At 53.0% G+C, this 57,671-nt stretch carries 46 protein-coding genes (1 of these 46 running past the window's edge); 21 read left to right on the forward strand and 25 right to left on the reverse strand.

Features of this window, described 5'->3' with window-relative positions; all coding sequences use genetic code 11:
* Positions 1–183: 183 nt before the first annotated feature.
* Positions 184–1,434 carry an N-acetylmuramoyl-L-alanine amidase AmiC gene (gene amiC, locus J8X26_RS07320; protein ID WP_152325441.1) on the reverse strand — a complete coding sequence of 417 codons (1,251 nt, stop codon included), beginning with the start codon at positions 1,432–1,434 and terminating at the stop codon, positions 184–186.
* 228 nt (positions 1,435–1,662) lie between these two features.
* Between amiC and argA the strand changes: the two genes are divergently transcribed.
* Positions 1,663–2,988, forward strand: coding sequence for an amino-acid N-acetyltransferase (argA, locus tag J8X26_RS07325; protein WP_152325440.1), 1,326 nt, complete (start codon positions 1,663–1,665; stop codon positions 2,986–2,988).
* A 75-nt stretch (positions 2,989–3,063) separates the two neighbouring features.
* Here argA and ptrA read toward each other — a convergent pair whose 3' ends face one another.
* From ptrA to rppH, 9 genes are all read right to left on the reverse strand, one after another.
* A complete protein-coding gene (ptrA, locus tag J8X26_RS07330; RefSeq protein WP_208950552.1) occupies positions 3,064–5,949 on the reverse strand; it encodes a pitrilysin in 2,886 nt (961 codons plus the stop codon).
* A 312-nt stretch (positions 5,950–6,261) separates the two neighbouring features.
* Positions 6,262–6,609, reverse strand: coding sequence for a prepilin-type N-terminal cleavage/methylation domain-containing protein (locus tag J8X26_RS07335; protein WP_165061752.1), 348 nt, complete (start codon positions 6,607–6,609; stop codon positions 6,262–6,264).
* Positions 6,602–7,090, reverse strand: coding sequence for a YgdB family protein (locus tag J8X26_RS07340; RefSeq protein WP_307803391.1), 489 nt, complete (start codon positions 7,088–7,090; stop codon positions 6,602–6,604). Before J8X26_RS07340 ends, J8X26_RS07335 begins: the two co-directional genes overlap by 8 nt.
* Positions 7,087–7,674 carry a prepilin peptidase-dependent protein gene (locus tag J8X26_RS07345; protein ID WP_152325437.1) on the reverse strand — a complete coding sequence of 196 codons (588 nt, stop codon included), beginning with the start codon at positions 7,672–7,674 and terminating at the stop codon, positions 7,087–7,089. Before J8X26_RS07345 ends, J8X26_RS07340 begins: the two co-directional genes overlap by 4 nt.
* Entirely contained in the window at positions 7,665–8,159 is a 495-nt protein-coding gene (locus tag J8X26_RS07350) for a prepilin peptidase-dependent protein (protein ID WP_280118825.1), read from the reverse strand. The genes J8X26_RS07345 and J8X26_RS07350 overlap by 10 nt, the downstream gene beginning before the upstream one ends.
* A gap of 249 nt (positions 8,160–8,408) precedes the next feature.
* A complete protein-coding gene (thyA, locus tag J8X26_RS07355) occupies positions 8,409–9,203 on the reverse strand; it encodes a thymidylate synthase (RefSeq protein ID WP_208950553.1) in 795 nt (264 codons plus the stop codon).
* A gap of 6 nt (positions 9,204–9,209) precedes the next feature.
* Positions 9,210–10,079 (reverse strand): prolipoprotein diacylglyceryl transferase, encoded by an 870-nt coding sequence (gene lgt / locus J8X26_RS07360; protein ID WP_152325434.1) that lies wholly within the window; start codon positions 10,077–10,079, stop codon positions 9,210–9,212.
* Between the two features lie 182 nt (positions 10,080–10,261).
* Positions 10,262–12,508, reverse strand: coding sequence for a phosphoenolpyruvate--protein phosphotransferase (gene ptsP / locus J8X26_RS07365; protein WP_152325433.1), 2,247 nt, complete (start codon positions 12,506–12,508; stop codon positions 10,262–10,264).
* An 11-nt stretch (positions 12,509–12,519) separates the two neighbouring features.
* Complete coding sequence (gene rppH, locus J8X26_RS07370) at positions 12,520–13,047, reverse strand: RNA pyrophosphohydrolase (protein ID WP_101079247.1); 528 nt, start codon at positions 13,045–13,047, stop codon at positions 12,520–12,522.
* Between the two features lie 694 nt (positions 13,048–13,741).
* Here rppH and mutH point away from each other — a divergent pair.
* From mutH to J8X26_RS07385, 3 genes are all read left to right on the forward strand, one after another.
* Positions 13,742–14,428: a DNA mismatch repair endonuclease MutH gene (gene mutH, locus J8X26_RS07375; protein WP_152325432.1), complete on the forward strand. Its 687-nt coding sequence runs from the start codon at positions 13,742–13,744 to the stop codon at positions 14,426–14,428.
* A gap of 127 nt (positions 14,429–14,555) precedes the next feature.
* The gene (locus J8X26_RS07380; RefSeq protein ID WP_165061797.1) at positions 14,556–14,774 is read left to right on the forward strand and encodes a YgdI/YgdR family lipoprotein; all 219 of its coding nucleotides are present in this window, start codon (positions 14,556–14,558) and stop codon (positions 14,772–14,774) included.
* A gap of 170 nt (positions 14,775–14,944) precedes the next feature.
* Positions 14,945–15,985 (forward strand): NADP(H)-dependent aldo-keto reductase, encoded by a 1,041-nt coding sequence (locus J8X26_RS07385; RefSeq protein ID WP_152325431.1) that lies wholly within the window; start codon positions 14,945–14,947, stop codon positions 15,983–15,985.
* Positions 15,986–16,061: 76 nt separating this feature from the next.
* Here J8X26_RS07385 and lplT read toward each other — a convergent pair whose 3' ends face one another.
* From lplT to J8X26_RS07400, 3 genes are all read right to left on the reverse strand, one after another.
* Complete coding sequence (gene lplT / locus J8X26_RS07390) at positions 16,062–17,270, reverse strand: lysophospholipid transporter LplT (RefSeq protein ID WP_152325430.1); 1,209 nt, start codon at positions 17,268–17,270, stop codon at positions 16,062–16,064.
* A complete protein-coding gene (gene aas / locus J8X26_RS07395; protein WP_208950554.1) occupies positions 17,267–19,432 on the reverse strand; it encodes a bifunctional acyl-ACP--phospholipid O-acyltransferase/long-chain-fatty-acid--ACP ligase in 2,166 nt (721 codons plus the stop codon). Before aas ends, lplT begins: the two co-directional genes overlap by 4 nt.
* 322 nt (positions 19,433–19,754) lie before the next feature.
* A complete protein-coding gene (locus J8X26_RS07400) occupies positions 19,755–22,025 on the reverse strand; it encodes a molybdopterin guanine dinucleotide-containing S/N-oxide reductase (protein ID WP_208950555.1) in 2,271 nt (756 codons plus the stop codon).
* A 250-nt stretch (positions 22,026–22,275) separates the two neighbouring features.
* On the opposite strand from J8X26_RS07400, the gene galR reads away from it, so the two are divergent.
* Positions 22,276–23,280: an HTH-type transcriptional regulator GalR gene (galR, locus tag J8X26_RS07405; protein WP_152325427.1), complete on the forward strand. Its 1,005-nt coding sequence runs from the start codon at positions 22,276–22,278 to the stop codon at positions 23,278–23,280.
* Here galR and J8X26_RS07410 read toward each other — a convergent pair.
* The 5 genes from J8X26_RS07410 to J8X26_RS07430 form a co-directional block, all read right to left on the reverse strand.
* Positions 23,277–23,726 carry a GNAT family N-acetyltransferase gene (locus tag J8X26_RS07410; RefSeq protein WP_208950556.1) on the reverse strand — a complete coding sequence of 150 codons (450 nt, stop codon included), beginning with the start codon at positions 23,724–23,726 and terminating at the stop codon, positions 23,277–23,279. The two genes, galR and J8X26_RS07410, sit on opposite strands and share 4 nt — an antisense overlap.
* A gap of 2 nt (positions 23,727–23,728) precedes the next feature.
* Entirely contained in the window at positions 23,729–24,502 is a 774-nt protein-coding gene (locus J8X26_RS07415; protein WP_152325445.1) for an FCD domain-containing protein, read from the reverse strand.
* A gap of 69 nt (positions 24,503–24,571) precedes the next feature.
* Positions 24,572–24,889 carry a PTS sugar transporter subunit IIB gene (locus tag J8X26_RS07420; RefSeq protein WP_101079257.1) on the reverse strand — a complete coding sequence of 106 codons (318 nt, stop codon included), beginning with the start codon at positions 24,887–24,889 and terminating at the stop codon, positions 24,572–24,574.
* 14 nt (positions 24,890–24,903) lie between these two features.
* Positions 24,904–26,340 (reverse strand): glycoside hydrolase family 1 protein, encoded by a 1,437-nt coding sequence (locus J8X26_RS07425; protein ID WP_165061735.1) that lies wholly within the window; start codon positions 26,338–26,340, stop codon positions 24,904–24,906.
* Positions 26,341–26,362: 22 nt separating this feature from the next.
* Positions 26,363–27,706, reverse strand: coding sequence for a PTS sugar transporter subunit IIC (locus J8X26_RS07430; protein ID WP_208950557.1), 1,344 nt, complete (start codon positions 27,704–27,706; stop codon positions 26,363–26,365).
* Positions 27,707–27,984: 278 nt separating this feature from the next.
* On the opposite strand from J8X26_RS07430, the gene J8X26_RS07435 reads away from it, so the two are divergent.
* A complete protein-coding gene (locus tag J8X26_RS07435) occupies positions 27,985–28,305 on the forward strand; it encodes a PTS lactose/cellobiose transporter subunit IIA (RefSeq protein WP_152325444.1) in 321 nt (106 codons plus the stop codon).
* Positions 28,306–28,385: 80 nt separating this feature from the next.
* On the opposite strand, the gene lysA is transcribed toward J8X26_RS07435, so the two are convergent.
* Entirely contained in the window at positions 28,386–29,645 is a 1,260-nt protein-coding gene (lysA, locus tag J8X26_RS07440; protein WP_208950558.1) for a diaminopimelate decarboxylase, read from the reverse strand.
* 135 nt (positions 29,646–29,780) lie between these two features.
* On the opposite strand from lysA, the gene J8X26_RS07445 reads away from it, so the two are divergent.
* From J8X26_RS07445 to J8X26_RS07465, 5 genes are all read left to right on the forward strand, one after another.
* Positions 29,781–30,710, forward strand: a complete 930-nt coding sequence (locus tag J8X26_RS07445; RefSeq protein WP_208950559.1) for a LysR family transcriptional regulator — start codon at positions 29,781–29,783, stop codon at positions 30,708–30,710.
* Between the two features lie 67 nt (positions 30,711–30,777).
* Positions 30,778–31,632 carry a ChaN family lipoprotein gene (locus J8X26_RS07450; protein WP_208950560.1) on the forward strand — a complete coding sequence of 285 codons (855 nt, stop codon included), beginning with the start codon at positions 30,778–30,780 and terminating at the stop codon, positions 31,630–31,632.
* Between the two features lie 128 nt (positions 31,633–31,760).
* Entirely contained in the window at positions 31,761–32,591 is an 831-nt protein-coding gene (locus tag J8X26_RS07455; RefSeq protein ID WP_208950561.1) for an energy transducer TonB, read from the forward strand.
* Positions 32,592–32,664: 73 nt separating this feature from the next.
* Positions 32,665–34,791: a S9 family peptidase gene (locus tag J8X26_RS07460; protein WP_208950562.1), complete on the forward strand. Its 2,127-nt coding sequence runs from the start codon at positions 32,665–32,667 to the stop codon at positions 34,789–34,791.
* Positions 34,792–34,848: 57 nt separating this feature from the next.
* Complete coding sequence (locus tag J8X26_RS07465) at positions 34,849–37,116, forward strand: TonB-dependent receptor domain-containing protein (RefSeq protein ID WP_208950563.1); 2,268 nt, start codon at positions 34,849–34,851, stop codon at positions 37,114–37,116.
* A gap of 78 nt (positions 37,117–37,194) precedes the next feature.
* Here the strand turns inward: J8X26_RS07465 and J8X26_RS07470 are convergent, their stop codons facing one another.
* Complete coding sequence (locus tag J8X26_RS07470; RefSeq protein WP_208950564.1) at positions 37,195–38,358, reverse strand: MFS transporter; 1,164 nt, start codon at positions 38,356–38,358, stop codon at positions 37,195–37,197.
* A gap of 217 nt (positions 38,359–38,575) precedes the next feature.
* Positions 38,576–39,493: a LysR family transcriptional regulator gene (locus tag J8X26_RS07475; protein ID WP_208950565.1), complete on the reverse strand. Its 918-nt coding sequence runs from the start codon at positions 39,491–39,493 to the stop codon at positions 38,576–38,578.
* 116 nt (positions 39,494–39,609) lie between these two features.
* Between J8X26_RS07475 and J8X26_RS07480 the strand changes: the two genes are divergently transcribed.
* Complete coding sequence (locus J8X26_RS07480) at positions 39,610–40,485, forward strand: MBL fold metallo-hydrolase (protein ID WP_193333120.1); 876 nt, start codon at positions 39,610–39,612, stop codon at positions 40,483–40,485.
* 289 nt (positions 40,486–40,774) lie between these two features.
* A complete protein-coding gene (locus J8X26_RS07485; RefSeq protein ID WP_208950566.1) occupies positions 40,775–41,098 on the forward strand; it encodes a DUF805 domain-containing protein in 324 nt (107 codons plus the stop codon).
* A 57-nt stretch (positions 41,099–41,155) separates the two neighbouring features.
* Here J8X26_RS07485 and J8X26_RS07490 read toward each other — a convergent pair whose 3' ends face one another.
* Positions 41,156–41,872: a tetratricopeptide repeat protein gene (locus tag J8X26_RS07490; protein ID WP_152325415.1), complete on the reverse strand. Its 717-nt coding sequence runs from the start codon at positions 41,870–41,872 to the stop codon at positions 41,156–41,158.
* A gap of 129 nt (positions 41,873–42,001) precedes the next feature.
* Between J8X26_RS07490 and J8X26_RS07495 the strand changes: the two genes are divergently transcribed.
* Together J8X26_RS07495 and J8X26_RS07500 are read left to right on the forward strand one after the other, a co-directional pair.
* On the forward strand, positions 42,002–43,756 hold the full coding sequence (locus J8X26_RS07495) for an ABC transporter ATP-binding protein/permease (RefSeq protein WP_152325414.1): 1,755 nt from the start codon (positions 42,002–42,004) through the stop codon (positions 43,754–43,756).
* A gap of 182 nt (positions 43,757–43,938) precedes the next feature.
* The gene (locus J8X26_RS07500) at positions 43,939–44,679 is read left to right on the forward strand and encodes a GntR family transcriptional regulator (protein WP_208950567.1); all 741 of its coding nucleotides are present in this window, start codon (positions 43,939–43,941) and stop codon (positions 44,677–44,679) included.
* 6 nt (positions 44,680–44,685) lie between these two features.
* Here J8X26_RS07500 and J8X26_RS07505 read toward each other — a convergent pair whose 3' ends face one another.
* Positions 44,686–46,287 (reverse strand): PTS transporter subunit EIIC, encoded by a 1,602-nt coding sequence (locus J8X26_RS07505; RefSeq protein ID WP_165061711.1) that lies wholly within the window; start codon positions 46,285–46,287, stop codon positions 44,686–44,688.
* A 580-nt stretch (positions 46,288–46,867) separates the two neighbouring features.
* Between J8X26_RS07505 and J8X26_RS07510 the strand changes: the two genes are divergently transcribed.
* The 3 genes from J8X26_RS07510 (at position 46,868) to J8X26_RS07520 (ending at position 48,627) form a co-directional block, all read left to right on the forward strand.
* Positions 46,868–47,164, forward strand: coding sequence for a phage holin family protein (locus J8X26_RS07510; protein ID WP_165061708.1), 297 nt, complete (start codon positions 46,868–46,870; stop codon positions 47,162–47,164).
* A 1-nt stretch (position 47,165) separates the two neighbouring features.
* Positions 47,166–47,552 (forward strand): M15 family metallopeptidase, encoded by a 387-nt coding sequence (locus J8X26_RS07515; protein WP_152325410.1) that lies wholly within the window; start codon positions 47,166–47,168, stop codon positions 47,550–47,552.
* Positions 47,553–47,742: 190 nt separating this feature from the next.
* A complete protein-coding gene (locus tag J8X26_RS07520; protein ID WP_152325409.1) occupies positions 47,743–48,627 on the forward strand; it encodes a PIG-L family deacetylase in 885 nt (294 codons plus the stop codon).
* A 66-nt stretch (positions 48,628–48,693) separates the two neighbouring features.
* On the opposite strand, the gene malI is transcribed toward J8X26_RS07520, so the two are convergent.
* Positions 48,694–49,710: a Mal regulon transcriptional regulator MalI gene (gene malI / locus J8X26_RS07525; protein WP_208950568.1), complete on the reverse strand. Its 1,017-nt coding sequence runs from the start codon at positions 49,708–49,710 to the stop codon at positions 48,694–48,696.
* 173 nt (positions 49,711–49,883) lie between these two features.
* Positions 49,884–51,386: a PTS transporter subunit EIIC gene (locus tag J8X26_RS07530; protein ID WP_208950569.1), complete on the reverse strand. Its 1,503-nt coding sequence runs from the start codon at positions 51,384–51,386 to the stop codon at positions 49,884–49,886.
* Between the two features lie 654 nt (positions 51,387–52,040).
* On the opposite strand from J8X26_RS07530, the gene J8X26_RS07535 reads away from it, so the two are divergent.
* The 3 genes in view from J8X26_RS07535 to J8X26_RS07545 are tightly spaced (at most 9 nt apart) and all read left to right on the forward strand, a layout consistent with a single transcriptional unit that may run on beyond the window.
* Complete coding sequence (locus J8X26_RS07535; protein ID WP_208950570.1) at positions 52,041–53,174, forward strand: efflux RND transporter periplasmic adaptor subunit; 1,134 nt, start codon at positions 52,041–52,043, stop codon at positions 53,172–53,174.
* 9 nt (positions 53,175–53,183) lie between these two features.
* Positions 53,184–56,333, forward strand: coding sequence for an efflux RND transporter permease subunit (locus J8X26_RS07540; protein WP_208950571.1), 3,150 nt, complete (start codon positions 53,184–53,186; stop codon positions 56,331–56,333).
* On the forward strand, positions 56,326–57,671 hold the 5' portion of the coding sequence (locus tag J8X26_RS07545; protein ID WP_208950572.1) for an efflux transporter outer membrane subunit. It continues 58 nt past the right edge of the window; 1,346 of the gene's 1,404 nt are visible here — the first part of the coding sequence; the start codon lies at positions 56,326–56,328; its stop codon lies beyond the right edge, outside the window. The genes J8X26_RS07540 and J8X26_RS07545 overlap by 8 nt, the downstream gene beginning before the upstream one ends.

The raw sequence follows: 57,671 nt of genomic DNA on the forward strand, positions 1-57,671 counted from the left end.
GTGGAGCAGCCTGGTAGCTCGTCGGGCTCATAACCCGAAGGTCGTCGGTTCAAATCCGGCCCCCGCAACCAACTACTTAAACAATGAATTGCATTAAACAACCAGCACCTTAAGGGGTGTTTTTTTGTATCCAAATTTCGGGTACAGCCCGGAACGGCTTCATATTTTCCACCATTCCCCTGCTTATTTCGCCCTTGCCGCCCCGCCTTCTGAAAACCAAACCTTAATTCCTGCCATAATCGATTCCGCGACCTGCTGCTGAAAATGGGCAGTCCTCAATTTTTTCTCTTCGTTGATATTACTGATGAAAGCCGTCTCCACCAGAATGGACGGAATGTCCGGCGCTTTCAGCACGGCAAAACCGGCCTGATCGACTTTGTTTTTGTGCAGATGATTAATCTTCCCCATGCGCGTCAGCACTTCTTTGCCAAATTTTAGGCTGTCGCCGATGGTTGCCGTCTGAACTAGATCGAACATCGTATGATCCAGATAACGATCGCCGCTTTTGCTGACGCCGCCAATCAGGTCAGATTCATTCTGGGTTTGCGCCAGAAAACGTGCAGCAGAACTGGTGGCGCCTTTGGTCGATAAGGCAAAAACGGACGAGCCTTTTGCAGCGCGGTTTGTAAACGCATCGGCATGAATAGAAATAAACAGGTCTGCCCGCAATTTTCGCGCTTTCGCCACCCTGACCTTCAGCGGAATAAAGACATCTTCATTGCGGGTCATATGCGCTTTCATATTAGGTTCACGCGTAATCAGTTTTTGCAGACGGCGCGCGATTTGCAAAACCACATCCTTTTCACGCGTTTTGTATTTACCAATCGCACCCGGATCTTCACCACCGTGCCCCGGATCCAGCATAATGACCAGCGGCCTGCTTCGGCCGGCCTGACCGTCTTTGGCCGTTTCAGGCGGCAGCGTTCTCGCCACATCGCCGCGATTGTAATCTTCCAGTAATGCCAGCAGCGGATCATCTTCCGCACTCACGGCACCGTCTTCCGGATACAAATCGACGACCAGACGGTTGTGGAATTCGGCGACCGGCCTGAGAGTAAACACATGAGGATTGATGGCCCGCTTGAGTTCAAGCACCATGCGCACCGTTTTGGTATCAAACTGCCCCACCCGCGCCTGGCGGATATAAGGGTCACTTTGCTGGACTTTTTCTCCCAGCCCTTTCAGAACGCTGTTGAGGTGAACACCTTCAATATCGACGACCACACGCGGCGGGTCGCTCAGCAGAAATTGCTTATATTTTAGTGGCGTACTGGATTCGAGCGTAATACGGGTGTACGTGGAAGAAGGCCAGATGCGTACTGCAATAACCTGTGAGCTGGCAGCGAACCCCACTTTGCTCACACTCAGCATCCAGGAAGCCGCTACAGTTTGAAGAAGTCGTCGTCGTCCGGGATTGTGGTTATCGTCAGTCATGCAGTCTCAAAAGTATCTAAAAGTAAGAAATTGCTGATTAAAAACTCAGTTTATGGATTCTAACGAATCGTATCCTGCATGTCATTCCTAAACATTTATTCGATTAATCAATTTGTTGTAGGTTTGTAATGGGTGTTAAAACAAAAACAACGATTTCTTACTTGCCACACGCCGACAAAAGAATAAAAATACAAAAATTACGAATAAAAATTCATACGAGGTTTTGCCGTGAAGGAACGTAGTACAGAACTGGTTCAGGGATTTCGCCACACAGTTCCCTATATTAATGCGCACCGTGGCAAAACGTTCGTGGTCATGCTCGGTGGGGAAGCCATAGAACATGAGAATTTTAGCAATATTGTCAATGATATCGGGCTGTTACACAGTTTAGGCATTCGTCTGGTGGTGGTTTATGGTGCACGCCCGCAGATTGATGAGAACCTTTCTGAGCACAATTACGAGCCGATTTATCACAAAAACATCCGCGTGACCGACGCCCGGGCCCTCGAACTGGTGAAGCAGGCAGCGGGTTTGTTGCAGCTTGATATCACCGCGCGGCTTTCCATGAGTCTGAATAATACGCCACTGCAGGGCGCGCATATTAACGTGGTCAGCGGGAACTTTATCATTGCTCAGCCGCTGGGCGTCGATGACGGTATCGATTACTGCCACAGTGGCCGTATCCGCCGTATTGATGAAGAAGCGATTCATCGCCAGCTCGACAGTAACGCTATTGTGCTGCTCGGCCCGGTAGCAGTTTCCGTCACGGGCGAAAGCTTCAATCTGACGTCAGAAGAAGTCGCGACACAGCTGGCAATCAAACTGAAAGCCGAGAAAATGATCGGCTTCTGTTCTTCTCAGGGCGTCATCAACGATGAAGGGAATATTATCTCTGAGTTGTTCCCTAACGAAGCGCAGGAACGTATCGACCTGATGGAATCGGGTGGAGATTATCTTTCCGGCACCGTCCGGTTCCTGCGTGGCGCGGTGAAAGCCTGCCGCAGCGGCGTTCGTCGCAGCCACCTGATCAGTTATCAGGAAGACGGCGCGCTGGTTCAGGAACTCTTCTCGCGTGACGGTATTGGTACGCAAATCGTTATGGAAAGCGCCGAGCAGGTTCGCCGCGCCACCATCAACGATATCGGCGGTATCCTTGAACTGATCCGCCCGCTGGAGCAACAAGGCATTCTGGTTCGCCGCTCACGCGAGCAGCTCGAAATGGAAATTGATAAATTCACCATTATCGAACGCGATAACCTGACCATTGCCTGCGCCGCGCTTTACCCGTTCCACGATGAAGGAATTGGCGAAATGGCCTGCGTGGCGGTTCATCCCGATTACCGCAGTTCTTCACGCGGTGAAATGCTGCTGCAACGCGTCGCCAGCCAGGCCAAGCAAATGGGTCTGAACCGGTTATTTGTTCTGACGACCCGCAGTATTCACTGGTTCCAGGAGCGTGGTTTCAAACCTGCGGAAGTTGACGTCCTGCCGATTCAGAAACAGGAAATGTACAACTACCAGCGCAGGTCTAAGATCCTGATTTCAGATCTCTGAAAATCAGAACCCATTATTCTGAGCATAAAAAAGGACGCTTTCGCGTCCTTTTGCTTTTACTGAAGTCTGGAAGTTCTATTTGCTGGTCTGCGATTTCAGAGCCTGCTGCAAGGTTGACGTATCCGGCCAGGTTTTGAAGCCTTCCGGCGCAGCATACTGCGGCGTTTTACTGTCGTTGCCGGAAACCTGAGACAGCATCGCCAGACCATCTTGCGCAATTACAGCCTGATGGAAATAGTCAGCCAGCTGAGTCTGCGTCAATCCGGCAATCACACGGATCACATTAGCCCGGGTATCAAACTGAGCATTTCCACGGCTGAAGTCATTGCCCAGACGATCGGCTTCTTCATCCAGCGTTTGCGGACGTTGCTGCATCTCATTCACCAGTCCCTGCTTATATTGCAGGAATTCATCATCTTTCATTTCCCGCAAACGCTTTTCAGCCTGCGGATAAAATGCCAGATAGCGCTGATAGAGATAGTCAGGTTGTTTGCTGTTACTTTGCAGCAGGAAGCCGATACCCCATTGTTTACCCACCGGGATCGGGAAGGCAAATACCGCGTATCCCAGCTGTTCCTGCGTACGCAGCTGGCTGTAGAACCACGGCTGAATAATCTGACCCAGCAGCGCACTGTAGCCCATACTCTGAACTTCGTCATAACCGCGTGGCACATACACCGCCGCCAATGCAGAATCTGTACTGGTGCCGGTACGCTGGATATTGGCTTTCATCGGCTCAGACACTTCGGCCTGCTTTCCGCGCCACCATTCGGTCCCGTGCGCGCCCAGCTTTTGCATAATCTGCTGTGACAGCGCCCTGACCTGATCGGCGGTCATATTCCCCACCACCATCACTTCGACGGCGGCGTGGTGAATCAGCTGTTCACGGTAATTATTCACGTCATCAAGCGTAATCTGCGCGACTAACTTTTCACGCTCGGCGCGTTCGGTATACGGCACACGGGAAAGCAGTTGGATCGGCTGTAACGCCAGTTCGAAAGCTTTGCCTTTATCGGCTGAAGATAGGCGTTCCAGATACCAGGATTTCGCCTGATCCAGCTGTTCCTGCGTCGGCTTAAAGTTCGGATAGTTATCCACTAATGCCGCCAGCAAATCAGGCAGACATTCAGTAAAGCCGGTGGCGGTAAATTGCAGGCCATTATCCGGAGACGTCCCGAACGTAATGCCGCCGATGGACGCCTGATAGCTCAGCTGATCAAACGCGACACCGGTCAGATAATCCGTCAGGCCGTACAACACCTGATTTTTTGCCGAACTCAGTGCCTCTTCATTACGGAAAGACACCGTGACATTGGCTTTCGGTTCATCGGCGAAGTACCTGCTCGGCATATAGAAGACACGCAGCCCTTTATCTTCCACCAGCAACTCAGGTTTGGCCGCCGTCGAGTCTTTCGTCACCAGCGCCAGAGAATCGGGAATATAGGGATTCAGCGCTGGCAGCGACAACGTGATGCCCTGCGCCAGCGTTTTCCATTTTTCAAAAGTTTGCGGCGGCACTTTATCGACTTCGTAAGGTGCCTCCATAAAGTAAGCCATTTTGTTGTGCGGCTCATTCGGGCTGATGATCCAGTAGCGCGCATTTTGCGGCGTCATTTCATCCAGACGTGATGCGATTGCTTTGGGATCGTACTGATCGGTCAGATACGGCGAATCGAGCACATGTTCAACCGGAACACGGAGCATGGTATCCACCAGCCACTCCACATAATCCATATCTCGGGTTAACGCGGGATACCGGAAATCAAGCGCCATGACGTGAGCGATTTCGTCGAAATAAGACTTCTTAATACCCTGTGTCCGCATTTCGTTGAGATAACTGAAAATCGCGGCGATCACTGTGTCGCGCCGGGCAAGACCTTTATCCGTCAGGGAAACAGAGATATTAAATACCCCCATATTCCGGTTAACCATCGGGTCTGCTCCGGCGCTGATCCCGTCTGCATAACCTTGTTTTTGCAACCAGTCTGACAGCGTATTCGGGCTGCGGTTACCAATCAGATAGCTGATATAGGTATCTGTTTTACTGCGAAAATCTGCGCTGTTATTGTCGATGGCAAATTCAATACGCAATTCTTTGCGTGGCTGCGCGGGAACAAAATGGATGAATTCACCTTTTTGCTCTGTCGTCACCGTCGGTACGGTAATCGGCGGCACAACGGCATGATGGTTAGTGATCTTTCCGAAAGTATTGGCAGCCAAATCTGCCAGCTCTGGCAACGGTTTATTGCTGTAGATAACTCCTACCAGCAGATTGGCAGAATAATAGCGGTGATAGAACGCGGTGAGCTGATCGTGAAGTTTGCTACCCGGTTTATCTTTTAACGTATCGAGATTACCACCGGAATAACGGGCCGCCGGGTGTTCAGGGTTTAACGTTTCGGCCCGAACCTGCGCCATACGCATCCCGTCACGCGAACGCGCCATGGTCAGTTCGGCATTTACCGCATTACGCTCACGGTCACCGTTAGCCGGGTCCAGCAATGGCTCACCGATGGCGTCCGAAAGGCGATCCACGGCTTCAGGCAAAGCATCATTTTCAACTTCCAGATAAAAGGCCGTACGGTAAGAAGCGGTGCTGCCGTTATGGCTGCCGCCATGTTTTTTAAGGAACTCGGAGAGGCTTTCAGGCTGAGGATACTTTTTCGATCCCATCAGAAGCATGTGTTCGGTGTAATGGGCAAGGCCAAGCTGGGAATCAGGGTCTTCCAGCGAACCCACGGGAATAGCCAGCGCAGCAAGTGACTTGGGCGCCTGAGGGTCAGAAACCAGCAATACCGTCATATCATTATCAAGCTTGATCGCCTGATACAGACGGGGGTCGTTCTGACTTTTATTAATAGCTTGTGCATAAGGCTGCCAGTTGGCGGCGCTTGCGACTCCAGGGGCCCAAAAGGTCAATAACAACAGTAACCCGGAAATTCGGGTAACCTGTTTCAACATTGCCACTCTCCCTCAATCGAGTAAATATGCCCGCGGGCACTAAAAATAAACAGTTCAACAACTGATGGATCTCAACCTGCTGTTTTCTGCTATCAGGACTGTTCAGACCCCGCAGACGCAGGATAGTTGTCAAAAAAATCGAACCGGGATGAGCAGTCAGGAGCTCCGTCACATTTTGTTCCCGAACCGGACGTTTCCTCCAGGGGAAAATCACCCTGTTAAACCACTCTAAGCTGTTAGCCCGTCATTGCAAGCGGCTTGAGGGTATTTTCCCGACTTATTCTGAACCCGTTCTGCTGCCATTTAGCCATCCTATTTGCAGATCAGACGCTGCAAAATTGCCTGATATTTTGCAGGTGACCGGATAACAATATTGACCCGCTGGCATGATTGCCCGAAAGAAATCCCCGACAGTTGATATTCCCAGCCTTTCATGACAGTTTCGTGGCTCTGCCCGGTTGCCGCATAAGCTTCCAGCTGCGAATGAGCCTCTGACCACGCCTGTTGCACCTGCCACTGACGCATAAAACCATAGGTCAGTGACTGGTAATAATTTAGCAGCCCTAAAACAGACACCGACAGCAACAGTGCGGCTATCAATGCTTCCGGCAAGCTAAAACCCTGCTGTGAGATATCTTCTTTTCCGGATGCATTAACCATTACAAATCAGCTCATTAGTTTCAGGGCAGAAATCCAGCCAGCCTTGTTTCAGAGGGATAAAAACCAGAGTGCCGTCAGCCTTGTTTTTTCCACTGGCTTGCTGAAATTGCATGACAGGCTCACCGCCTTCGGCCATTTGCCCTTCCCCGCGCAGCAGAAATAGATCCGGGCGCAGTGACGGGCGCACACAGACCCGGCCTTTTCCTGAAATCAGCAAACCTGCGGCCACATCCTGGCATTGCCAGTCTGAACCGGTAGAAGCCTTCCAGGTTTGCTGAACTCCCCAGGCCAGCACCGTTGAAGCATTTTCCCAGGCAATAACGAACCGGTGCTGGCTGGAAGTCAGCGCCAGGCCAGCCGAAAGTTGCTGCTGTAATGAGTTAAGGGCAATAAGCCCCAGCCCCATCATCACCATAACGCTCAATATAAGGGCGCTGCCGCGCTGGCGTTCCGCACCGGTAAAATTCACAACAGTCTTCACAAGTTATGCCCCGCAACCAGCGCGCCGACCTGCTGATGGATAAAAGGATTTCGCCTCCACCGGGCCTCAAGTTGTAAAGTAAACAAATGGCCGCCAGAACTACTGGTTTGTTCTGTGATGTTAAACCTTGTCACGCTGACTTCGGCAGGATCGAGTAATTTTTCCCAGCCGGAACCGCTGCAACCGGAGGCTCCGCGCTGGATTTCAATGCCTCCTTGACGCAGGCGATAGCCAAAATATTCAGATTCAGCGGTGCCGGGGTTTTCCCATTTTCCGTTGCGGTTCAGGTCGTAAATGGCAATGACGCAGGAGCCCGCCGCTTCTCCGTCAGCATTGCCGATAATGACGGGCTTTCCTTCACAAATGCCATTACAAAAACCAGCTCGTCGGAGATCTTTCTCCATCGTAAATGCCGTCTGACGCAGAAGCTGATCCAGCTGATAATGTCGGCCAAGGCTCTGGCTTCTCTGGCGCATCATCGGGTAAATTTGCGCGGCACTGAGCATCAGCATGCTTCCCAATCCCATCGCCATCATCACTTCCGGCAGCGTGAACCCGAAGTTATTGCGCGGGATTACTGGCATGACGCTATCCCAAGTAACGGCTGATTCTCACTGCATATCCGCAATCTTCCCCGAGCAGAAAGGACAATCCGCAGGCTGCCTGCCGCATTTTTCAGTGTGAGATGTCCCGGCATGGCCGAATTTCGCAATCCGTAAAAACCGGTCGCGTTGTCAGAAAAATCGAGCAATTCAATTTCAGGATCATCAACCGTAAACACCTTACTACCAGCCGCCTTACAATCCGCCGCGCGCTGCCCGGTTCCCACGCAACCGCCCTTTCCACTCATCACCCACAGTATCGCGGAACGGTTGTAGTTGTTGGCACCGGTCTGAACGCCATAAAGATACAGGCGCAGCCGCTGAGCATGCTGCTCAAGCTTCAGCGCCTGCTGATAACCGCGCCAGCTGTGCATTCCCCACAGCGCGCACATCGCTACGATGACAACCACGACCATCATTTCTATCAGCGACATTCCCTGTTCTCCCGTCCGTTGCGTTGTTTTCATGGGGTCAGGTTAGGCATTTAAATTTTATCCGCTACAGGCAAAACGCATTTTCCCAGCACGCCTCGGGAACAATATGTGCAATAAAGGGCACGCAGCAAAATCGTTGTGCGATGCCTCGCAGGGATGAAATGAAATTAGAAGTCACAACAAAAATTGTCAGGAAAAGGTGTAAAACGTACGGCAGCAGGGAGAAAGGTGTTAACGGAAATGGCCGCCTGACCAGAGTGGCAGGCGGCAAACAGCGAAGGATCAGACAGCGACGGGCGCTTTGATTGCCGGGTGCGGATCGTACCCTTCAATCTCGAAATCTTCGAAGTTGTAATCAAACAGGGAGGCTGGTTTGCGCTTGATAATCAGTTTAGGCAACGCGCGTGGCTCACGGCTCAGTTGCAAATGCGTCTGTTCCATGTGGTTGCTGTAAAGGTGAGTATCGCCACCGGTCCAGACAAAATCGCCCACCGCGAGGTCGCATTGTTGCGCCATCATGTGGACCAGCAATGCATAGCTGGCGATATTGAACGGCAGGCCGAGGAAGATATCGCATGAGCGCTGATACAACTGACAGGACAATTTTCCGTCCGCCACATAGAACTGGAAGAAGGCGTGGCACGGTGCCAGCGTCATCTGATCCAGCTCACCCACGTTCCAGGCCGAAACAATGATACGGCGGGAATTAGGATTCTGTTTCAGTTGCTTAATCACATTGGACAACTGGTCAATTTGCGTGCCATCAGCCGCACCCCATGCACGCCACTGTTTGCCGTACACTGGGCCGAGGTCGCCGTTTTCATCTGCCCACTCGTCCCAGATGCTGACGTTGTTTTCACGCAGATAGGCGATATTGGTTTCGCCTTTCAGGAACCACAGAAGTTCATGAATGATGGAGCGCAGATGGCATTTTTTCGTGGTGACCAGCGGAAAGCCTTCCTGCAAATTGAAACGCATCTGATGACCAAAAATCGACAACGTGCCAGTACCGGTACGGTCGGCTTTAGGGGTGCCCTCATCGAGCACTTTCTGCATTAAATCCAGATACTGTTTCATGTTACCTCACGACAATTGTTTCTGCGGACGGCGATATGCCCAGACCATCATAATCAGGCCAATGACCACCATCGGGATGGACAGAACCTGCCCCATACTGATGATCCCATCGAACAGGCCCAGTTGCGCATCCGGCTGGCGGAAATGTTCGACGATGATGCGGAATAAGCCGTAGCCAATCAGGAATAAGCCTGATACCGCACCCATCGGGCGTGATTTGCGAATAAAGACGTTCAGAATGATGAACAATACGATGCCTTCCAGCAGCAGTTCATACAGCTGCGAAGGATGGCGCGGCAGTACACCGTACTGGTTCAGCAGCGGCTGCCATTTCGGGTCAGCGGCGGCAATCGCGATATCTTCCTGACGTGAGCCGGGGAACAACATCGCCCAAGGCACATCGGTGGTCACACGACCCCAAAGCTCGCCGTTAATGAAGTTGCCGAGACGTCCTGCACCCAGGCCAAACGGGATCAGCGGAGCAATGAAATCGGAAACCTGGAAGAAATTACGCTTGGTACGGCGTGCGAAAATCAGCATCACGACGATCACACCAATCAGGCCGCCGTGGAAGGACATACCGCCGTCCCACACTTTGAAGAGATAAAGAGGATTATCGAGGAACAGTGGCAGGTTATAGAAGAAGACATAACCGATACGGCCACCGAGGAAGACACCGAGGAAACCGGCATAGAGTAAATTCTCTACTTCTTCTTTTTTCCAGCCGCTGCCTGGCTTGTTGGCACGGCGTACAGCCAGCCACATTGCGAAGACAAAACCGACCAGATACATCAGTCCGTACCAGTGAAGAGATACCGGCCCGATGGAGAAAATCACCGGGTCAAACTGGGGAAACGCCAGATAGCTGTTGCTCATCTATCACCACAAATTGTTTATCATTATCGCCCGGTTAAGGGCCAGCAGGGAGCGAATAGTAGCATAGCCGGGAGGTTTTCCGGGGCTAAGCCGCTGGAAAAGTTCTGTAAAAAATCATCTCATCGTTCGCCGGAATGCGGCCACAGCAGAAGTCACGCGGTACCGCGTACCGCGAAGGGTGTTTATTTGCCGCCGCGGATCAGGCCGCCCAGCCCGCGTCGCTCCATAAATGCTGCCGTCATATGGCGGACATCCGTGGTGAAATGCGCCTGTAAAACGCGGCTGGCCAGCTCTTCGGCATCGTGTAATTCAATACGGCGGAGCAGATATTTTATACGCGCCACGCTGCGGCCGTTCATGCTGAGATTGCGGAACCCCATGCCGGTCAGCAACAGCGCGCCCATCGGGTCACCGGCCATTTCACCGCACAAACTGACATCCAGCCCGGCGGCTTCTGCGCTGGTGACAATCTGCTTAAGCACACGCAACATCGCCGGATGCAGGCTATCGTAAAGCCCGGCGACGCGGGTATTGTTACGATCGACGGCCAGCAGATATTGCGTTAAATCGTTGGTGCCCACGGAGATAAACTCCACTCTTCCGGCCAGAGCCGGGAGCATGAAGATCATCGAAGGCACTTCAATCATGACACCCAGACGCGTCGGCGGCAGCTCATAACCCAACTGTTCTTCCACTTCACGTCCGGCACGATCAATCAGGCGTCGCGCTTCATCAATCTCTTCGAGGCTGGTGACCATCGGCAGTAAAATGCCAAGATTGCCGGTCGCCGCGTTGGCGCGCAGCATGGCGCGAACCTGAATCAGGAAAATCTCGGGCTGATCGAGCGTGATACGAATTCCACGCCAGCCCAGACACGGGTTTTCTTCGCTGATCGGCATATACGGCAGCTGTTTGTCAGAGCCGATATCCAGCGTGCGCAGCGTCACCGACTTTTGCGGGAATAATTGCAGCATGCCCTGATACTGCGCGACCTGTTCTTCTTCCGAAGGGAAGCCGCTTTGCAGCATGAACGGAATTTCCGTGCGGTATAACCCGACACCGTCGACGCGGCTGCCAAACAACTTTTCGTGGTCAGCGCTAAGCCCGGCGTTGAGCATAACCTGTACCCGCTCGCCGCTCTTCAGCGCAGCCGGTTGCTCAACATCATCTTCGGCTTTCTGGCTCAGCTCCATTTCTTCGCTGATGAGACGTTTGTATTCCGTCACCAGAACGGCTTCCGGGTCAATCAGCAATTCGCCACGGTAACCATCAACAATCAGCTGACGCTGGCTCAGCAGCGCGGGCTGAATATCCGCGCCCATAATGGTCGGGACGCCCATCGCACGGACTAAAATTGCGGCATGGGAATTCGCTGCACCGTCGCGGACGACGACGCCCGCCAGCCGGTCTTGCGGAACTTCCGCCAGCAATGTCGCGGTCAGTTCATCAGCGACCAGAATGAAACGTTCCGGCCACTGAGTATTGCCCTGGATGGTATCGTCGAGATGAAACACCAGCCGCTGGCCGAGTGCGCGTAAATCGCTGCCGCGCTCACGCAGATAGGTATCCTGGAGGCTGGCAAACTGAGCCGCAAATTCTTCAACAACCTTTTTGACCGCCCATTCCGCCACTGCGCCCTGATCAATCTGCGCAAAAAGCTCGCGCTTGAGGCGCGCATCATTGAGTAAATGGGAATAGAGGTCGAAAATCGCCGCGCTTTCTTTCTGCGCGCTGGCCGTGAAGCGTTTACTGAAACGGCGAAATTCTGCACCGGCATCTTCCAGTGCGCGGGTCAGCCGCTCGCGTTCACGAACGGTGTCCAGCGTGGACGCCATGTAGACATGCTCAAGCGAAGGTTGCGAGCTGTCCTGCCAGCCGATCCCAATCGCCACACCGGGCGATGCGGCCAGTGCCCGCACGCGGGTCTGACGGAAACGTCCGTAAAGCACATTAAGCTGTGCCTGGGAAAGGATTGCCGCCAGCTGCGTTGCCAGCGTGACCATAAAGGACTCTTCACTTTCATCAAACTGGCGATGCTCGCGCTGCTGAATAACCAGCACGCCCAGCAGCTGACGACGGTGAATGATCGGCACGCCTAAGAAGGATCGGAAAAGATCTTCTTTGACGGCAGGGATATATTTGAAACTCGGGTGGCTCTGCGCGTCGGCAAGGTTGATGGGTTCAGCCAGACGCCCGACCAGACCCACGATGCCCTGATCAAACGCCAGGGTAATAGTGCGCCCGCGAGGCTTTTTCAAACCTCGCGTCGCCATCAGATAGTAACAACGGCGGTCATTGTCAGCGAGATAGACGGAACACACTTCAGTGTCCATCGCCAGGCAGGTTTCGTTGACCAGTACGTCCAGCGCATCATTCAGGCTGGACGCCATTGCTACCTTTTCAACAATTTCTCGCAAACGCGTGAGCATTTCTTCGTGACTTAGCCTCTTTTACGACGATAAGCGGGTGATGTCTTTGGAAGAGAGACTTCCTGCATCGGCATGATGGTGGTGGAAAACTCCTTCATTACACGACGGTAGACATCACGTTTGAATGACACGACCTGACGAACCGGATACCAGAAACTCACCCAACGCCAGCCATCAAATTCAGGCGTGCTGCTGCGCTGCATATTGATATCCGCATCGTTGCACATCAGTTGCAGCAAGAACCATTTTTGCTTTTGGCCGATACAAACCGGCTTTGTGTCCCAACGCACCAAACGTTTTGGCAATTTATAACGTAACCAGTTACGGGTCGAAGCCAGAATACGTACATCTTTACGGCCAAGCCCCACTTCCTCAAACAGCTCGCGGTACATGGCCTGCTCAGCGGTTTCACCGGGGTTTATACCCCCCTGTGGAAACTGCCAGGAGTGCTGACCGTATCGTCTGGCCCATAACACCTGACCCTGCTTGTCACAGATTACGATACCAACATTCGGGCGGTAGCCATCATCATCGATCACCGGACTACCTCAATAGCTTAAAATCATAGATGTTCTGATTGTTTCATACTACCAACAGGCGGTAAACCACTGGTTAACGCCGATCGGCATGAATAAAAATGGGATAACTCACAGTTATAACCAAAGTTATAAACAGATTTGGGAAAACATCCGAGATTTTATTCACTTTTTCTGTGGATAGATATGTGAAGAACTTAAGAGTAAGCGGGGTAAAACTCTCCTGAACTTATTTGCCCGCGAAAAATGAAACCCCATAAAACACTTACAAAACATGGTATTGATAACCAATAAACACGTTATCCCACGTTCAAAAATGAGAACCAAATCACATTGGAAAGTGTTCTGGCGAAAGATCGACCAATGACGTTTTTATCCACAGCGATCGACTAAAAGTTGACGTTACCTGAGCAATAATTGGATGAAACCCCATACGTCAAGCCTGTAAATCGAACCAGTGATCGGATAAACCTGAGGTTATCCAAGAAATCTGTGGATAACTAGGTGGAAGATCCTGTTTATTGTCGCCTTCAACAGGTGATCAACCTAATCTTTAGCCTGCAAAATCCGCCGGAATGCGGAAAAAAAACTAAGATAAATCATGCTATTATTCCGCCGCCGCGCAGGTATAACTTTTTATTCACCGTGCGGGATGAAAGCAGTACGAAATTTAATCTATTGAAGAGCATTGTTTTTTATGTCGATTCCTTTACCTGCAACACAACCGCCCCGTGACGAAAACGCACTGCTGCAACGCGCGCAATCTCTTGCGGGTCATACATTAGGCGAACTGGCCACACGCGCAGGTTTGCCAATCCCGGCGAATCTTAAACGTGAAAAAGGCTGGGTCGGCATGTTGCTGGAAGTGTATCTCGGTGCCATCGCGGGCAGTAAACCCGAGCAGGATTTTGCCGACATTGGCATTGAGCTGAAAACGATCCCGGTCGATTCCAGGGGGAAACCGCTGGAAACCACTTTCGTGTGCGTCGCCCCGTTAACCGGAAACAGCGGCGTGACGTGGGAAAGCAGTCATGTGCGGCACAAACTGGCCCGTGTGCTGTGGATCCCTGTAGAAGGCGAACGTCAGATCCCGCTGGCAGAACGGCATATAGGTGCGCCTTTGCTGTGGCAACCGTCGCAAGAAGAAGATGAGCAGTTGCGTCAGGACTGGGAAGAGCTGATGGATTTAATCGTGCTCGGTAAAGTCGAAAGCATAACGGCCCGTCACGGAGAATATCTGCAACTGCGCCCGAAAGCCGCGAACAGCAAGGCGCTGACAGAAGCTATCGGCGAGTTCGGACAGCCGATCCTGACACTTCCCCGCGGCTTTTATCTTAAGAAGCGTTTCACCGGCGCGCTGCTGTCCCGCCACTTTCTGCTTTGAATACCGAAATTTATAAAATTTCACACACCTTTTCTGCCACGTTGGATTCCTTTTGCTACGCTAGACTGTAGATCATTTCCCATAACGAAAAATCTTCGACGTAACCAAAGGAATAACAACGATGATGATGAAGAAAACTTTGATGCTGACCGGTGCTGCACTTCTGGTTTTTAGCCTCTCAGGCTGCGCCAGCGACTACGTGATTTCCACCAAAGACGGCAATATGATCCTGACCGACGGCAAACCCGAGCTGGATAAATCCACCGGTCTGCTCAGCTACACCGATGAACAGGGCAATAAGCGTCAGATCAACAACGATAACGTCAGCCAGGTCATGAAACGCTAAATACCGCGCCCCACTCCATCCTGCCTGATGCAATAACGCGGGTAGCCATACGTGCCACCCGCGTTATTGCAGGATAGTTGCCCCCTTCCCCCTTGTTCCTGCCTTGTATATAGTCAGTAAAGGCGCTTTTTCGTTAGGCTGACATTCTCAGATAGAAAGGAAGACCGGCAATGCAATATCACCGTATACCCCACAGTTCTTTAGAAGTGAGCTTACTGGGACTTGGCACCATGACTTTTGGTGAACAGAACAGCGAAGCCGACGCCCATCAGCAACTGGATTACGCCGTTGCGGCGGGCATAAACCTGATTGATACCGCAGAAATGTATCCCGTTCCGCCGCGTCCTGAAACGCAGGGCCTGACGGAAAGCTATATTGGCAGCTGGCTGAAAGCCCGCGGCAACCGCGAGAAGATCATTCTGGCGAGTAAAGTCGCCGGTCCTTCGCGCGGTAACGACAATTCCATCCGTCCGGGCCAGATGCTGGATCGCAAAAATATCCGCGCGGCGCTGGATGCCAGCCTGAAACGTCTGAATACGGATTATCTGGACTTATATCAGCTGCACTGGCCGCAGCGTCAGACCAATTTCTTTGGCAAACTGAGCTATCAGTACACTGAAGAACAGTCTCCGGTGACTTTACTGGAAACGCTTGAAGCTCTGAATGAACAGGTGCGCGCCGGTAAAATCCGCTACATCGGTGTTTCTAACGAAACGCCGTGGGGCGTGATGCGTTATCTGCAACTTGCCGAAAAGCATGACCTGCCGCGTATCGTTTCGATTCAAAACCCGTACAGCCTGCTGAACCGCAGCTTTGAAATCGGTTTGTCAGAAATCAGCCAGCACGAAGGGGTGGAATTGCTCGCCTATTCCAGCCTGGCGTTCGGTACGCTGAGCGGCAAATACCTGAACGGTGCGAAACCGGCCGGTGCGCGTAACACGCTGTTCAGCCGCTTCACGCGTTACTCTTCACCGCAGGCAGAAGCGGCGATTGCCGAATATGTCGCGCTGGCGAAAAAACACAATCTGGATCCTTCGCAGATGGCTCTGGCCTTTGTGCGCCAGCAACCGTTTGTCGCCAGCACGCTGCTGGGCGCGACCACGCTGGAACAACTGAAGATCAACATCGACAGTCAGGACCTGACGCTTGATGGCGAAATTCTGGTTGAGCTGGAAGAAATCCACAAACGCTTCACCATTCCGGCGCCGTAACAAACGCCATATCACAGCCATTAAAAAAGGGCGCTCAGCGCCCTTTTGTTTTTGCGAAATCGTTATAAAAACAACATCACGCCAGACGACGTTTCTGCATATTCTTCCAGATCCACAGCCCGGTAATCGCCAGCGCAAACACCACGCCGAAGCCGATACCAATCGCCACGACCGGCGCACCCGCCATCACCACCAGCGAATACAAGCCAAGCATCAGCAACATCGCCGTGTTCTCACCGAGGTTTTGCACTGCAATTGCATTACCGGCGCCGACGGAAATTTTACCGCGATGCTGTAACAGCGCGTTCAGCGGAACCACGAAGAAACCGCCGAGGATCCCGACAACCACCAGCACAATATACGAACTTAGCATGCTGGTTTGCAGGGCGAATACGACGACCGCAATCCCGATCGCGACACCCGCAGGAAGACAGCGTTTCACTGTTTCCAGGCGTATGAGTTTCGCAGCCGCACCGGCACCAAACACAATACCGATGGCGACCATCGCATTCAGAAGCGTCGGCGTTTTGTTATCGGTAATGCCGAGCGCCACCGGCACCCACAGCACCAGCAGGAAACGCAGCGTCACACCCGCGCCCCAGAAGAGGCTGGTACCGACCAGCGAAAAGCGGGTTTCGCCGTCCTGCCACAAGGTTTTGCAGGCGAAGAAAAACGTCCGCGTCATTTTGGCCGGATTCCACGACTGCCCCGGACGCGCCGGTGTCAGCTTGGGAATAAACCAGTTCGCCGCGACCGCCGCGCCATAAGCCAGCACGCAGATACCGAGCGCAGCCAGAATGCTCCAGTCAGCCAGCGCGCCACCGGCCACCGATCCGAGAAGGATCGCCGCAATGGTCGAGGCTTCCATCATGCCGTTGGCTTTCACCAGCTGCTCGCCGCTGGCGATTTCACCCAAGATGCCGTATTTGGCCGGTGAATACGCCGCCGCCCCAATCCCCACCAGCGTATAGCCGAGGAACGGGTTCAGTCCGGCGCAAATCACCGCCGCCCCGCCGAGTTTGAGCAGGTTGGCAACCATCATTACGCGGCCTTTCGAGAAGCTGTCCGCGAACTGCCCGACAAACGGCGCGAGAATAATGTACGTCGCCACAAACGCCATCTGTAAAACCGGCTGGCTCCAGTCGGGATACAGCTGTTGTTTGATCAGCGCCAGCGCGGCAAACAACAGCGCGTTATCGCCAAACGCAGACAGAAACTGCGCGACGATCACCGCCGTCATGCTTTTCGACATCAGCGGCGCTGCCGCCATAGAAGGTTGGCTCATGCCTCACTCTCCGAGTTTTCTGCCATCTGGCGCAGGGTGACAAAATCAGGTTTACCGCTGCCCAGCAACGGCAAGGCTTTAACCACGCGAATATCGCGCGGCACTGCGAGTTCCGGCAGCCCCAATTCGCGGGCGGCTTTACTCAGGGCATCACGGCGTAATTCCGGGTCGGTGGTAAACAGCACCAATGCTTCGCCTTTGCTGCTGTCGCTGCGTGACGTCGCTGCATGTTGTTTATCCGGTGAAGCTTTGATGGCAAGTTGCTCGACGCTTTCCAGCGACACCATTTCACCGGCCAGCTTGGCAAAACGCTTCACGCGGCCACGAATGGCGCAGAAACCTTTGTCATCCAGCGTGACGATATCCCCCGTGTCATACCAGCCAGCCTGCATTTCGCCGTCGGCGTTTTCGGCCTGTGGCGCTTCCAGTACGCCCGGATTTTCAACCCGCAGATAGCCTTTCATGATGTTCGGGCCACGCAGTTGCAGGCGTCCGCCTTCTTCAATACCCGGCACTTTAATCAGACGTGATTCCATTCCCGGCAAAATCTGACCGACGGTATTCACTTTCGCGGCCATCGGCACGTTAATCGCCACCACCGGCGCACATTCGGTCACGCCATAGCCTTCGAGAATGCGGATACCGAATTTGTTCTGCCAGATTTCCTTGGTGCTTTCCGCCAGTTTTTCCGCGCCAGCAACGACATAGCGCAAGCGGGCAAAATCATAAGGATGTGCAAATCGGGCATAGTTGCCGAGGAAGGTGGACGTACCGAACAACACGTTGCAGTTCTGATCGTAGACCAGCTCCGGCACAATGCGGTAATGCAGCGGGCTCGGATACAGGAACACGCGCGCGCCAGTCATGATCGGCGTTAACAGACCGACGGTCAGCCCGAACGCATGGAACAGCGGCAGGGAGGACATGAAACGGTCGCGGGGGGTGAAATCCGCCACGGTGCGGATTTGCTCAACGTTCGCCAGCAGGCTCGCATGGGAATGCACCACGCCTTTCGGATTGCCTTCGGAGCCGGAGGTAAACAGCACCAGCGCGGCATCGTCAGGTTGCTGTGGCAACATTGCGCGACGCGGGAAAATCAGGTGGAGCAGGATCCAAAGTTTGTCCTGCAACGAGACGGTATCTTTTAAATCTTCCAGATAAACCCAGTTAGCTTCCGGGACATTCTCCGGCAGATGCGTCAGTTTGCCTTTTTCGAGGAACTGGCGGGACGTAATGATCGTTTTGATTTGCGCCGCTTTCATCGCGCTTTGCAGCCCTTTCGCACCGGCTGTGTAGTTGAGCAGCGCCGGAATACGGTTGCGCATCGACGCGCCAAACAGCGCTGCGGCCATGATCGTGGCATTCGGCAGCAGCATCCCGACGTGTTCCCCTTCGCGGGTGAACCGTTGCAGGATACGGCTGACGCCGAGGGATTTTTTCAGCAGGCCCTGATAAGAATCTTCCTTGAAAGAAACATCGGCGATGCAGGGTTTGCGGCGGCCATAGCGGGTTTGCGCCGACAGAAACGCCTGATACAACGTTTCCGGCTCGCGGGTTTCCATGCGCGCCTGCATCATCACTTTATGCAATTGCTCACCAGCCAGCACGCGGCGGTCGCGGGAACGCGCGGCTTCCGGCATCGGGATCGTCACCGGCGGCAAAACGTTGATTGTCACTTTCGGGAACCAGCGGATTTTGAAACTGCCGAACAGGCGACCAAACGGCGTAAATTCTGCGCCGTCAATGCGGATCGGGATCACGGTGGCCTGTGACTTCGCCGCGACAAAAGCGGCACCGTCATAAATCTTCATTAATGAACCGGTGACCGTAATACGCCCTTCCGGGAAAACCACCACCGGACGCCCTTTTTCCACTTCGCGGATCAGGTGTTTAATCGCCATCGGTTTGGTCGGGTCCAGCGGCATGAAGTCCACGTACGGCTTCAGCCAGCGCATAAACCAGGTATCAGTAATGTTGGAATACACCGCGAACACCGGTTTGACCGGCAGAAAAAGCACCAGCAGCATGCCGTCTATAAAAGAAACATGGTTGGGCGTGAGCAATAAACGCGGGTAATCAAATGAGGATTTCGCCGGCGTGACCGTCACCCGGAACGCTATGCGGAACAGCCACCTGAACGCGGCGAAAAGAAAGTTATACATGTTTGCCATCTCCTTATGTGTCATCCCTGATCTTGAAAGAAAAAGGTTGGGGAAACAGCATACTATAAGCCGTTGTAAAAGACGCCAGTCGGAGAGAGTTTCGGAGGTTGCTTAACGACGTGCAAAATTGAGACAAAAAAAAACCTACGCATCCGCGTAGGTTGGTGCAAATTTAATCGGTATCAACATGCAGAGCACGTTAATGATTCACCAATCAATACCTCTGGGACGTTCAATTTAGCTGGATTGTACGAACCACAGCCAGCAGGCAATCGAAACATAATTCCGCAAAGTGTAACGAGTGGTGAAAATGCCTCCGGTTTTAATCATTTAATGCTGATTGCGTTACTTCGACCAGGCAGCTCATTGCATTTGGCCCCTGCGTCAGACGCGAGGTGCCGATATCCAGCGTCAGCACATTCGGATTTCCCGCCTGCTCGGTTTCCTGCCATTTACCGCCAAAGCCCGGATCAAACCAGGCGCCGGTGGACATCAGCACCACGCCGCGCGTAATGCCGTCATTGAACGAAACCCCGGCCAGACAGCTGCCGCGCGCGTTATGCACTTTCACCCGGTCGCCGTCGTTCAGCTGGCGGCTGGCCGCGTCTTCAGGGTGCATAAACAGCGTTTCTTTCCCGGCCGTTTTGTTCGACTGCGCCAGCGGCGACTGATCGAGCTGGCTATGCAACCGGTCTTTCGGCTGGATGGAAATCAGATGCAGCGGCCACTCTTTGGCCGTTTCTGCGCCCAGCCACTCAACCGGCGGCTGCCATTCCGGATGCGGTGCGAAATCTTCGTAACCGTATCCGGCGATGGTTTCGGAGAACAACTCGATTTTTCCACTGTGCGTGCCCAGCGGATTAGCGCGCGGGCTTTTGCGGAATTCTTCGAAGAAGATGTAATCCTTCTCCGGCGTCGGTAATTCAACAAAACCGCGTTCCCAGAACGTTTCAAAGTCCGGCCATTCAACGCCGGTGCCTTTCTGCGCTTCACCGCACTGACGGTAAATATGGCGCAGCCACTGATCTTCGTTGCGCCCCTGCGTGAACTGTTCGCGGTAACCGAGACGGTCGGCGATATCGGCGAAAATATCAAAATCGTTACGTGCCTGATGCTGTGGCGCGACGGCCTGATGCATCGCCAGCACGAAACGGTCACGCGAAGAACCGCCGATATCATTACGCTCAAGCGAGGTGGTCGCAGGCAGCACGATGTCGGCCATCTGCGCTGCCGGTGTCCAGACGTTATCCTGCACGATCACCGTGTCCGGTTTCTGCCAGCCTTCAACCAGGCGGTTAAGCTGCTGATGGTGATGGAACGGATTGCCGCCGGCCCAGTGAACCAGATGAATATCCGGATAATTCAGCGTCTCGCCCTGGAATTCGTACGGCTGCCCCGGATTGAGCAACATGTCGCTGATGCGCGCAACAGGAATCGACAAACCGGAAGGATTCGGCCCGGCGCTGACGGCAGGGCCCGGCGTGTCAAAACGCGGATTGCCGACGCTGTTCATCGAACCGTGACCAAACGAGAAGCCGCCGCCCGGCAAACCGACCTGCCCGAGCATGGCGGAAATGGCGATCATCATCCAGTACGGCTGTTCGCCGCGATGGGCGCGCTGCACGGAATAAGAACAGGTAATAAAGCTGCGGACGCCGATCAGATCGTCGGCCAGCCGCGCAATACGTTCAGCCGGAATACCGGTAATGTGGCTCGCCCACTCCGGCGTTTTCGCCACGCCGTCAGTATCACCGCGCAGGTACGCCGCGAGCTGCGGATAACCCACGCAGTGGCTGGCCAGAAACGCATCGTCCTGTGCATCCTTGCGCTGGATCTCATACGCGATCGCCATCATCAGCGCTGCGTCAGTGTTCGGGCGGTTCGGGATCCACTCGGCATTCACAAACGCCGGGCAGTCATCGCGCATCGGGCTGATGTTAATCACCCGCGTGCCTTTTTTTGCCAGCTGTTCCAGCGCCGGTTTCAGCGTATGTTCCACCGCGCCGCCGGACGCCACTTGCGCGTTTTTCAGCGCCAGACCGCCGAAGGCAAGCAGGATTTCCGCATGCTCCACCACGCTCGGCCACGACGTGACGCGCCCGGTCAGTGGCGTAAATGTACCAATCACATACGGCAGGAAAAACTGCGCCGAGCCCCAGCTGTAATTGCCCTGCTGATCCACACCGCCGCCGCCGGTGAAATAAAAACGGCGCACCAGCGAACGGGCATGGTGTAAACGCCCCGCAGAAGACCAGCCGTAAGAACCGTTGAAAATCCCGGATGCGCCGTAGCGGTCGCGCACGCGTTTATTCTCTTCAGCGACCAGATCCAGCGCCAGATCCCAGTCCACTTCGACAAAATCTTCACGCCCGCGCAGCGAGCGATCACTGTTTTCGCGTTTTTGCAGCCAGGAACGACGCACCGCCGGTTTGCGGATGCGTTTTTCCGAATACACCAGCGGCGCAATCGAATCGAGTAAAGGCGAAGGGTCAGCATCGGCGGAATAAGGCTCGCAGCGGATCAGGAGGCCATCTTCCACCACGGCGGTATACGCGCCCCAGTGAGACAGTTGCGGGTAACGTTTTATCGACATTTTTCTTTTTCTCAGCGCGGGTGAATAGCATTAAAAATAACATTCGCGCCGTTCTCAGTTCAAAGAACAAATCATCTTAATCAAACCCATTTCGGCCCTTTCAGGCTGTGATTTCCGTTAAAGACGGCATTCTTTTCCCGTTACATGCGTCTTGCATCGAAAAGTTGCGATCGACATCCTTGCAGCCACCGGTCTTTTCCGCAAAACTGGGCAGTGTAAACGATTACCCTCACGGAATAGCGGAAGTGTTATGGCAACGATTAAGGATGTAGCAAAACTGGCAGGCGTATCGGTTGCGACCGTTTCACGCGTGATAAATCATTCTCCGAAAGCCAGTGAAAGCTCGCGGGAAGCCGTTCAGAACGCCATGCAGCATCTGCAATATCATCCGAATGCCAACGCCCGCGCACTGGCGCAACAGGCTACCGAAACCCTGGGCCTGATTGTGGCCGACGTGTCCGATCCTTTTTTTGGCGCGATGGTAAAAGCCGTCGAACAGGTGGCATATGCGACCGGCAATTTTCTGCTGATTGGTAACGGTTATCACAACGTGGAAAAAGAGCGTCAGGCCATCGAACAGCTGATCCGTCACCGCTGTGCGGCGCTGGTGGTCCACGCCAAAATGCTGCCTGAAGATGAACTGACCAGCCTGATGCAGCAAATTCCCGGCATGGTGCTGATCAACCGCACGCTGCCCGGTTTCGAGGAGCGCTGCATTGCGCTTGATGACCGCTACGGTTCATGGCTGGCAACCCGCCATCTGATTCAGGCAGGGCATCAGCGCATCGCCATTTTGTGTTCCAACCACGGCATTTCAGATGCCAGCGACCGTCTTCAGGGCTACATTGACGCGCTGACCGAACACAATATTCCTGTCGATGACAAACTGATTGCCTACGCCGAACCCGATGAAATCGGCGGCGAAAAAGCGATGGCGGACTTACTGGGATTAGGCAAAAGCTTTACCGCCGTGACCTGTTACAACGACCCGATGGCTGCCGGTGCGCTTTCGGTATTAAGCGATAACAGCATTGATGTGCCGGGGGAAATTTCTCTGATCGGGTTTGATGACGTGCTGATTTCGCGGTATCTGCGCCCGCGTCTGACCACGGTGCGTTATCCGGTTGTCGCGATGGCGAATCAGGCTGCGCAGCTGGCGTTAGCGCTGGCAAACGGCCAGCCGCTGCCCGAAACCACTCACATGTTCAGCCCGACGCTGGTGCGCCGTCACTCGGTGAGTTCTCCGGGGAATTAAAGGAATTGCTGGTAAACGCGGACAGGTTTGTCAGGGTAATCCAGCGCATCGCCGATGTATTTCCAGCCAAAACGTTCGTAGTAGCCGGTAAATTCAGCGTAGAGATAGAGCTCGGAAAAGCCGCTGCGGCGGCTGTGCTCCAGCACGAAAGCCTGCAATTCCTGCCCTAACCCGTGCGATCTGTAACCTTCATCAACGTACAGCGCCGCCAGCCAAGGTGTGAGATCCTGACGGCTGATTAAATCGCAGCGCCATAACCCGACGGTTCCCGCCAGCGTATCGCCCTCGAGCGCGATAAAGGTTTGTGGCAAATCCGCACCGCGCAGGCTGCTTTGCACGACGCTTTCAAAAAACGCCCGGCTGTTTTCACTGCCAAACGCTTTCCACAGCCAGTCCGTGACGGTTTCCTGAAATTCCGGGCGTTCGCTGAGATTGATGATCTTCATACTCAGACCAGTTTCCCCTGAAAAATCGGCACAGATTCAAAGAGATAACCGTCGAACTCCGGCGCATCAACATCGGAAAGTTCCATCAGCGTGTTCTTCACATTTTCCATGTGCTGCCACATGGCCTGATACGAACCCATCACGTCGCGGCGGCGCAGTGCGGCCAAAATATTCTGATGATCTGCCAGCCATTTCAGCCGGTAACCGCGCGTGGCGATGTGGCTGTGTAATTGTTTCCAGAGCGGGCTGGAATCGCGATGCATCCAGATATTTTTGACGGAATCGAGCAGCATCTGGTTCTGCGTGGCACCGGCGATCAGCAGGTGAAAAAGGCGGTCGTTATCGCCACTTTCGTCATTGGCAACAATCGCGATTTGTTCCTGCTCCAGCGTGCGGCGCAGGTTTTCGATATCCGCTTTGGTCGCCATTTTGGCGGCAAACGCGGCAATATTACTTTCGAGCAACTGCCGCGCCTGTAAAATTTCAAACGGGCCAATCTGCCCCTGATACATCAGTTCGTCTTCGCCCTCTTCCTGCGAAGGAATGCGGATCACGTAAACGCCGGAGCCCTGGCGGATATCCACCGTGCCTTCGAGTTCCAGCATCAGCAGAGCTTCACGCACGATAGTCCGGCTGACGCCGTAGGTTTCAGCCATATTTCGTTCAGGCGGCAGGCGGGAACCCACAGCGAAATGCCCCTGCTTGATTTGCTCGCGCAGGTCGTGCCCGATTTCCTGATACTGCTTTCTGTCCTGCGAAACCACACCTTTATCCACACATTCACCCTGATGCAAAGACTGACAAATTGGCTCCAAAGACGGAGCCAATGGACCTACGCTGAAGGGTCAGTGTATCAAACTTAATGCCTGATCCAGCACTTTGGCGCCGTTCAGGGTTCCGTATGCCACCATGTCGATCACGGCGATGGGAATGTTGTGTTCATCCGTCAGCTTTTTATTTTCCGCCAGTTTGAACCGCACCTGCGGCCCTAACAGCACAACCTGAATGTCACGTCCGTAGGCCTCAAGTTCGTCGCGCAGATTATTTTCCGGGATGGCGTAAATCTTAAATTCCAGCCCGCGGGCTGCCGCTTCTTTTTCCATTTTGGTGACCACAAGGGAAGTGGACATCCCTGCCGAACAAGCTAAAACGAGTCGTTTCATAATGTTTCCTCGGGTTATTTATCTTCATCGTCCAGTGTTAAAGACAACACACCACTTTCACTCAGCGATTTAAACCAGTGAGATGATTTCTTCTGACGGCGATCACGGTTGTTATCAAGATCAATCTCGATCAGCCCGTAACGGTTTTTAAAAGCATTCATCGGCGAGACGTTATCGGTAAAAGCCCAGAGCATATATCCCTGACAATTTGCACCGTCTTCCCGCGCCTTTAATGTCCAGTAAAGATGTTCGGCAATAAATTCAATACGATAATCGTCCTGAATTTCTCCGCTGCTGGCATCACGGAACTGGCCTTCATTTTCAATGCCCATTCCGTTCTCAGCAATAAACCATGGAATATTTCCGTATTCCGTTTTAATGCGCATTGCAAAGTCATAAACAATTTTCGGGTAAATTTCCCAGCCACGGGATTTATTCATCCTGCGGCCCGGCAGTTCAAAATGTTCGTAGTAAAACGCGGGATGGAATGGCGTCTCTTTATTCCATTCACGGGACGGGGCTTTAACACGGTGCGGGTAATACAGATTAATGCCCACTTCGTCCACCGTGTTATTACGGATAACCGCCAGTTCCTGCTCTGAATAATCAAACTGCACGTGGTGCTTTTGCAGCAAATCGAGCAATTCCTGCGGGTATTCGCCTTTAATCATCGGGTCTAAAAATACGCGGTTATAGAATAAATCGTATAAATGCGCCGCCTTCTGATCGTGCGCCGCCGCTGAACGGGCGTACGTCACTTCCGGGTTTAAAATCACGCCCATCGTGCCGTGCGAACCGTAACCTTTACGGTGAAACAGCTCGACGACTTTGGCGGTTGCCAGCACTTTGTGATGATTCCACTGCATCCATTTACCGGTGTTCTGCTCGAAAGGCCAGCGGATTGCGTCCAGATACACGCGGGTTTGCACCACTACCGGCTCGTTGAAAGTGAACCAGCGGCTGACCTTCCCGGCGAAGCGCTCAAGCACTTTATCCGCGTACAGGACAAAAAGCTCAACGACTTTTTTCGAGCCCCAGCCGTCATATTTTTCAAGCAGATACGCCGGTAATTCGTAGTGTTCGAGGCACAGCATCGGCTCAATGCCGTTACGCTTCATCTCATCCAGAAGATTGCCGATGTACGCCGCATATTCCTCATCAACCGTACCCAGTTCGTAGTCGGTGAAAAAGCGCGACCAGTTAACTGAGGTGCGGTAATGCGTCAGCCCGCTGGCCTTCATCAGCGCCACATCTTCTTTATAACGGTTAATGAAATCAGTGGCTTTCGCCGGGCCGTAGCCGTTGTGCCAGACGTGGCGGTTGTTTTTGTACCAGAGATCCAGATACGAATCCTGCCCGTCCTTTTTGCCACTCCAGCCTTCGGTTTGCCACGCAGAAGCCGCCGCACCGAGAATAAACCCGTCAGGAATGGTGATTGAAACTTTGCTCATAATTTTCCTCGTTGTCCCGGATTCAGGCCGTTGCAGCGCGTTTTTGCTGCTGCGCGATAGCGTCAATCTGCGCCTGTTCTGCACGGCGCGAAGCCACTTTGACGAACGGCAGATAAATCAGCACCGCCACCACGATGCAGCCAATTTGGGTAATCACCGCGCCCATCGAACCGGCGGTAGACAGCCAGGCGTTGATGATGGGCGGCGTGGTCCACGGCACCATGACCACGGCACGTCCGGCAAAACCCAGGCTGGTCGCAAAATACCCGATAGTGCCGGTGATGAGCGGCGTGATGATGAACGGGATCGCCAGAATCGGGTTGAGCATGATCGGCATGCCGAAAATCACCGGTTCATTGATGTTGAAGAAGCCCGGCCCCATGGATAATTTGGCGATTTCGCGCATTTCTTTGCGGCGCGTTCCCAGCATGACCGCCAGCAAAAGCCCGATAGTGCAGCCCGAGCCGCCGATGCTCATGTACACATCCCAGAACGGCATGGTGATGATGTTCGGCACTTCATGTCCCTGCTCGAACGCCGTCATGTTCACCATGATCGCGCCCAGCAGCAGCGGCTCACGGATGGGTTTGATCATCTGATTGCCGTGAATACCAATGACCCAGAACAGTTGCGCGACAAACATCAGCAGCAGAATGCCCGGCAGGCTTTGCATCACCGATTCCAGCGGACGCTGGATCACCTGATACACCGCGTCGTACAAATACATGCCGGTCACGCGATGGAAAACGAAGCCGAATGTGGCGACGATAACCACGGTAATAATCGCGGGGATCAGTGCGGAGAACGACGCGGAAACGTTCGGCGGCACACTTTCCGGCATTTTAATCCGCAGGCCGTTAACCTTTTCCAGGCGGGAATATATTTCCACCGAGAGAATGGCAATAAACATGCCAAGGAACAGGCTTTTGGTGTCGGAGAATTGTTTCGCCAGCACGTCTTTCACTTCCTGCATCTGGCCGTTGACCATCATATCGACGGTCGTCGGCGTGACGGCAATAAAACAAATCACCGCCAGCAGGCCGGGAAATAACGAACGCGAGCCGTTAATTTTGCCCAGTTCAATACCAATTAAAAATACCGCGCCGATGGTCAGGAAACTCAGCGTGGCATAGTTAATACTGCTCATAATCGGTTTGAGCGCCGCCAGCCAGGAGAACATTTCAAAGTGGGCTAATCCGTTTTTCGGATCCATCACCATATTTGAAATTAAAACTGAGAATGCCCCCACGATAATGACCGGCATTAACGTGATAAAAGAAGCCTTAATAGCCATGATGTATCTGAGGCTATTAAAAGTATTCGCGAATCCCCCGAGAGAATCGATAAAACGGTCTTTCAGTGACATGACACCACCTCTTTTAATATTGTGTTTTGCTTTACAGGTGTTTGTTTCGCATTGACCTTTTGACGTATCAGAGGATAAAGGTTGAGTGCGAATATAAAGTCAGATTCCGGTTCTGAGAGAAATTCCGTCCATCTTTTGGGTCATTATTGTCTTAATGTGGCATGCCAAAAAATAGCGGAATACGAATTAATTTCTGTGACAGCGTTCTCACATGTGAATATTGGAATTCCAATATGATGAATTCACCCCTTTCTGGTATACCAATTTTGGAGATGTCGATGGAATTCGATCTGGAACAAACGGTAATGGAGTTATTGATCAACGCCGGGGAAGCGCGTTCTAACGCGATGATGGCGATTCAGCACGCCCGCAAAAAGGAATGGGAGCAGGCGGATGCCATGCTGAAAGCCTCAGACGATGCGGCGCGCGTCGCTCACAAAGTGCAGACGCAGCTGATCGGGCTGGATGAAGGCGTGGGAAAAATACCGGTAAATCTGATTATGGTGCATTCGCAGGATCATCTGATGACCGCCATGCTGTGCCGCGAACTGGCCGAAGAAATCGTGTTACTGAGGAAAGAGATGTTTGAAAAACAGTAAATTCAACACGAAACTCCCCTGCGAAAAAGTACAGAGAACTCGTTCAGCTCCTCCCCCTTTCGCAGGGGGAGGAGCTGAGCTTACAGCTCTAAAGCGATTAACTCTTCCACCGTCTGCCTGCGACGAATCAGCCGCGGGACGCCATTTTCGAACAGTACTTCCGGCAGCAGCGGACGGGTGTTGTAGTTAGAAGACATCGATGCGCCATAGGCACCGGTATCGTGGAACACCAGATAATCGCCAATCTGCAACGGTGGGAGCGGGAAGGTTTCAACGCCGCCGCCTGCCTGCTGGGTAAAAACGTCACCGGATTCACACAAAGGCCCGGCAATCACGGATTCCGTCAGCGCCTGACCGCTGAGGTCGCGGCCATCTGCCGGTAACAGCGAAATATGGTGATAACTGCCGTACATCGCCGGACGCATCAGGTCGTTAAACCCGGCGTCGCACAACACGAAATGGCGGCTGCCCATGTTTTTCACCGCACGGATTTGCGCCACCAGCACGCCGGATTCCGCCACCAGGAAACGCCCCGGTTCGATTTCCAGTTTCACTTCATGTCCGAGGTGTGCCGCAATCTGCTCACGCGCACGGTTCCACAAACCAAAATAGTGGCCGGTATCGATAGATTCTTCGTCAAAATGATAAGGAATCGACAATCCGCCGCCCGCTGAAATCGCTTCAATATCTTGTCCGGTTTCAATGACCTGGCGAACCATCGCATCACAAACCTGCTCAAGATGGCCGTAATCCACGCCGGAACCAATGTGCATATGAATGCCCACCAGTTTCAGGCCGTAACGGGTAATTTCAGCCAGCGCCTGCGGTAAATCGGCATGCCAGATCCCGTGTTTGCTGTTCTCACCGCCGGTATTGGTTTTCTGGCTGTGACCGTGGCCGAAGCCCGGATTCACGCGCAGCCACACCGGATGCCCGGCTTTGTGCTGACCAATCTGACTGAGCATATCAATGGAACCGGCGTTTACCGGGATATCCAGTGCCGTCACACGTTCCAGCGTCGGCTGATCCAGCACATCGGCGGTAAACACGATTTCACTGTTTTCACGCCCCGGAATAAAACCGGCCACCAGCGCACGTTCTATTTCGCCCAGCGATACCGAATCCACCTTCACGCCCTGCTCGCGCATCAGGCGAAGAATATGAATATTCGAACAGGCTTTTTGCGCAAAGCGGATCACATCAAATTCACGTAACTGTGCAATACGTTGCTTAATGATTTCAGCGTCATACGCCCAGACCGGGCAACCAAATTGTTGCACAAGCGCCAGCAAATTCGCGGCGTTAAGTGCAGTGGACGTATCGTTCAGGGCGCGGGGCATAAGATTTTCCGTCAGATGAAGGCTGTCATATTTCGTTAAGTATGACGGCAGATGAAGCAGCGATAAAATATCTATTTCAGGCCAGTCTATTCATTTATGATATGGATAAATGCCTTGCCGGAATGCGATAAACTCATGCCCGCTCTCTCCTTGCGCCACATCGAAATCTTTCATGCCGTGATGACCACCGGCAACCTGACCGAAGCCGCTGCGCTGCTCAATACTTCACAGCCAACGGTCAGCCGCGAGCTGGCGCGCTGTGAAAAGCTGCTGGATTTGCAGTTGTTCGAACGCCTGCGCGGGCGTTTATACCCGACGGTGCAGGGTTTGCGGCTGTTTGAAGAAGTGCAGAGATCGTATTACGGGCTGGACCGGATTATCAGCGCAGCGGAAGGGATCCGCCAGTTTGAGCAGGCGCAGCTGTCTATTGCCTGTCTGCCGGTTTTCAGCCAGTCGCTGTTACCGGCGGTCTGTAAGCCGTTTCTCGACAAGTATCCTGACGTCAGTTTTAACATCGTGCCACAGGAATCGCCGCTGCTTGAAGAGTGGCTGTCGGCGCAGCGCCATGATCTGGGTCTGACGGAAAATACCCAGACGCCCGCCGGTACTGAACGCCAGACGCTGATGACGCTCAACGAAGTTTGCGTCCTGCCCGCAGGTCATCCGCTGGCGGCGAAAAAGCGCCTGACACCGCAGGATTTCAGCGGCCTGAACTTTATCAGTTTGTCGGCCACCGACAGCTACCGGCAGTTACTGGATACGCTGTTCGCCGAGCAGCAGGTCACCCGGCGGCTGGTGATGGAAACACACAGTGCCGCGTCGGTATGCAGCATGGTGCGCGAAGGCGCGGGCGTGTCAGTGGTCAATCCGCTGACGGCGCTGGATTATGCCGAACGCGACCACGGCGTGGTGATCCGCGAATTCAGCGTCGCCGTGCCGTTTACGGTCAGCCTGATCAAACCGCTGCACCGGCCTGCTTCCGCGCTGGTCACGACGTTTACCGAACATTGTCATCAGCAGGCACAACGGTTCGCAGAACACCTGGAGGTGGTCGTCGGCGGCTGATCTTGTAAATGATAATCATTATCCATAACATGCGGGCACTGTCCCGCTATGGAAAATGAGGATCCCAATGAAAAAGCTGTTACTTCTGGCCACGCTTGCACTGACCGCCTGCTCGACCGCACCGCACAATACCGCCGTTCCCGCCACCGCGCCTTCAGGCCAGATTCAGGATTTACGCACCGGAAAAACGCTGACGCCGGATCAGCTGCTCCGCCAGCTTGCCGCCGCGCCAGGGGTCATCGTCGGCGAAAAACATGACAACCCCGCGCATCATCAGATTGAAAACTGGCTGGTTCAGAGCCTGCCGGAGATCCGCCCGCAGGGCAGCGTGCTGATGGAAATGCTGACGCCGGATCAGCAGCCGAAAGTCGATCAGGTAAAAGCCTGGCTGCAAACCGGCGCGCAAGCGCGGCCTGCCCGGGTTGCAGAGCTGATTAACTGGCAGAAAAGCTGGGACTGGACGATGTACGGCGATGTGGTGATGACCGCGATAAAAGCGCCGTATCCGCTGCTTTCCGCCAATCTGGATCGCAGTGAAATCATGGCATTTTACGAAAAACCCGTCTTCCCGGCAGGCGTTCACGCGGCGGATCCGCGGGTTCGTGATGCCATCAGCGACACCATCCGCACTTCCCATCAGCAAAATATCGATGCAAAGCAGTTACATGCGATGCTCGCCATTCAGCAACAACGCGATCGCCGCATGGCTGAGCGTCTGCTGGCCGCGCCTGCGCCCGCATTGCTGATTGCCGGGGGCTATCACGCCGGAAAAAGTATCGGCGTGCCGGTGCATATTCAGGATCTGGATCCTCAGGCGTCTGTCACCGTTCTGATACTGGCCGAAAAAGGCATAGTGATTGATAAATCACAGGCCGATTTTGTCTGGACGACGGCAGCCGTGGCGGCGAAATCCGCGCCCTGATAACCCCTGATTTATTGTGACCATTGAAATTAAATTGTGGAGGAATCGAAAGTTTCTTGTTAAGACCCATTACAAATGATTACTATTATCAAATAATATTGAATCTCATTATCATTTTAATGGACTAAATGACTACTTACTCTCCTTCCGGCTCTCCGGCTGCTGCGGCGTTTGTCTTCCGCCCTCAGCGCCGGAGTCTCGGCTTTCTCTTATCAGTGACGCTTCACGTCGCGCTGGCCGCATTTTTCCTGTGGTCCGCGCCCGTACCGCCACCTGTCGAACTGCCGCCTCCCGCCGTCATGCTGACGTTTTCCGCTGATATCGAAAATAACCAACTGACTAAACCGCTGCCGGTAGGCATTGTGCAGGCGGTGGATTCGGCTGCGTCCAGCCAGCAGGAAGCCGTGCAGCAGCAGCAAAAAAACATCACGCCGCCGGTCAATGAAAGCGCGGAAATCAAACTGGTTCAGCAGCATAAGAAACCGAAAGAACAGCAAAAACGCCCGAAACCGGTACAGAAAACGCAGGAGCGCTCGCAGGATCAAACCCGCGCTTCCGCTGCCAGTGCTGCCGCGCCACCGGCAACCGCAAACCTTTCCGACAAAATCGCCGCACCGATGAACAGCGATTCTACGCAGTCCGCCAGCGCGAAAGTGACATGGGAAACCCGGGTGAAGGTGCAGCTCAATCGCCTGAAAAAATATCCGCAGGATGCGATTGCGCGCCACCGGACGGGTGTCGCACAGGTGGCGTTTGTCGTGGATGCGCGGGGAGAAATTGTCAGCAGCCGCCTGCTGAAATCTTCCGGCACGATGTCGATGGATCGCGAAGCGCTGGCTGTTTTGCAACGCGCCAGCCCGTTGCCGCCACCGCCGGGCGATATGCTGAAGGCCGGACAAGTGCCGGTCAGTATGCCGCTTGAATTCTCACTCAGCGACGGCAGCAGCCGGAAGTCGTAAAACCAAACGGTTAATACCTTTATTCCTGAGTCTTTCAGGGAAGATTTATTTTTTTCAATATCATCGGGCCACTATGACTTTTTCACGTTTTATTACGCTGTTACTGGCGGGGACTCTCTTTTTCTGCGCGACGGCAACTGCTGAATTCCAGCCGCCGGTCGCTGAAATACATCCGCATATTTTGAGCAGTGCAACGGAGCGCCGGACGGACAATTATTACTGGCTGCGCGACGATTCCCGGCAGGTTCCTGAGGTCCTGAATTATCTGCGTGCGGAGAACCAGTACAGCGCGCAGGTCATGTCGCGCTGGTCAGATTTGACCAACACGCTGTATCAGGAAATGCGCCTGCGTCAGGGCGAACACACCGAATCCGTGCCCTACGAATTACGCGGTTATCGCTATCAGCAGCGTTATTTGCCGGGCCAGGATTACGCACAATATCTGCGTCAGCCGGTTGGTGGAAATACCGTCTGGCAGACGCTGGCCGATGCCAGCCAGCGTGCGGCGGGCAAAAAGTTTTATCAGTTTGGCGGGCTGGAAATCAGTCAGGATAATCAGCAGATGGCCATTGCCGAAGATACGCAGGGGCGTCGCCAGTTTGCCGTCAGCCTGCGCAATCTCACCACCGGCCGCTGGCAAAACGACGTACTGCACAATACCTCGGGAAGTATGGCGTGGTCTGCCGACGGAAATTACCTGTTTTACATCCGTAATCACCCGCAAACGCTGATGCCGTATCAGGTTTATCGCCACAAAATCGGCACACCGGTGGCGCAGGACGCGCTGGTTTACGAAGAGAAAGATGGCGGATTTTACCTCGGCCTTTCCCGTTCGGCGTCCGGTGATTTCCTGATTATTCTCAGCAGCGGCAGTACGTCGTCTGAAGTTCATCTGATCCCGGCCGCCAGTCCGCTGGCGGTTCCGCAGCGCTTCGCGCCACGTCGTGCGGGCGTTGAATATTATCTGGATCATTACCGCGGCCAGTTCTTCATCCGCTCCAACCTGCACAGCCCGCATTTCGGTCTGTATCAGACGGCTCGCATCACAGGTCAGTGGCAAACGCTGATCGCGCCAGACGATAACCGTGATCTGGAAAACTTCGCCCTGTTCCGCCGCCATCTGGTATTGCAGATTCGCAGTCAGGGACGTGTGCAGCTCGAACAGATTGGCCGGGAAGACCACAAAACGCGAACCGTGCCGTTCGATGAAGAAAGTTACATGGCGTGGCTGGGTTCCAACCCCAGCCCGGAAACCGACAAGCTGCGTTACGGCTATTCCTCGATGACCACGCCAACCACGATTTATGAATGGGACATGGCGACCGGTACCCGCACGCTGTTGCAGCAAAAGCCGGTCGAAGGCGTTGATCCGGCGAATTACGCCAGTCAGCGGCTGATGATTACCGCACGCGACGGCGTGCAGGTGCCGGTTTCGCTGGTGTACCGCAAATCGCTGTTTGAGAAAGACCGGAATCCGCTGCTGGCGTACGGCTACGGCGCGTACGGCATGAGCATGGATCCGGCGTTCAGCGCCAGCCGCGTCAGCTTGCTGGATCGCGGTTTTGTGTTCGCACTGATCCACGTTCGCGGCGGCGGCGAGCTGGGCCAGCAGTGGTATCAGCAAGGGAAACTTGACAAAAAACCGAATACCTTCAATGACTTTATTGATGCCACGCAGGCGCTGGCGGAGAAAGGTTTCGGCCAGCCGGGGCATTTATATGCTCAGGGCGGCAGCGCGGGCGGTCTGCTGGTGGGTGCCGTCATCAATCAGGCACCGGCGCTGTTTCACGCGGTCGTGGCGCAGGTGCCTTTCGTCGATGTGCTGACCACCATGTCTGACCCTACGTTACCGCTCACCGAAGGCGAGTACGAAGAGTGGGGAAATCCGGCGCAGCCCGCCGCCTATCAGACCATCAAATCCTACAGCCCTTACGACAATGTGCGACCGGTCGCTTATCCGAATCTGTTTGTGACAGCCGGATTGTACGACTCACAAGTGCCCTACTGGGAACCGGCGAAATGGGTCGCCAGATTACGCGCCATGAATCAGGGGAATTCCCTGATCTTACTGTCCACCGAAATGGCCGCCGGGCATGGCGGGAAATCAGGCCGCCTGAACCGCCTGAAAAATACCGCGCAGGAATACAGTTTCATCCTTGAGATGGACAAAAATAATAATAATCGCAGTCTCCGTTTTTAATTTATGGAACGCAATGCAAAGCAATAACGATTAGAAAATATCGCTCCTCGAGGGAATATGAAAAATAAACTTTTCACCGGCATATTGAGTGCCGGTTTAACGCTGGCCGCACCGCTGGCAATTGCTGACACCACTGATTCAGAAAACAATAAAGAAACCGTCGCCTTCAGCCCGCTGAAAGTTTCCGCGGCAAAAATAAACAGTGAACATGAAGCGATGGCAAAGCCCGGCGCGTTCAGCTCGCGCGGCGAAAACACCAACCTGCAATCGACCGATTCCGTGTTGCGCGGCATACCCGGCACCTTCACGCAAATTGACCCGAGCCAGGGCACGGTAGACATCAATATTCGCGGAATGTCCGGCTTTGGCCGCGTCAACACCATGATCGACGGCGTCACCCAAAACTTCTACGGCTCCTCAGTACCGGGCGGGATTTCCCACGGCTCGACGAGCAGCGCGGCGGGCGCACTGATCGACCCGAATTTCCTGGTCGGCATTGATGTCTCGCGCGGCTCCAGCGCCGGTTCAGCCGGGGTTAACGCCCTCGCGGGCAGCGCCAACCTGCGCACTATCGGCGTGGATGACGTGATTTTTTCCGACAATCCGTTCGGGATCCGCACCCGCTTTTCCGCCGGGAATAACGGCATCGGCGAAAGCGGTATGGTGGCGGTGGCGGGCAAAACAGACGCCTTCACCGACACCGGCAGTTTTGGCATTATGACGGCTATCAGCGGCAGTTCTATCGATGCTAATTTCAAAAATGGCGACGGTCAAAACAGCAGCGATTTCGGCTACGAAAAGAGTTACCGCCAGAATCCGAAATCCCAGTTAGTGAAAGTGGATATTAAACCGGATGAATTTAACTCTATTGAATTATCCGGGCGGCATTACGGGAATAAATTTACCCAGCGTGATATCCGCAGCGATGACTTCTATGTGAAATATCATTTCGCGCCCTTTTCTGAGCTGGTGGATTTTAATCTGATGCTCAGCACCAGCCGCGGGAATCAAAAGTATAACGAGGACACGCTTTATACTTTTTATAATACCGATGCCAGCAATCAGTCCGACGCTCTCGATATTAATAATACCTCACGCTTTACGCTTGCTGACGTGGATTTGGCGTGGAGTTATGGCAGCAAGCTGATGCGAAATAAGTACGATAAAAACATCAACAGCAACGCCTGGGATCCGGATAACCCGGATGCGGCAGAACAGTCCATCGAGAACAACACTTTCCAGCCTTCCGGCAAGCAGGATGTTTACAGTCTGTATACCGGACTGGAGCTGAAAAAAGGCATCTGGCAGGCCAACTTTGACCTGAATTACAGCTATTACGATCTCAGCGGATACAAACCGGCGTGCGATCCGCGCGTCGCCTGTTTCCCGCAGGGCGGACAGGATATTCATTTAACTGAAGACGGATTTAACCCGTCGGTCATGTTGTCAGCGGAAGTCCGGCCGTGGTTCCAGCCGTTCGTCAGCTACAGCAAATCCATGCGCGGTCCGAACGTTCAGGAAGTGTTTTTCTCCAACTCCGGCGGCGCCTCCATGAACCCGTTCCTGAAAGGCGAACGGGCTGAAACCTACCAGATTGGTTTCAACTCCACCGCCGGTAACCTGTTGTTTGAAGAGGATGCTTTCCGCCTGAAGGCCCTGTATTACACCAGCAGAATCAAGAATTACATCTACAGCGAATCCTTTATGGTGTGCCGCAATGGCCGCAAATGCAGCATCGGCGAAAATATTCAAAACGACTGGGAAGATGCCAGCGATGAGTATTCCGACAACATGTATATCTACGTGAATTCCCTGTCGCCGGTGCGCACACACGGCGTCGAGATTGAAGCGGAATATGATACCGGACGCGCCTTCGCCAAACTCTCGTTCAGCAAGGAACACACCAATCAGCCGACGTCGATCGCCACCGGTTCCTTTGGCGTCGGCAATATTAACGAGCTGCCGCAACTGTATTTCACGGTGGATACCGGCGTGCGTTTCCTCGATGAATCCCTGACCGTAGGCTCGCTGGTGAAATACACGGGGAAAACCCGCCGCACATCGCCGGAACAGAACTTCAACGAAAAAACCGGCGCGCTGGAAAACGAAGATATGCCGAAGATCCCGACGATTGTCGATCTCTACAGCACCTACGAAATCAACCGTAATGTGATGCTGAAATTCACCGTGCAGAACCTGATGGATAAAGATTATTCAGAAGCCCTGAATAAACTGAATTCTATGTACGGCCAGAATGACCCGGGCACGTCGGTTAACACAGCGCGCGGCCGGACGTATATCGCGGGCGGCGAAATCCGCTTCTGATCGCGTCACCTCAGAAAAAGCAAAAAAAGGCCACGCAGAAATCATTCCGCGTGGCCCTTTCAACACATTTCTTACCGGTTACGCGACGGCTTTCTCAGCCTTTTTCGCCGCACGGCGGAAAGTGATCACGCAAAGCACAAAGCCGGCTGCGCCCAAACCGCCCGCCGCCAGCGGAACAACGCTCAGGCCAAGCCCGCGTTCAATCACCACGCCGCCCACCCAGGCACCCAGCGCATTACCGACGTTGAAGGCTGCAATATTGAGCGTCGACACCAGATTGGGCGCGTGTTTACCGTAGGTCACCACGTTCACCTGCAAGGCCGGTACGGCGGCGAAGTTCACCATCGCCCAGATGAACAGCGTGATTTCCGCGGCCACCAGATGCACGCTGGTGAAGCTGAACAGCACGGAAAACACGGCGATCAGCAGGAAAGTCATGGTCAGGGAAACGCCCAGACGCCAGTCCGCCAGACGCCCGCCAACCACGTTACCGATGGTCAGGCCGAGGCCAATCAGCAGCAGCGTCCAGCTGACGCCGTGCTCAGAAACGCCGGTGATTTCGGTCAGGATTGGCGCGATATAGGTGAAAAGTGCGAACATCGCCGCAGAAAAGAAGATAGTAATCGACAGCGACAGCCACAAACCCAGGCTGCCCAGCGCACGGATTTCTTTACGCAGATCAGTCGGTTCTTCCTCTTTCTTATCCGGCAGCTTTTTATACAGCGCAAACAGCGACGCCACACCGATGACAGAAACGACCCAGAAAGTTGAACGCCAGCCAAAAGCCTGCCCCAGCGCGGTGCCCAGCGGAACACCCAGCACGTTCGCCAGCGTCAGGCCGGTAAACATCAGCGCCACCGCAGAAGCACGGCGGTTCGGTGCCACCAGACTGGCCGCCACGACCGCGCCAATCCCGAAGAATGCGCCGTGGCACAGTGCGGTGATCACACGCGCCAGCATCAGGAAGCCGTAGCTATAGGACAACGCACACATCACGTTGCCGATAATAAAGATGCTCATCAGCAGCAGCAGGGTTTTCTTGCGCGGCAGTTTGGCGGTCAGCACGGCCATAATTGGCGCGCCGATAGCCACGCCCAGCGCATAGTCGCTGATTAACCAGCCTGCGGAAGGAATGCTGACATTCAGATCACCCGCCACATTGGGCAACAGCCCCATGATGACGAATTCGGTGGTACCGATGGCAAATGCGCTTAGCGCCAGTGCCAGGAGTGCGACAGGCATAAAAACTCCGGATATTTTAGTTATGTTTAATGGCTCCGGTATTCCACCGGATTGGCTTAAATACCACGTTGATCACACTTTTGACCAGACGCAGTCTGTGCCCTTACTGCCTGCAAAACGTTCAATATCCGGATTAATCTTTACATAACAATACATTGCATAAAATGCGATAAAAGCGGAAAAGGAACCGATTCCAGTAAGCGCCTTGCGCAGCGGCTCAGCGTTTTTCATCCGTCAGGGACAGCCAGCGCGGATGCCCTTTGAACCATTCCACCAGGAAATCGAGCAAAGCACGCAGCGCCGCAGGCATCTGCCGCCGTGACGCGTAAATCGCGTAAATCCCCATTTCCTGCGGCTGCCAGCCTTCCAGCAGGGAAACCAGCTGCCCGCGGGCAATCAGTGGCGCCGCCGAATAATAAGGCTGCATGACGATCCCCGCGCCTTCCACCGCGCCGGTCAGCAATACCAGCGATTCATTGGCGCTCAGGTTACCGCTCACCGGCACCGTCACTTTTTCGCCCTGATGCTCAAACTGCCACAGGCTTTTGCCAAAATAGGTGTACGTCAGACAGTTGTGGACGCTCAGATCCTGCGGATGCAATGGCGTTCCCTGCGCGGCCAGATAAGCCGGAGATGCGCACACCACCGACGGACACAGTGCCAGCGGACGGGCAATCAGATTCGGATCCAGATCGTTAGTAATGCGCAGCGCCAGATCGATGCGATCTTCCACCAGATTGATTGCCCGGCTTTCCAGTTGCAGATCGATACTCACCTGCGGGTGTCGGCGCAGAAATTCGCTGACCGCAATCACCACCGCGCCCTGCCCGAAAGATTGCGAACAACTCAGGCGCAGCAAACCGCGCAGCGCTTCGTCACCGGTATCCGCCACGCTGGCCATTTCCGCCGCCACCGACAGCATTTTCCGGCACCGCGCCAGCGTGTTTTCGCCCGCATCGGTCAGGCTGAGTTTTCGCGTCGAGCGGTGCAGCAGGCGCGCGCCCGACCACTTTTCCATCTCCGACAGATAACGCGTCACCATCGCCCGTGACATATTCAGCGACTCGGCGGCATTGATCATGCTTCCGCGTTCGACGATGGCAACAAAAACTTGTGCAGCGGTAATTCTGTCCATGATTCGTCCGGTTTATGCAACAAACAGTTGCGCATTATCCGGTTTTTCCCGCGGATTATGCAACGTACAGTAGATGCTTACTGAACGTGATTATTTTTGCTCTCTGAGGAAATGCTATGCGCTTGTGCCTGAAACCCCTGACCCTGATCGTTGCTCTGCTGGGCAGCAGCCTGTCCGCTCATGCCGCCACCGCGCTGAAAATGGACGTTTATAACCCCGGTGAAAAAAGCGTATTTCCAGTGTCTTCTGAAATTATTACCGGCGAAAAAGACGCGGTGCTGATCGACGCACAGTTCCAGCGCAATGACGCGCAGAAGCTGGTGGAGATGATCAAAGCGACCGGCAAAAAGCTGACCACCGTGTACATCAGCCAGTCGGATCCGGATTTTTACTTTGGCCTGGACGTGATCCACGCGGCATTCCCGGAGGCTAAAATTATCGCCACACAGGCAACGGTCGATCAGATCAATGCCACCAAAGACGGCAAAGTCGCTTTCTGGGGCCCCCAACTGAAAGACAACGCGCCGAAATCGGTCGTCGTACCGGCTCCGCTGAAAGGCACATCTTTTGAACTGGAAGGCCACAAGTTTGAAATTCAGGGCGTGGATGCAGAACGTACTTTCGTGTGGATCCCGTCGCTGAAAGCCGTCGTCGGCGGTGTGCTGGTGAATGGCGACAACATGCATGTCTGGACTGCCGATACGCAAACCACGACATCGCGCAAACAGTGGGTCGAAGCGCTGGATGAAATCGCCGGGCTGAAACCGTCCGTTGTGGTGCCGGGGCATTTCCTGCCAGGCGCTTCTCAGACGCTGGAAGCAGTGAAATTCACCCGCAACTATCTGCTGACGCTGGAAAAAGAACGACCAAAAGCGAAAGATTCTGCCACGCTGGTCGCTGCGATGAAAAAACATTATCCGCAGCTGAAAGACGATTCTTCATTACAGCTGAGTGCAAAAGTATTGAAAGGCGAAATGAAGTGGCCGCAGTGAATACACTTTTTTAAATAATGAATAAAAACTGACGGCGATATTATTTATCGCCGTTTTTTATTTTCAGAAAGTATAGAAAATTCTCTTTATTATTAATCATTGTGTTAGCCATTCGCCTTTCCTAAACAGCCGAAAAATCCTTTATTAAACAATAACAACACATTAATCAGCAATTGAAGCCTCACTTTCCCCGTATTAGACTCCGCACGGCATTACACTTCCCCAAAAGGTACAGGGAAAATCCTATTCATTCTGGGATTACCCACCTCAATTTATATAAAGGAATATTATGAATTGGTATATCAAGGCACTTAAGAATTACTCCACATTTTCTGGCCGCGCGCGAAGAAGAGAGTACTGGTGGTTTACCCTTTTTAATGGCCTTATCTCAATGGGCGTAACTTTGATTGCCCTGTTATTTGGCGATGATTGGATTATATCGACGCTTTACTCTTTATTCGCGTTGTTACCGGGTATGGCAGTTATGGTTCGCCGTAATCATGATGCAGGTTACAGCGGCTGGTGGATCCTCTGCCCCGTTTTTAACCTGATCCTGATGTTCTTCAAAAGCGATCCTGAAGATAACCGCTTTGGCCCTTATCCGGCGGAATAAAAGGGTGAAATCGGGTGCCAGATTGGGCACCCGCATTACTGAAAGCAATAATTCAACCTACGGTGTCACTCTGACAAATTGCCCTTCGGCCTGCACGTTGTGTCCGAAGCCGCAGTCACCGGTGGTATGCAGTTTCACGTTCTGCGGATCGAAATTCATGTCCACGCTGCATTCACCGTCACCCGCAGAGGCGTCGTCGGCTTCATGGTAAACCGCGTGATGATCTTTAATGGCCGTCACCACCGAAAATTCGCCGGTATTCGGGCCGTAATACAACGACATTTGCCCCATGTACATGCCGGTGAAATCGATTTTGAACTGCGCTTCTTCCGCTTTGACTTCCACCAGATTCCAGCTGCCGAAACCGGCATATTGCCAGTAAACGCCTGCCGGAGATTCCGGTTGCGGTAAGGCATCCAGTTTTGGCTGAATCTGCCCCAGATTGTACTGCGATTTTTTGTCCGAAGGCGCCAGCATCAGCCAGGCTTTGGCTTTCAGGTAATCTCCCTGCTTTATATAGGTCAGCGCGATGTTGTTGTAAGCCGTCGCAATCTGGTCCTGAGGTTTGTGGCAAAACTCACTCCAGGCCACCTGATTACGGAAAATCTCCCGCGCCTTGGCGAATTCCCCTTGCTGATACGCCACTTTTCCGGCGGCCGCATAGATGCCCGCTTTTACGCAATCATTCGCAATATCCGGTTCATCAATCTGAGCAAACGCCTCAACACTGGCAAAACATCCTGCCACCAGCAGTAAATTCACTGCGACTTTCATCAAACATCCTTCTACTTTTGTGGTCTACAGAGCTTCGTGCTGGAAAAACATCCTTACAAGTGGCTCATTGCTCTATCGCGCTGAGGCACTCATTCTGGGATGATTGGTTTCACAACATATCGATGACTAATGGCAATTATGACTAAAAAACCTGGGAAATCGGCGCAATGGGGCGCCGTCTGGCAGCTAATTAAGCCTTACTGGCGCTCAGAAGAAAAGTGGCGTGCCTGGGGCATGTTAACCACGATTATCATCCTCTCGCTGGCCGGCGTATACCTCAGCGTACAATTTAACGAATGGAACCGCGTTTTTTATGACGCGCTGCAAAACAGAAACTATCCGGTTTTCAAAGCCCAGTTGTTCAAATTTACCTGGCTGGCGCTGCTGTTTATCGTCATTGCGGTGTATCGCGTTTATCTGACGCAGGGCCTGCAAATGAGCTGGCGGCGCTGGATGACCGAAGAGTATATGGAGAAGTGGCTGACCAATCACGCCTATTATTACACGGAGTATCAGCATCAGGTGGATAACCCCGATCAGCGTATTTCCGATGACCTGAATTCCCTGACCAGCGGCACGCTTTCTCTGGTGCTCGGGCTGTTGTCGAGCGTAGTCACGCTGTTCTCCTTCGTGTTTATTTTATGGTCTATCAGCGGGCCGCTGTCTTTTGCGATTGCTTCCCATGAATTCACGATCCCCGGTTATATGGTGTGGTTCGCAATCCTTTACGCTGCCGTCGGTTCTGCCATCATCTGGTCGGTCGGTAAACCGTTAGTTCGTTTAGGTTTTAATCAGGAGTGGTTCGAGGCGAACTTCCGTTTCGGGCTGATCCGTATCCGTGAAAACAGCGATGCGATTGCGTTGTATCACGGCGAGAAAAATGAGCACGACCAGCTGACCGGCAAATTTGATTCCATCAAAACCAACTGGTGGTCAATCATGCGCGTCACCCGTCGCCTGAACATTGCCACCAACTTCTACGCGCAGTTTGCCAATATATTCCCGATTCTGGTGGCGTCACCGCGCTATTTCTCCGGTGCAATCCAGCTGGGCGCGCTGATGCAAATTTCCTCGGCATTTGGTCAGGTTCAGGACGCGTTATCCTGGTTTATCAATGCGTTTGATAATCTGGCAAGCTGGAAAGCCACCGTGAACCGTCTGGCCGGTTTCAATGCCGCCATTGATCAGGTTAACGCTCAACCGCGCGGCATTAAAGTGAGCCAAAACGCAGAACATGCGTTGAAACTTGATAACCTGACGCTGAATCTGCCGGACGGCAGCCCGCTGTTCTGCAACGTTTCTGCGGCCATGAAACCGGGCGAACGCGTGCTGGTTGCGGGGCCTTCTGGTTGTGGTAAATCCACGTTGCTGCGCGCGATTGCCGGTATCTGGCCTTATGGCGCAGGCAATGTTTCGCTGGCCGAAGGTAAGCGCTATCTGTTCCTGCCACAGCGCAGTTATATCCCGATCGGGACGTTGCGCGATGCGCTGAGTTATCCGGACACTGACCGCGAATACACCGACGAGCAGTTGCAGCGCGTGCTGGAACAATGCCGTCTGCCGCATCTGGCGAAAACTGAAGTGCTGGATGACTACGCCAACTGGAGCCAGCGCCTGTCGCCGGGCGAGCAACAGCGTCTGTCGTTCGCGCGCGCCCTGCTGATCAAGCCTGATACGCTGTTCCTTGATGAAGCGACCAGCGCAATGGATGAAGAAACTGAACACCGGGTTTATTCGCTGCTGCTGAGCGAATTGCCGGAAACCTCGGTAATCAGCGTCGCGCACCGCAGCACGGTGGCGAAATATCATCAGCATTGCTGGCAGTTCAAGAATCAGGAAAACGGCCCGTGCGGATTCACCGCTTCGGCGATTTTGGCTGAATAAAATCTGACACCACCGTCCTGTGGTTTCGAAATACAGAAAGGTTGCTGATGTCAGCAACCTTTCTTTTTTGTGTGCTGAAACCCATTTCGCGCAGAAAATCAACAGTCTGCCTGGTTCAAATGTATACCTGACTATACAATTATCCTTAAGTGACTTTCTTTAAATCCGGAGGTTCAGGTCTGATGAAAATAGATAAAAACTCGTTCATACCGCTTTACCTGCAAATCGAGCAGCAACTTACCGAGAAAATCAGCGCGGGCGAAATCAAAGCCGGTGACCCGATCCCGACGGAAGCGGCGCTGTGCGAAATCTACGGCGTATCCCGCATGACCGCACGCAAAGCGGTGGATTATCTGGTGCGTCAGGGTCAGGTCGCCCGTTTTCGCGGGCGCGGCACGTTTGTCGTCGGGCCCGCAAGGCAGGAAAAAATCATTCTGCCGCTCGACCGCCATCTGACCGCCAGCGAAGTCGCGCAGGAAAATAATCAGCGCATCGAAAATCAGGTACTGGAATTTCGCCGGACGCCCGCCAGCGACGAAATCGCCCGCGAGCTGAATATCCCGGCGGGAACGGACGTCTATTTTATGATCCGCCTGCGGTTGCTGGGCGATGAGCCGTTCGTGTATGAACAATGCTGGATGCGCGCCGATAACCTGCCGGATATCAGCCGCGCGGCGATGACATCGTCGAAATACGCCTATCTGCGATCCAAAGGTTTTCAGCCTGCGGGCAGCACAAAACTGATTTCCGCCGAACTACCTTCCAATGAAATCCGCCTGGCACTGAATCTGTCGCGCGACCAGCCGGTGCTGCATTCGCACGCCGTGGTGTCGATTACCGACGGCACGCTGTTTGAAGTTTCCGACGTCTACTACAACCAGAAAAATTACAGCTTCAGCGTCCATGCCAAAGTTAAAAGCTAGCGGCCATCAGGCTATTCCTGACAACTCCGCCTTCACCAGATTCGCCACCTGTTCAACCTGCGGGCCATAAATAACGTGAACATCCGTTTCGGTGATCCGTTTCACACCTGCCGCACCGGTTTTCATTAACGTGCCGTCCTGCACCTGAGCCATATCTTTGACCTTAACCCGTAAACGGGTAAAGCAGCAGTCGACGGCGGTAATATTTCCCTCGCCTCCCAGACCGATAATAATATTTTTGGTTTTCTCGCCGGTTCCCTGCGCCGGTTTTGCACGTTCTTCGGCATCATTTTCATCTTCACGCCCCGGCGTTTTCACCTGCATGCGTAAAATAACCCAGCGGAAACTGAAGTAGTAAACCGGTGCATAGATGATCCCGAGGATCAGCGGATACCACCAGTGCGTTTTGCTGCCGCCCAGTACGCCGAAGATCAGGAAGTCGATCGCCCCGCCCTGCACGTTACCGATCATCACATGCAGCATCTGCATCAGTACGAACGAAAGCCCGGTCAGCACCGCATGCAGGATATACAGCACCGGCGAGACGAAGATAAAGCAGAACTCGAGCGGCTCGGTGATCCCGGTGGTAAATGACGCCAGTCCGCCCGCCAGCATCAGCGCTTTCACACGGCCTTTATGTTCGGGGCGCGCGCAGTGATACATCGCCAGCGCAGCGGCCGGCAGGCCAAACATCATGACCGGAATTTTCCCCTGCGCCAGGAACCGTGTCGCCTGCTGCGTAACGGCGTCCGGGATCATCCCCGGATCGGCCAGTGCGGCATTAAAGATATTCAGCGCACCGACAATGCTCTGATTATCCACCGTCGTTACCCCGCCAATCGGCGTGAAACGCACCGTTTCGTTGATGATGTGATGCAACCCCGTCGGGATCAGCAGACGTTCCGACGTTGCATAAATGAACGTCCCGATTTCTCCCGTGCGGCCAATCAGTTCGCCAACCCACTGAATACCCAGCGCAATCGTCGGCCAGATCAGCGACATAATGACGCCGACAACCGGCAGAACGAGGATGGTAATAATCGGCACGAAACGACGCCCGCCGAAGAAGGCAATCGCCGTCGGCAACACAATCGTATAAAACCGGTTATGCAGCCACATGGTGATGAGCCCGACCAGCACACCGCCCAGCACGCTCATGTTGTAGGTGAAAATCCCCAGCGTGTTGGTGAATTCGGCAGCGTAAATCATCGCGTTACTTTCGGTCATGCCTTTTGCGGTGAGCTTCGCAACGGTAATGGTGTCCGGTGAAATCCCCTGGGCCAGCAAACTGTAATTCACCCCGACGTGCAGCCCGACAAAGCCGATCACTGCGGAAAAGGCCGCCGTGGCCTTTTCTGCATTGGCCAGACCCATCGCGGTAGCAACGGCAAAAAACAGCGGAAGATTGGCGAACAATGCGCCGGAAACCTGACGGATAAACCCGATCACCAGCTGCAAAGTTTTCATCTGGGTAAAGGCTTCGCCGGTCACCGCCGGATTCTGTAACGCGGCCGCCAGCCCTAAGAAGATCCCGGCGGCGGCAATCACCGAGATAGGCGTCATCAGGGCTTTGCCCAGATCGTGAATTTTGCTGCCAAGTTTAATCATCTGAAATCCCTCAATTGGGTGGCTAAAAATAAGCCGTTAATTGAGTTAAGTCACAGAATGTATAGTTGTATAGACATAGAAGTCAGGAGTATGAAAGAGATCACAGTTTTGCGCGGTAAAAGAAGAGTGGGAATGGGATCTTCAGAGGACTTTGAGTGCAGCGGTAAAAGATGCAGATGAACATAGTGGAGGGTATTCAGCCCACAAGCCCCCTTCAGGTTTAAATAGTGGAATAAGTAAAGATCATCATTAACTTTATGACGTAGAAACCTTAAAAATAAATATATCCAACAAATGAAAATCAACGAAGGGATTAAGAGTATTTACTTTCCAATAGTAAATAACTTAAAAACATCATCGATATGAATAATTAAATAATCATCAACAATAAAAAACTTACCGTAACGCGTTAATCGATCGTTAAAATCTATTGGTGTAGAAAATTGTGACAATGATCACGAATCATTATGGTGCAATAGTTATTCTTCTCTCATTGTTAAGAACGAAATAAATACTGATTTAACCAAAACCGAATAATATATTTCCACCACCATCAACTGATATAAAAAGGAGTCATACCTTGCCGTGGAGAGATCCATCCAATAATAACATTGTAAGCTGGCTATACATTTTTATATTCGCTGCCTGGGGTGGCGTCGTCAGATACATTATAGATGTACGTTCTGGGAAAATATGCCGGAGTTTTGTGGCGGTAATCGCACAGGTTATTATATCTGCATTTACAGGCGTCGTTGCCGGACTCCTATCAGAAAGTATGGGATCGGGATTTCATACCACTCTGGCAATATGCGGTATATCTGGTGCTATGGGTGTTGCCGCTTTGGATTATTACTGGAGGAGGTTAACAGAAGGCTAACATGGAACATTTTAAATTCAGTAAGAGCTCAGAAGATAATCTGAAAGGTGTACACCCTGATTTATGCATAATCATGAGAAAAGCCTTAGCATTATCCCCTGTCGATTTTGGAATTTCTGAAGGCCTCAGAAATAAAAAGAGACAACTTGAGCTGGTCGCGAAAGGAAGATCATTGACCAATAACAGTCGGCATATTACGGGTCATGCCGTTGATATCTTTGCTCTGCCAAACAATGCAATATCCTGGGAGTTCAAATATTATCAGGCGATAGCCAACATAGTTTTTGAATTATCAAAAACACTGTCAATTGAAATTGAATGGGGAGGTAAATGGGATGATTTAAACGATGGCACACATTTTGAACTATCAAGAAAAGACTATCCATAATGAAGTGATGTAATCCCTCAAAGAGGAATTGCAACCTAACGTTCGTAATGAGCATTATACGGCGAAAACTTATTAATTCTAAGATATTAAATATCTCATGAACTGATACGCCTTAGTACTGCCTATATTACGGACAATAATAACCAACCATTTTTGAAATGGTTGTCAATATAAAATTAAAGGACTAACTATGAACACCGTAAAAACTGTAACTGCTGATGAATTCCCGCTGAAAGCTGGCGATAACCTGATTATGGTTGTCCCTCATCACGACGATACCATTTTGGGCTGCGGCAACTTTGTTATCGAAGCCCTCGCCCGTGGGGTTTTAACAACCGTAACGCGCGTCTTTGTCTCTTGCAGTCGCACAAACTTCTTTGCAAACTATCAGGAAGGCCTGCTGTCTGAGGAGCAAATTCAACGCGTCACTCAGGCACGCATCGAAGAAGATACGCTGGGCTGTAATGATCTCTTTGGGGGGAGTTATAACTGGCGACAGGGGATCATCGGCGAGTGGGATGCACCAATTCGCGGCTATTCAGGCCCTATGACCGCAGGTGGGGGTTCGTGGGGAGATTTCTCTACATTCCGTCCTGAAGAAATCGACATGTATAATCGTCTGATTACGCAATATATGTGGATGCTTCAGGAGGAAAATACCACCATCCTGTGCTTAATCGCCAATGGAAGCCACGTAGACCATTTCAACGTTCGCGAAGCTATGCTGCATGCGGCATTCCTGGTGGGTGATAATGCCAAAGCTCAAATTGTATTTGTTGAAGATGAACCCTACACTTCAGATAATACTGATCAACGCTTCGTTGAATTCGACAAACTCAATGCCCGTACCGGTAATGGCCTGACGTCTCTGGGCATGCCCTGCCAGCCTGGCCAGTATAAAAATACCCATATGCATGAAATTTTCGATGCCCATTATCGCACTCAGTACACGGATGATTATGAGGCTGACTTGAATAAAAATAATGACTTTATTATTTATACTCTGGATAAGGCAAAGTATAAATCAATAACCAAAGACACCAGTTGCACCGCAGATTATTGCGTATTAGCATAATTTACAATGCTGTCAATAATGAATACCAGCTCACCATGAGCTGGTATTTTTTTGAGATATTCCAGCTTAAGCCGATTCGCGTAAAACCAGCTGACTGGAAATAACAATTCTCTGAAAATCCTGGGCCGGTTCTTTGATTTTTTTAATGATAAGCGATGCCGCTTCGTATCCTGCTTCTTCGCCCGGAGATGAAACATACGTAAGGGAAGGAGAAGTCAGGTTGATATGCATCATATCTTCAAACCCTGCTACCGAAATTTGTTGCGAGAGAAAAATATCTTTCCCGATGGTGCGCCCGATACGATGCGCTCCGTTTATACATCCAATGATTGCAGAAGGTGAATGGCATAAAATCGCAGTAATATTATTGTATTTTTTCAATAAGTCGCCCACGGCTGCGGAGGCGGCAAAAGTACTCTCTTCGCATTCGGGAAGCCAATCTTCGCGAAACGGCAAACCATATTGCGCTAATGAATAGCGATATCCCTGCAATCGATCTTCACGGATCAGGCAGCGTTTATTTCCGCCAAGATAAGCAATACCACGATGACCACGCTCAATAAGATAACGGGTAATATTGATCCCCGCTTCACGATTATTGCATTCGACACTATCCTGAGCACCTTCTACACCTGATTTTGAAACAATCACAACGGGTAAATGACTTTCAATAACCGGATCCGGGATCTTTTTCGACAAATGATCACAAGTGAGATAAATAACGCCGGCAACACCCTGCTGTAGGAAGGATCTCAGGCAGTGGCGTAGCGTTAATTCATCATTTTGTGGCTGACCCAGAAATACCATATACCCCTGAAGCTCAAGATTACGCACAATGCTGGCCATAACCTTCAGAGAAAACGTATCGCTAAAATCATCGATAATCAGACCGATAAGATTAGAAGTATTCGAGCGCAGGTTCGCCGCAGCTACGTTGTGGACATAACCGAGTTCGTCGATAGCCGAACGGATTTTCCCGATAGTCGCTTCAGAGATTTTTCCTTTCTGGCGCAATACCAGAGAAACGGTTGAAACAGAGACGCCCGCCCGTTTCGCGACATCAGTAATGTTTACTTTTTTCATCAGGCCTCTTGCTGCTTTTGTTCTTCTCAATCGATGGCATGCGGCCTCCCTGAGGATCCCGAACGTTATTGTCCAATTGTCTCACAGAATGTCCAGGTATTTCAGGGTTCAGGGGTTGCCGGCATGACGTATCGAAAGGAATAACCGGGCCAGCAGAGGTGGCCCGTCTCATTCTAGGGCTTAAGCGTGATTTCAGACATTGTCTGGGCAATAAATTGCGCCCTTGCACCAAAAATCACCTGTATGCCTTTGTCTCCGACAAAGACTACGCCTCTGGCACCGACCTGATTCAGGCCATCTTTATTGACTAACTCACTCTTTGCTATCTCCAGACGTAAGCGTGTTATGCAGGCACTGATGGACAGAATATTTTCCTGACCGCCCAGTAACGTTATAATTTCATGAGAAATTTCCGTATCTGTTTTGTCATCACAATTCACCATCACCTCTGTACGGCCCGGTGTTTTAATATCAAAACGTCGGATAACAAAACGAAAAGTGAAATAGTAAATGATCGCCATCGGGATCCCCACGAACACGGCGCTGAGGAAGTGGGTCTGGTAGTCATTCAGAGACGGTAAAATGCCAAAAGAAATGTAGTCGATTAAGCCCGCGGAGAAGGATTTAGCAATATGCGCATGCAGCAGATACATGCACATATAAGAGACACCCGCCATCAATGCGTTGAAGACATACAACACAGGCGCAACAAAAATAAAAGTAAATTCAACAGGCTCGGTGATCCCCGTCAGGAAACACGTCAGGGCAGCAGAAAACAGAATACCGAAAGCAATTTTCTTATTTTTTGTATTGGCTTCGTGATACATCGCCAGACAAGCCGCCGGCAATGCAAACAACATCAGCGGAAACTCACCCTGCATAAATTTGCCAGCATTCTGGTAGCTATCGCTGCTAAAAGATTTAACCCCTTCCTCCAGCATTTTGAACCAAATTGTCTGATCACCGTGAATGACCTGCCCCGTTTGTGTGGTGTATTCACCAAATGAATACCAGAAGGAAGGATACCAAATGTGATGCAGGCCCAACGGGATAAGTGCACGTTCGACTGTGCCGAAAATAAAGGTCGATAACACCTGATTATCGCCATTGACCACTACAGAAAGCCCGTCAATCCCTGACTGGATGTATGACCAGACCCAGGGCAGTCCCATCCCCAACAAGAAAGACAGAAATGCCGTCGCGATAGCCACAAAACGTTTTCCGGAGAAAAAACCCAGGAATTCAGGCAATTGCAATGTATTGAATTTGTTGTAACACCATGCCGCAAGAATGCCGGAAATCAGTCCACCGAAGACCCCCATTTGCAGGGTCGGTATCCCAAGCACCATCGCATATTTCCCCCCGGCAGCCGCCATTTCCGGCGTGATATGCAGGAGCGTCCCCATCGTGACGTTGATGGTTAACACAGAGACAGCGGCCGATAAGGCAGCAATACCTGATTCTGCGGCTAATCCGACGGCGGAACCAATCGCAAATAGCAGTGGCAGATTGTCAAAAATGACACCGCCCGCATTCATCATCAGAGGTAAATGAAAGCGGTCACCAAAAGCCAGCAAAAGTCCCGCCGCAGGAAGCAATGAAATGGGCAGCATAAGCGCCCTGCCTATCATGGACAGTTTCGACAACGATTTTACAAAACCTGAAAACATCTTCATTAGTAAATATCCCTATTAATTAGTTCGTTAACTCAAGTATAACGTTCTACTATAACGTTATACTTATCATGTCGAAATGGCAGAAATATTGATACTGTGGCCAGTCATTTGGGAATGGATTTTTTTGATAGTGTGAAGCAGCACAGCGAGAAAGCGGTAAAAGACGAGATATTCAGACAAAAAAAAGCCCACATCGGACTGTGGGCATGGGGGTTGCAACTGGCCGTCGTTCAGTACGGCTGGCAACAAGCAAATGTGAGAACTGCTCGCTCTCGGGTCTTAAGGTAACGGCTGTCGCCCGTAACCTTCAGCCTTTTCTGGTAAGCAGTGGGTTAAAATGTATAAATTTGTTTGATCTGAATCACACTTTCCCAATCACCAACAATTCATTCACTTTCAGAATATTTAACTGCTTATCATTCTTAAGAACTATCAATTAGTTTGCTAAGTAATGATATTCCTGCCCTTTACCACTGCACAAAAAGTTTAAAACCTTATAATTTCAATGGATTATACAGCAACATTTTCTTCATAATTCGAAACATTGACTCATGGGTAATGACAATATCCTTACACAGCGAAATACGGCGCTCTCGTATAGTGGGGGACTTGTTGAGAACGGTTATTCTCAATTCCCCAAAAAGAGTGAATTCTATGCGCCTGAAGTTTCTTTCTGTCAGTACGGTTGTACTGCTTTCCGCATGTGATGGTTCCGCCGGTTCTGCTTCTCCGGCGGCACAAGTGCCTGCGGTCAATGTCGTCACTCTGCACAGCCAGCCCGTCACGTTAACTACCCGTCTGCCCGGCCGCACAACCGCGGTGCGCAGCGCCGAAGTTCGTCCACAGGTCAGCGGCGTAATCCAAAAACGCCTGTTTGTGGAAGGCAGCGAAGTCAAAGCTGGTCAGCAGCTTTATCAGATTGACCCCGCCACTTATCAGGCGGCCTATGACCGCGCGATGGCGACATGGAAAAGCGCCGATGCCACCGCGCGCCGTTACAAACCGCTGGTCGAAGCGCAGGCAGTCAGCCGTCAGCAGTATGACGACGCCGTAGCTGCCGAGCGCGAAGCCGCCGCCGATGTCGAAACCGCCCGCGTCAATCTGCAATACACCAAAGTTTACGCGCCGATTTCAGGCCACATCGGACGCTCGCTGTATACCGAAGGGGCGCTGGTGACCAGTGGCCAGACGGCGTATCTGACCACGATTGACCAGCTGAATCCTATCTACGTGGACGTCAGTGAATCCTCACAGGATTTACTCAAACTGCGTCGCGCGCTGGCTTCCGGCAAATTACAGTCGGCCGGTGAAAACGCCGCACAGGCCACGCTGACGCTGGAAGATGGCAGTAAATATGCGCTGCCGGGCAAGCTGGAATTCTCAGAAGTGACGGTTTCGCAAAGCACCGGTTCCGTGACGCTGCGCGCCTCATTCCCGAATCCGCACGACGAATTACTGCCAGGCATGTTTGTTCACGCCGAGCTGCAACAAGGCATTGATGACAAAGGGATCCTCGTGCCGCAGGAAGCGATCATGCACGACGTGAAAGGCGCGCCGTACGTCTACGTGGTGAAAGCCGATAACACGGTCGAACAGCGTTCCGTCACCACCGGCCAGATGATGAATGGCTACTGGCTGGCAAATCAGGGGCTGAACGACGGCGATAAAGTGATCACCGACGGATTACAAAACGTCAGGCCTGGCGCCAAAGTGAATGCCACCGAGCGCAAAGCCAGCGCCCCTGCCGAACAGGCTAATCTCGCGATGACCGATCCTTCCGCGCAATAGGTGAGCTGAATGTCTACTTTCTTTATTAATCGCCCGATATTCGCCTGGGTGGTCGCCATTGTCATCATGATCGCCGGTGCGCTGTCGATCATGAAACTGCCGATCAACCAGTATCCGAATATCGCGCCTCCGGCGATTTCCGTCAGCGTCACCTATCCGGGTGCTTCGGCGGAAACCGCGCAGAACACCGTCGTTCAGGTTATTGAACAGCAACTTAACGGGCTGGATAACCTGCGTTACATCGAATCGCAAAGTAACAGCGACGGCAGTGCCACGATTATCGCCACCTTCGATCAGGGGACTAACCCGGATATCGCGCAGGTTCAGGTGCAGAACAAAGTGTCTCTGGCCGAATCGCAGTTGCCGACCGAAGTGGTCAATCAGGGGATCCGTATTGCCAAATATCAGGCCAACTTCATGCTGCTGGTCAGCCTGATTTCAACTGATGGCAAAATGAGTAACTCGGATCTGAGTAACCTGCTGGTCACCAAACTTGAAGACCCGATTGTCCGTACCAAAGGCGTCGGCGACTTCCTGGTGCTCGGTTCAGAGTACGCGATGCGTATCTGGTTAGACCCGGCGAAACTCTATAAATATCAGCTGATCCCCAGTGATGTCAGCGCCGCCATCGAAGCGCAAAACGTGCAGGTGTCTTCCGGTTCTCTCGGCGGATTACCGACGGTGAAAGACAGCAAACTCAGCGCCACCATCATCGGTAAAACCCGTTTCGACAGCATTAACCAGTTCAAAAACGTGCTGCTGAAAGTGAACGCTGACGGCTCGCAGGTACGTCTGAGTGATGTCGGGAATGTGGATCTGGGGCCGGAAAGTTACTCCATCTCATCTACCTTTAACGGCAGTCCTTCTACCGCTATCGCCCTGCGTCTGGCGAGCGGCGCGAACGTGCTGGATACCGACAAAGCGGTGAAAGCCACCGTCGCCGGGCTGGAGGATTCCCTGCCCGCGGGCGTTAAAGTCGAGTTCCCGTACCAGACTGCGCCGGTGGTCAGCGCTTCCATTGAAGAAGTGGTGAAAACGCTTATCGAAGCCATCGTGCTGGTGTTCTGCGTCATGCTGTTGTTCCTGCAAAACCTGCGCGCCACGCTGGTCACCACGCTGGTGGTGCCGGTCGTTCTGCTCGGGACGTTCGGGATTCTGGCGGCCGCGGGGTATTCCATTAACACCCTGACCATGTTCGGGATGGTGCTGGCGATAGGCCTGCTGGTGGATGATGCCATCGTGGTGGTGGAAAACGTCGAACGTGTGATGACGGAAGAAAAGTTATCGCCCAAAGAAGCCACCATCAAATCGATGAAACAGATTCAGGGCGCCCTGTTCGGGATCGCACTGGTGCTGTCGGCGGTATTAGTGCCGATGGCGTTCTTCGGCGGCTCGACCGGCATCATCTACCGTCAGTTCTCCATCACTATCGTTTCCGCGATGGCGCTTTCGGTTCTGATGGCACTGATTTTCACCCCGGCGCTGTGTGCCACCATCATCAGACACAACGACGAAGAGAAATCGCAGAAAGGCTTCGCCGGCTGGTTTAACCGTAATTTCGACAAAGGCGCGATGCATTACACCCGCGCCGTCGGTACGGTCATCTCCCGCCGTCGTCTGTTTATGCTGATTTACCTGCTGATTGTGATTGCCACCGGCTTTATGTTTACCCGCGTGCCCACCACTTTCCTGCCGGATGAAGACCAGGGCGTGATGCTGGTTCAGGCCACATTGCCGGCCAACGCCTCATCACAACGTACGCAGGAAGTGCTCGATAACGTCCGTGAATACCTGATGGATAAAGAAGGCGGGATTGTGTCGTCGGTGTTCACCGCCAACGGCTTCAGCTTCGCCGGTCGCGGGCAGAACGTCGGTATCGCCTTTGTGCAACTGAAAACCTGGGCGAAACGTCCGGACGCGGCGCAGAAAGTTCAGGCGCTGGCGGGTCGTGCAATGGCGCATTTCGCCACCATCAAAGACGCCCGCGTGTTTGCTTTCGTTCCTCCTGCGGTCATGGAACTGGGTAACGCCACCGGCTTCGACTTCTTCCTGCAAGACACCAACGGCAAGGGCCACGCCGCGCTGATGGCCGCACGTAACCAGTTTCTGCAACTGGCGTCACAGGACAAACGCCTGACCGCTGTGCGTCCTAACGGCATGGAAGATGAGCCGCAATATCAGCTGGAAATTGACGATGAACGCGCACAGGCGTTGGGTCTGAGCCTCGACGACATCAACAATACGTTGTCGGCGGCCTGGGGTTCGGCGTACGTGAACCAGTTCATGTACAACAACCGCGTGAAGCGCGTTTACATCCAGGGCAAGGCGGCTTCGCGTGTCACGCCGGAAGATTTAAACAACTGGTATTTCCGGAATTCCAGCGGCGATATGGTGCCGTGGAGCGCCTTTGGCAGCGGTAAATGGGTTTACGGTTCACCGCGTTACGAGCGTTTTAACGGTGTGTCCTCCGTCGAACTGATGGGCGCACCGGCACCGGGCTACAGCTCGGGCGACGCCAACGACGCGGTAATGGAAATCGCGGCCAAATTGCCACCGGGTTACAAAGTGGCATGGCACGGCCTGAGCTATGAAGAAAAGCTTTCCGGCTCACAAACTCCGGCACTTTATACCCTGTCGATGATCGTGGTGTTCCTGTGTCTGGCGGCACTTTACGAGAGCTGGTCGATTCCGTTCTCAGTCATGCTGGTGGTTCCGCTTGGGATCTTAGGCACGATCGGCGCGGTGCTGCTGCGCGGATTATCCAATGACGTCTTCTTCCAGGTCGGTCTGTTAACCACCGTCGGACTGGCGGCAAAGAACGCCATATTGATTGTCGAGTTCGCCAAAGAGCTGCATGAGAACGAAGGCATGTCGGTTACGGAAGCGGCAATTGAAGCGGCCAAACTGCGTATCCGGCCAATCATCATGACCTCGATGGCCTTTATTCTGGGTGTATTCCCGCTGACGATTTCCAGCGGTGCGGGCGCAGGCAGCCAGCATTCCATCGGTACCGCCGTGGTTGGCGGGATGATTACGGCGACCTTCCTGGCGATTTTCTTCGTCCCGATGTTCTACGTGACGATTGTAAATCTGTTCACCCGCAAATCGAAAAAACAAGACAAGGCGCTTCCTGCGTCTGAGGCAACACACCATGAATAAACCGCATTTCGCGCTGTCACTTATCGGCGCGTTTACTCTCACCCTGCTGGCGGGCTGTACGATGGAGCCGCATTATCAGCGCCCTGCGCTGCCGGTCGCCAGCAGCTGGGACGGTGCCAAAACCGGTGCCGCACAGGATATCGGCTGGAAAGCGTTCTTCAGTCAGCCGGCGATGAACCAGCTTATTGGTATGTCCCTGAAGAATAACCGCGACCTTCGGGTCGCGGCGTTAAACGTCGATACCGCCCGCGCTGCCTTCCAGATTGACCGCGCCGCGCTGCTGCCGACCCTCGACGCCAGCGCCGGTGAAACCAACCAGCATCTGCCGGGCGGATTGTATTCGACGCAAAGCACCGGACCGGTAACATATCAGCAATACAGCGCCAATCTGGGCGTGACGTCTTATGAAGTTGACCTGTTTGGCCGCGTGCGCAGCCTGCGTGATCAGGGGCTGGAAACCTATCTCGCCACCGAAGCGACGCAGCGCGCAACGCAAATCTCGCTGGTGTCTGAAGTGGCTTCCGGTTACCTGAGTCTGGCGGCGGATAACGACCTGCTGAAACTGGCGATCAATACCGCCAACAGCCAGAACAAATCCTACGAGCTGACCAAACGGAGTTACGACTCCGGCATCAGCACCTCTCAGGATCTGGTGCAGGCCGAAACCACGGTACGCGCGGCGCAGGCCGATATCGCGCAGTACACGCGCCAGGTACGGCAAGACGTGAACGCGCTGACGCTGCTGGTTGGCACCACCATTCCACCGCGTCTGCTGGCGGACGCCACCCTGCAACAGGACTGGAAATTCCCGCAGACACCGGCTGGCTTACCGTCTGATCTGCTGACCCGCCGCCCCGATATTATTGCAGCGGAACATACGCTGAAAGCGGCCAACGCCAACATCGGCGCAGCGCGTGCTGCTTTCTTCCCGAGCATTACACTGACCGGCACCGCCGGTTCTGAAAGCGGCAGTCTGAGTAAACTGTTCGACGGAGGCACCGGCGCGTGGTCCTTTATGCCCTCGATCAACATTCCAATCTTCGACGGCGGCGTGAATCAGGCCAATCTCGACATCGCCAAAGACACCAAAAAAATTGATATCGCCAACTATGAAAAAGCGATTCAGACGGCGTTCAAAGAAGTGTCTGATGGTTTAGCCGGTCAGGCGACTTATAAAGACGAACTTCTGGCGCGCCAGCAGGACGCCGACGCCAACCAGCGCAACTACGATCTTTCGCAGATGCGCTTTAAAGGCGGTATAGATAATTATCTGAGCGTACTGGTCGCGCAACGCTCGCTGTACTCAGCCCGGCAAACGCTGATCACCACACAACTTGC

The organism is Rahnella sp. ChDrAdgB13 (genome assembly GCF_017655185.1).
Lineage (GTDB): Bacteria > Pseudomonadota > Gammaproteobacteria > Enterobacterales > Enterobacteriaceae > Rahnella > Rahnella contaminans.

Bases quoted from the DNA above. Each gene is read 5' to 3' on its own strand.
- J8X26_RS07450 (WP_208950560.1), top strand. From the start codon at position 30,778: ATGAAAAAGCTGTTACTTCTGGCCACGCTTGCACTGACCGCCTGCTCG.
- ptrA (WP_208950552.1), bottom strand. From the start codon at position 5,949: ATGTTGAAACAGGTTACCCGAATTTCCGGGTTACTGTTGTTATTGACC.
- mutH (WP_152325432.1), top strand. From the start codon at position 13,742: ATGTCGATTCCTTTACCTGCAACACAACCGCCCCGTGACGAAAACGCA.
- galR (WP_152325427.1), top strand. From the start codon at position 22,276: ATGGCAACGATTAAGGATGTAGCAAAACTGGCAGGCGTATCGGTTGCG.
- J8X26_RS07335 (WP_165061752.1), bottom strand. From the start codon at position 6,609: ATGGTTAATGCATCCGGAAAAGAAGATATCTCACAGCAGGGTTTTAGC.
- J8X26_RS07505 (WP_165061711.1), bottom strand. From the start codon at position 46,287: ATGATTAAACTTGGCAGCAAAATTCACGATCTGGGCAAAGCCCTGATG.
- J8X26_RS07485 (WP_208950566.1), top strand. From the start codon at position 40,775: ATGAATTGGTATATCAAGGCACTTAAGAATTACTCCACATTTTCTGGC.
- malI (WP_208950568.1), bottom strand. From the start codon at position 49,710: ATGAAAAAAGTAAACATTACTGATGTCGCGAAACGGGCGGGCGTCTCT.
- ptsP (WP_152325433.1), bottom strand. From the start codon at position 12,508: ATGCTCACGCGTTTGCGAGAAATTGTTGAAAAGGTAGCAATGGCGTCC.
- thyA (WP_208950553.1), bottom strand. From the start codon at position 9,203: ATGAAACAGTATCTGGATTTAATGCAGAAAGTGCTCGATGAGGGCACC.
- J8X26_RS07455 (WP_208950561.1), top strand. From the start codon at position 31,761: ATGACTACTTACTCTCCTTCCGGCTCTCCGGCTGCTGCGGCGTTTGTC.
- J8X26_RS07410 (WP_208950556.1), bottom strand. From the start codon at position 23,726: ATGAAGATCATCAATCTCAGCGAACGCCCGGAATTTCAGGAAACCGTC.
- J8X26_RS07535 (WP_208950570.1), top strand. From the start codon at position 52,041: ATGCGCCTGAAGTTTCTTTCTGTCAGTACGGTTGTACTGCTTTCCGCA.
- lplT (WP_152325430.1), bottom strand. From the start codon at position 17,270: ATGAGCCAACCTTCTATGGCGGCAGCGCCGCTGATGTCGAAAAGCATG.
- J8X26_RS07515 (WP_152325410.1), top strand. From the start codon at position 47,166: ATGGAACATTTTAAATTCAGTAAGAGCTCAGAAGATAATCTGAAAGGT.
- J8X26_RS07480 (WP_193333120.1), top strand. From the start codon at position 39,610: ATGCGCTTGTGCCTGAAACCCCTGACCCTGATCGTTGCTCTGCTGGGC.
- amiC (WP_152325441.1), bottom strand. From the start codon at position 1,434: ATGACTGACGATAACCACAATCCCGGACGACGACGACTTCTTCAAACT.
- J8X26_RS07345 (WP_152325437.1), bottom strand. From the start codon at position 7,674: ATGCCAGTAATCCCGCGCAATAACTTCGGGTTCACGCTGCCGGAAGTG.
- J8X26_RS07385 (WP_152325431.1), top strand. From the start codon at position 14,945: ATGCAATATCACCGTATACCCCACAGTTCTTTAGAAGTGAGCTTACTG.
- lysA (WP_208950558.1), bottom strand. From the start codon at position 29,645: ATGCCCCGCGCCCTGAACGATACGTCCACTGCACTTAACGCCGCGAAT.
- J8X26_RS07470 (WP_208950564.1), bottom strand. From the start codon at position 38,358: ATGCCTGTCGCACTCCTGGCACTGGCGCTAAGCGCATTTGCCATCGGT.
- J8X26_RS07460 (WP_208950562.1), top strand. From the start codon at position 32,665: ATGACTTTTTCACGTTTTATTACGCTGTTACTGGCGGGGACTCTCTTT.
- J8X26_RS07530 (WP_208950569.1), bottom strand. From the start codon at position 51,386: ATGAAGATGTTTTCAGGTTTTGTAAAATCGTTGTCGAAACTGTCCATG.
- J8X26_RS07465 (WP_208950563.1), top strand. From the start codon at position 34,849: ATGAAAAATAAACTTTTCACCGGCATATTGAGTGCCGGTTTAACGCTG.
- J8X26_RS07350 (WP_280118825.1), bottom strand. From the start codon at position 8,159: ATGAAAACAACGCAACGGACGGGAGAACAGGGAATGTCGCTGATAGAA.
- J8X26_RS07435 (WP_152325444.1), top strand. From the start codon at position 27,985: ATGGAATTCGATCTGGAACAAACGGTAATGGAGTTATTGATCAACGCC.
- J8X26_RS07420 (WP_101079257.1), bottom strand. From the start codon at position 24,889: ATGAAACGACTCGTTTTAGCTTGTTCGGCAGGGATGTCCACTTCCCTT.
- J8X26_RS07495 (WP_152325414.1), top strand. From the start codon at position 42,002: ATGGCAATTATGACTAAAAAACCTGGGAAATCGGCGCAATGGGGCGCC.
- lgt (WP_152325434.1), bottom strand. From the start codon at position 10,079: ATGAGCAACAGCTATCTGGCGTTTCCCCAGTTTGACCCGGTGATTTTC.
- J8X26_RS07400 (WP_208950555.1), bottom strand. From the start codon at position 22,025: ATGTCGATAAAACGTTACCCGCAACTGTCTCACTGGGGCGCGTATACC.
- J8X26_RS07475 (WP_208950565.1), bottom strand. From the start codon at position 39,493: ATGGACAGAATTACCGCTGCACAAGTTTTTGTTGCCATCGTCGAACGC.
- J8X26_RS07490 (WP_152325415.1), bottom strand. From the start codon at position 41,872: ATGAAAGTCGCAGTGAATTTACTGCTGGTGGCAGGATGTTTTGCCAGT.
- J8X26_RS07445 (WP_208950559.1), top strand. From the start codon at position 29,781: ATGCCCGCTCTCTCCTTGCGCCACATCGAAATCTTTCATGCCGTGATG.
- J8X26_RS07425 (WP_165061735.1), bottom strand. From the start codon at position 26,340: ATGAGCAAAGTTTCAATCACCATTCCTGACGGGTTTATTCTCGGTGCG.
- J8X26_RS07540 (WP_208950571.1), top strand. From the start codon at position 53,184: ATGTCTACTTTCTTTATTAATCGCCCGATATTCGCCTGGGTGGTCGCC.
- aas (WP_208950554.1), bottom strand. From the start codon at position 19,432: ATGTATAACTTTCTTTTCGCCGCGTTCAGGTGGCTGTTCCGCATAGCG.
- J8X26_RS07430 (WP_208950557.1), bottom strand. From the start codon at position 27,706: ATGTCACTGAAAGACCGTTTTATCGATTCTCTCGGGGGATTCGCGAAT.
- J8X26_RS07520 (WP_152325409.1), top strand. From the start codon at position 47,743: ATGAACACCGTAAAAACTGTAACTGCTGATGAATTCCCGCTGAAAGCT.
- J8X26_RS07380 (WP_165061797.1), top strand. From the start codon at position 14,556: ATGAAGAAAACTTTGATGCTGACCGGTGCTGCACTTCTGGTTTTTAGC.
- J8X26_RS07500 (WP_208950567.1), top strand. From the start codon at position 43,939: ATGAAAATAGATAAAAACTCGTTCATACCGCTTTACCTGCAAATCGAG.